This window comes from Bacillus sp. SKDU12 (assembly GCF_010093085.1).
Classification (GTDB): Bacteria; Bacillota; Bacilli; order Bacillales; family Bacillaceae; genus Bacillus; species Bacillus mexicanus.
This window is the reverse complement of sequence record NZ_MSRC01000004.1, coordinates 57,672-109,727: the sequence shown is the minus strand read 5'-3', so window position 1 is coordinate 109,727 and position 52,056 is coordinate 57,672. Positions and strand designations below refer to the sequence as shown.

Here is a 52,056-nt window from a genome sequence, read left to right as displayed (position 1 = left end):
ATCTCTGATCGTACTGAATTCAATGGTAAAAAACTCCTTAATGGAGATTTCAATTCCACTGATGGAAAAAAACTCACTTTCCAAATTGGTGCGAACAAAGCGCAAAAATTAGATGTGAACATTGAAGCGATGTCTTCAGATAAACTTGGTGCACTTGACGAGAACAATGCTCTTGTAGCTGACCACACAGTTGATAAAATCGATGTAAAACAATTTGCTGATCCAACTGCAGCAGATGCTCTTTCTTTTAATGATCAATTAGACATCGTTGATGGTGCTATTAAACAAGTTTCTAACCAACGTTCTAAACTTGGTGCGGTACAAAACCGTCTTGAGCACACAATCAACAACTTAAGCGCTTCTGGTGAAAACTTGACAGCTGCTGAATCTCGTATCCGTGACGTTGACATGGCGAAAGAGATGAGCGAGTTCACAAAGAACAACATTCTTTCTCAAGCTTCTCAAGCGATGCTTGCTCAAGCAAACCAACAGCCACAAAACGTACTTCAATTGTTACGTTAATTTTTGAACGGCTATCGTTCTTTTTAGTAGCCATAGCTTGCCGACAGTGTCCATTCATTGGATATGCCGGCAGGCTTTTTTTGTTACAATGATGGTGGGACATCCAGAGAGTCACTTGTTTCTTCCAAACAAAAAAGGCAAGATATGCATCCAACCTTTGGCGTTGTTTCATTTATAATGAATGCAACTTATCCCACAATTACAACGTCTTCTTAAACAGCTGCTTGCTTACACTCATTAAATCTCGAACAATGTGCGTGTTGCTGCTGTCGAGCAGCACTTTTATGTATTGAATATCGTGCGAGATCGGAAGGGGTCCGTGAATCTCTTCAAGCTCGGCGATCATTTCACGATTCATTCTTTTTTGTTCGCGAATCAGCTTTAGCACCGATTCTTGTGTTACTGTATAGTCACTGGGATCATTATCCATTTTTTTGTCCAGCCTCCTTGATTGCCGTAAGCTTTTTACATATTGTAATCGGTCCAGCGGAAAGATTCTACTTCTGAAACTTTTTAAAATCCAATTTCCGTAAATCGGATTACGTCTAAAGAATGAATTTGAAACCTGAAAACGTTTGAAACGTATAAATAAGCAAAACGTCCCTGATCTTTGGTCACGGGAAATCCGCAATAGGAGCGTGACATGTATTGAATCGTAATCAATCTATTATTGCATCCCTTTGTTATTTCAGTGTGTTCATTGCGCCAATCATTGTCCCGATTGTCGCTTATTTTGTTGTAGATGAGAAAGAAACAAAACGGCATGCCATCCGTTCTCTTATTTCTCATATTGTTCCTGTTGCCGGCTGGCTGGTCCTTTTTATTGCTTTTCTGGGCGTAGCCATTGCGATTGATAGTGACAGCGTGCTTCCTGTATTTGTGATGATTGGGGGAGCGGGTATTTATTTCTTAGTTGTTATTGGCATTATGATTTGGAATGTGATTCAGGGCATTAAGGTGCTGCGTATAGCATAAGTAGACAATGGGGAGGAGATCGTAATGAAACAAGAAAAGGAACGAATCCTTAAGCTTGTTGAGGAAGGCAAGCTTACAGCCCAAGAGGCTTTGAAACTGATTGAAAAGCTTGACAGCGACTACAAGGAAAAAGAAGAGAAAATCACAGCACTTTCAGTTCATATGCATGAAGAGGAAGAGCCGTTTACAACGGCAAAAAAAGAAAGCAGCAAACCGTCTCTAGGGGCCAAGCTGTTTGACTGGATCGATTCGGCCGTGAAAAAGGTCAAGGAAGTTGACCTTGATTTGAACTTTGGCCATGCGTATGATGTTCAGCATATTTTTCAATTTAAAGATACTGACTTTTCCAGTGTAGAGCTTCAAATTGCTAACGGAAGCGTGAATATCGTTCCTTGGGAAGACGAAGATATCAGGGCGGAATGCCAGGCGAAGGTATATCGCGCTGACAGCCAGGACGCGGCGAGACACGCATTTCTTCAGCATATTGAATGTGAAATCAAAGGAAATAAGTTTTTTATCCGTACTGAGAAGAAAACAATGAAAACCAATGTGACTCTCTATATTCCTCAGAAGGAGTATGATAAGATTCGGGTGAAGCTGTTTAATGGTCCGGTCAGAGGGGAACATTTACATGTGAAAGAGTTCTCGGCGAAAACGACAAATGGTGTGCTGTCGTTCTCGCATTTAACGGCGGAAAAAGCTGTAGCGGAAACGGCCAACGGGCAAATTAAACTCGCCGGCCACAGCTGCGGCACGCTCGAAGCGGAAACGATTAACGGATTAATTGATCTTCGCGGGAGAAGCGAATCGATTGATGTGCAAAGCTTTAATGGAAATATTGCAATTAACGTAACAGAATCGGACTGCCGCTCTATTTACACGAAAACGACGACTGGAAATGTGGAGCTTGCGATTCCGGACGATCTTGCAGTGAAGGCGGAGCTGAAAAGCAATCTAGGTTCGCTGTCCCATGAATTAATGGATGTTGAGATGCTGAAAGAAAAGAATGATACCATTCAAAAAGAAATGATGTTCACTTCAAATCAGGCACATGATCAAAACATCACCGTCTTCTCAGAATCATTGACAGGCGCCATCAAACTAAAGTACTCACAGAGGTGATCGAATGAATAGACTTTATCGCTCAGAAAAAAACAAAAAAATTGCGGGTGTCATCGGAGGACTCGCGGAATATTTCAATTGGGATGCCTCGCTTCTCAGAGTTATAACTGTCATCCTGGCTGTTATGACAAGTGTTTTACCTGTTTTGCTCATTTATATCATTTGGATTTTTATCGTTCCATCAGAAAGGGATATGTAATGATATGGTGAAATGGGCAGTCAGCATTTTGGTAAATGCATTGTTATTAATTGTTATTGATGGATACATTGATTCCATCCATATCAGCAGCATCGGGGCGGCGATTATCGCCAGCCTCATTTTATCGATCTTAAACGTGCTGATTAAACCGCTTTTGATTATCTTTACACTGCCAGTCACGATGGTGACGTTCGGTCTCTTCTTGTTTGTGATTAACGCCATCACGCTGATGATGACCGCGGCTATTATGGGTGACAGTTTTCAAATTGACGGCTTCGGCGCAGCGATATGGGCATCCGTTATCTTGTCGGTCTTCCATTTGCTGATTCAAAAAGGAATTTTAGATCCTCTTAGAAAAAGATAAAAAAAGCTGCCGTGCAATGGCAGCTTTTTTACATGTGGTGCTTTTTTTGTTTTATACGCTTTTGCGGCGGATACAATTGCGGCAGAAGGAAAAAGCTCAATGCGGCAAATATAAGGCCTAAGAGGCCAAACGACATGACAGACGGCATCATGGTGAGCAGATAGGCGGATATCATCGGACCTGCCGCCATGCCTGTGTATCTGATAAAGTTAAACATTCCGATTGCACTCCCCCTGTTGTGTTCAAATTCGTTGGTGATCATTGTGGAGTACAAAGGAGGAATAACCCCCATTGAGATGCCAAACAATGCCAGTGCGAGAGCCATGAGAATAAGAGAAACGGAATGTGTAACGGCGAATAAAATGATGCTGCAGGCCGCCATCACATTGCTGCCGATAAACAAAGTGTTCAGCGTGACTTTTGCCTGTATTCGTTTAAACAGAAACGTACCTGCGATTGTACTAAGGGCCAGCGGCAAATACAACAGCCCTGCTATGCTCACATCAATATGATAATGCTCCGTCAGCAATATCGGGAGGTAGACGATTACCGCAAAATAAATGAAAAAGAGGACAAAGCTTAAGGTTAAAATGACGTTTCCTGTTCGATTTGTAAATATTGATTTGTAATGGGCAAAAACATTTCCCTTAGCTTTCTGCTTAGATTCAGCGGGAGCGTCCTTGGGAAAGATCATGGCGTTTGCCGCCAGCATAATGACAGAGACGGCCGTAAGCATCCAAAAGATCCCTTCGTACCCGGCTGCTCCGCCTATCAATCCCCCAAGGACAGGCGCGATAGCTGGAGCGGCGGAAAGGAGCATTTGATACGTTCCCATGGCACTTCCGCGTTCACTGCCTGTAAACAGCTGTCCGATTATTGTGGCAGCAATAAGAGGCAGTGCTGCGGACCCGGCCGCCTGTATCATTCTGAATATCAGAAACAAAGTAAAGTCGGTGGTCACCGCACAGCCGACGCTGGCAGCTGCCGCTGCCAGAATTCCAGCGATCAAAACAAACCGTGCGCCTTTAAAATCGATGATGGTTCCTAAAATAATTTGCATAATCGCTGTCACAATCATAAAGACTGAGACTGACAGATTGACCATTGCTGCGGAAACATGGAACGATTCTTTAATAATCGGGATAATCGGTGAATAAATGTTTTGGCTTAAAGATGCAAAAAACGCGCTGAAGCATACAGTGTATAAGATCAATACCGCCCTTGATTCCGTTTGAGCCATTGGTACACCGCCTTTTGTGTTATTTGTCCGGAGTCTCGTTGGTTTGTTCTGCTTCAACTGAAGACGTCAGCTGCTCTAAAAATTTCAGTACAGCATTTTGCTCATCTTGTGAGAATGAGTCGAGGAATTGGTAAAACGCCAGCTCCTTTTTTTTATGCAATTTCTCATGCAAGTCGAAAATCCGTCTGCCTTTACGGGTTAATTTGAAATACACTTCTTTCTTGTTATCTGTCAGCTGATAGCTGTTAATGAATTCTTCCTTAATCAGTTTTATGCTGATTTTCGTGACATTCGCCTTCGATAAGTTCATTTTTCTGGCGATTCCCGCATTGTTAATGGGTTCATGCTGGCCGATACAGTCAATAACATGAATACTTGTCATGTTTTTAGGGATATCAATCATATCCTCTTTGGCGGCCTTCTTAAAAAATCGCTGAAGTGATGTGTTCGCTTTTTGTTCATTAAGGTGCAATAGTCTCACGTATACGTCGTATATCATCTGCTTTGTCAAATTGGACATTGTTTCAACCTTCTTTTATTGGTTTATTGTTCACTAGTAAACGATAATAATATACGTCTTTTAGGCGTATGTGTCAAAAAAGTTATGAATAAATGACAAAAATGTTTCTTGGTTGACAGTATAGAAATTTAAAAATGAACTCATAAGCTACCCTGTTCAGATGCAAAATACGTGAAAAGGGAGGTATTTTGATGAGGAACTACACAGTTATCGCTTCTTTGCTTTTGTCTTTTCTTTCTGTTTTATCTGGCGGCCATCATGAACCGAAAGCTGTCCCTATGACAAAACAGGAATCGTTCCAAACGCCTCATTACATACCCTTGCTGGAAAATCCCCCTCTAATTGAAGTGAAAGCTGAAATGAAAAGCAATCTGATGATTGAGGCTCAAGTGCGTGACAACGAGTATCAAGCATTTTCTGCCTTTCTGTTTTATAAACAAAGTAATGAGCTGGGCTTCAAAATGGTGCCGATGGATCCGACACCCGGAGCGGTCCGAAAGTTTTTCGCGCAAATCCCGAAACGGCTGATATGGAATAGCGAGCTTGAGTATTACATTGTGGTCTCAAATGGAAAGCAGCGGATTGAGTCGGAGATGAAAAAGCTAAAGCTTGAAGGATATCAGGCTGATCTTGCTCATATTCCTGAGCTTCTGATTACAGAACTAGCGGTTGATACAAAGAACAAGGGGCGTGCAGACGGTTATGAATTTATAGAGCTTTATAATACAACTGACAGAACGATTGATTTTAAAGACTATCACATTCGTTATCGCTATCCAAAAGAAGGGCCTGATTCCGATTTGATTTGGAGACCGGATGAAAGGATCATGATACCATCCGGGGAAACGTTTGTGATTTGGCTGAAGCCTGCCGGACATCCAGAATTGCAGGCGGAGGATTTCAATCGATATTATCAGACGCAATTAACGGAAGGGAAAAATCTTGCGGTGATAGAAGGCACAGAGGGCATGGCCAATACCAAGCCGCGAGCAGTTGTGATCGCAACAAATACAGGTAAAGATATTTCAGTTGCGCATTACCGAAAACATGCGCTGCGCCGGCTGTCGTCTGTGCTTTACAAGTATCCGCTGGACGGAACCGCAGAACTTCTCAATATTTCAATCGGAGAAAAGACCCCGTCACCCGGAACTGTACTACAGGCGCAGGTGCCTGAGCAGAAACGAAAAATCAAGCTTGATAAAGAAAAACCGGTCATTGAGGATTTAACGGACCGCAAACCTGTCCGTCCTGCTGAAAGCGTGGAGCTGCGTGCTGACATACAGGATCGAAGTCTTGTGAAAACGGCAGCTTTTTACTATCGGACAGATGAAAACAAACCGTTTAAGCGCATTCTTGCTGAAAAAGATCGGAATGACAATCTCTACCATTATATTGTGTATTCACCTGAGCTGATCGGGATGGACCAGCTTGAGTATTACGTGGCGGCAGGAGACGGGATCAATGAAGCAAAAACGCCGGTCAAAATGATTGATATTAAACAAACCAGCAAGTCTCATGGTTTGCGGATGAACATTGAAAACAGAGACACGCTGTCGGGAACCCAGTTTCTGAAAGCGACGACAGACGGGCGCACTGGCAGCATGAAGCTGTGGATTGATGGAAAGAAACAAGTGACAGAGCCTGCTATGGAAAAGGAAGTATTTTTTGCGTTCGATACGAGGAAAACGAATCTTTATTTTAAAAACGCGGTAACGATGGAAGGCAAAGTGTTAAAGGTGTTTGATGATACGACAAATAAATACCGCACCTACTCTGTTCCATTACCAGAGACACTGCTTCGTAAAGGGAAGCAGCTGCAGCGTATTACGATACGGTCAGGTTCAAAGGTCTCTCCTTTTGATACGGCTGAAAATCGTGACGATTTCTTAGTCAAAAACGCCCGATTGGTGTTATCGGATGGAACCGTGATCAGGGATCAAAGGGTTTCTCCTGAGAAAGAACTGTTTATTGGAGATAATCAGCGTTCGAATAAAAGCTGGCAATATCAATTCAATCTGACTGACGAACTTTTTACGTCACAGCTATTGGAGTGGGATACAACAAAGCTTTCTGAAGGCGCTCACCATATTCAAGCAAGCGACGGCAAGGAAAATGTAAATCTGGTTGTGCGGGTAGATAATTCCGGGCCGCACATCGAACCAAATATCACCGAGGGGCAAACGTATAAAGGAAACCTCATTCTGAAGGCGGATATGTATGATAAATGGAGCAAAATTGAAGAAACAGAGGCATCTTTAGACGGTGAAAGTATTACACTTCCGTACCATACGTCATCTTCCGATCTTTTGCCTGGGAAGCATTCGTTAAAAGTGACAGCAGTGGATCTCGCTGGCAATAAAACAGTGATTGAGCGGACGTTCAAAACAGAGCGAGAGCATCCAGATCAGCCTGAGGTCATAGATAGCAAAGTTGATATACATAGGGCTAAGCTTTCTGTACGGGTAAAAGACCCGACGAATGACGCTATGGATGTCGCTTTTTATAGAGGATTTCAATATACAGCGCGTAACAATGTGAAAATATTCAAGCACGCGTCACTGACTGAACCGCCGAAAGATTTTATGCCGGAAAGTGAGACGCCTTTTACGAATAAAGAATTGGAGCGGGTATCTGCGGCAGACGGTAAGACTGTATCAACCGAAAAGAAGGAGCTGTTTCCTTATCATCGTTTTGAAGTAACGGTTGATCCTTCAGTTGATGAGAACGATTTGGCGGAAGCGGTTTGGAAGGGAAGTTCTTTACCTGGGAGAAAAGTAACGATGTATGTGCGGAATTACCGGACCAACGAGTGGCAGCCTGTTGACAGCTTTGTTGCAAAGAATGACAAGTCGTTTACGCTGAAAGCGTCTGTCATCGTCTCCGATTTTGTGCGGAAGTCGAAGATGAATGTGATCGTACAAGATGAAATTCCTCCTGCCAAGGATATGTACACCTTTGTCTGGATGTCCGATACACAGTATTACGCCGAAAGCTTTCCGCATATTTTTGATAAACAAACTGCTTGGATCAAAGACAATCAGAAGAGACTCAATATCAAATATGTGTTTCACACAGGTGATATTGTAGATGATTCAGCTGATATCAGACAGTGGAAAAACGCCAATCGGTCAATGTCCGTTCTGGATAAAAGCGGAATTCCTTACGGCGTGCTGGCCGGTAACCACGATGTCGGGCATAAAGACGGGTCCTACAGGGCCTTTGGAAAATACTTTGGCAGTGATCGTTTTGGAAAAAAATTATATTATGGAGGCTCCTATAAAAATAATCGTGGACATTATGATCTGATTTCAAGCAAAGGCAATGATTATATCATGCTGTACATGGGGTGGGGCATTACCGATGAAGACATTGCATGGATGAATCAGGTGCTGAAGAAGCACCCTGACCGGATGGCTGTTTTAGCTTTTCATGAGTATTTGCTGGTCAGCGGAAATAGAAGCCCGATCGGAGAGAAAATATTCAAAAACGTCGTGAAGCCAAATCCGAATGTCGTGATGGTGTTGAGCGGACATTATCATAGCGCGGTGAAAAAAACTGATGAGCTAGATGATGATGGAGATGGAAAAACAGATCGCCTCGTGCATCAAATGCTTGCCGACTATCAGGGCGGGCCAGAAGGGGGACAAGGGTACTTGCGATTACTGCAATTCGACCAAGCGAATGATATGGTGCATGTATCGACATACTCTCCGTATGTAAACGATAAAAACTATTATGATACCGATAGCTACGGCAATAAGGATGAGTTTTCCCTTTCTCTTGATTTGAAGCCGAGGATCAAAAAGGTGGAAACCGATTATTTCGAGTGTAATGTATATACCAATGAAGAGCTTGGAAAACGAAAGCAAGTGAAGAGTGAGGATATCGCTGAATTCAGCTGGAACCAACTTGAGCCGCATACTGTTTATTATTGGTACACGATTGTAGAAGACAGTTTTAATGGAAAAACAAGATCACCGATTTGGAAGTTCAAGACGAAAGAAGAGACATATCGTCCTGCGCCAGATCAGTTGGATTTTCGCCATGTCTCCAATCCTTAAAAAAGGGGTTGGAGATTTTTTTGAGAAAATGTGAAAGTCGCCTCTGTATCCATGTTTAAAAGGTGTTCCGTACTATAAAAACGTTGTTTAGGAACCGTATTTGAATGGCGAAAATGTTGGGGCGCTTGGTTTAAGCTCCTGTTTTGCACTTGAAATCGCTTGCTTTTCTCCCGATAAGCGGAATATGCCGAATGACGGTTCACTAAGCTCCTTCTAATGTCAGCAAGCTGAAAATGGAACAAGCACCTCAAGGACTGCTTTACCGAGGATATATGAAAACCGCGGGGAGAAGTGCTTGTTTAGTATTTTTATCAGTCAACCATGTTTCTTTTAACGCCTTGATGCTGCTGCTTCGCGATCAACCAAAACCGTTACATCGGAATGTAAGTGCAAAGCAGATGCAGGGAAATCTTCATTGATGTCACCTTCTAACAGCTGTTTCACAGCTTCTGCCTTGCTTTTGCCGGAAATAAGCAGCAGGATGCGCTTGCTTGAGAGAATTGTCTGGATTCCCATTGTGAGCGCTTTTTTCGGGACACTGTCTATTGAGGGGAAATATCGGGCATTCGCCTGGCGTGTTTGTTCATTTAAAGTCACAACGTGTGTTTGCGACTTGAAAGGTGTTCCCGGTTCATTGAAGCCGATATGTCCGTTTCGGCCGATGCCGAGAAGCTGAATGTCAGTCCCGCCGAGAGCTTCGACTATTTGTTCGTACCGTCTGCACTCGGCTTCGAGATTGTCTGCCTGTCCATTCGGAATAAAATGGCGGCTCGGCTTACTATCGATATGCTGGAAAAATCGGCTTTTCATATAGTAGTGATAGCTGTTTGGGTCATCGCTTGAAAGCCCGGCGTATTCATCTAAATTAACAGTGGTGACATTTCGAAATGAGAGATTTTCAGTTTGATGCAGGCGAATCAGTTCTCGATACATGCCTTCCGGTGTGCCGCCTGTCGCTAAACCGAGAACAGCGTCAGGTTTTTTTCTGATGATATCCGCTACTATGCTGGATGCTTTTTGGCTAAGCTCTTCATATGTTTGAACTTCCATTACTTTCATATCTGGTCAGCCTCCTTAGATATAAATGCAATGTTTCCGCGGCAAATAGTGAGAATCACCTCGCAATCACTGCTGACAATGACAAGATCGGCATCTTTTCCCTCTGCCACACTGCCTTTTCGGTCAAAGATGCCCAGCTGTTTGGCCGCGTTTGCAGATGTTATATTCGCTATATCCATCCAAGAGCAATTTGTAAACTTACGCATATGCTGTGCGCCTTCATTCATTTTGAGAATCGAACCGGCAAGTGTTCCATCTGAAAGCAGAGCTGTTTTTCCTCTAACCGTCACACTTTGGCCGCCGAATTCATATACGCCGTCTTTCAGGCCTTTTGCCCTCATGGAATCGGTAATGAGAATAAGCTTGCTGCTGCCTTTTGCCAAAAAAGCAAGCTTTGCCGCTAAAGGATGGGAGTGGATACCGTCGGCAATGAGCTCTGTCATAAATCCGTCATGGGCAAGCGCAGTTCCGATTACACCGGGTTCCCGGTGATGAAACGGACTCATCGCATTGTAAAGATGTGTCATGTGGCTTGCACCTACTTTTGCGGCTTCCAGCAGTAATGCGGAGTCGGCATCTGTGTGCCCCATCGACGCGATAATCGATTCTTTTTTCAAACAGCGGATCAGTTCAAAATGCTGATCTTCTTCGGGCGCGAGAGTGACTATTTTGATCAGTCCGCCCGCCTTCTGCTGCCACCTTTGGAAAAGCGCAACATCCGCTGGCCTGATCCATTCCTTTGGCTGCGCTCCGGCTCTTTTGGGTGAGACAAAGGGTCCCTCTAAATGTATGCCGAGCAGTTCTGCGCCTAATAAAGAGGATTCTTCAGTTATTTTCCAATCCCTGGCATTTCCTAAAGCTTGAGAAATGTGCCCGTGTTCCTGGGTAATTGTTGTTGCTAAAAAGCTTGTCGTGCCTTCTTCTGGCAGTCTTAATGACAGGGTGTCGAGAGCGGAAAAGCTTGCATCCATCGTATCTGCGCCATAGCCGCCGTGAATATGGATGTCAATCATGCCGGGGAGTAAAACGGAATCAGCCGGTGCTTGAATCTCTTTTGAAAAAGACTCTTTAGGCTGTTTTGTTGAGATTGTGCTGATTTTTCCTTTATTGATTCCGACATAGCCGTTTTTGATGACTTCCTGTTCTGTTACGATCGAAATGCCTTTGATAAGAAGACTTTCTGTCATAAATGAGCCGCCTTTCTGGAATATGAATACATTTATTTTACTTCTTTTCAGATTAGTGATCTAGACCAGCAAAGGCGTTTTCCAGTCTTTTATAAAATCTGTTTTAGGTCAAGCCTGAAAGTGATAAAATGAAAGTATTGTGAGCAAGCTCGGGGCAGCCCGGAACAGGAGGAACATATCGTGGCAAAGGTTCGCACAAAAGACGTAATGGAACAGTTCAATCTGGAATTAATCAGCGGAGAAGAAGGGATTAACCGCCCGATTACAATGAGTGATTTATCTAGACCAGGCATGGAAATTGCCGGATATTTTACATATTACCCGAGAGAGCGCGTGCAACTTCTCGGGAAAACAGAGCTTTCTTTCTTTGCACAGCTGCCGGAAGAGGATAAAAAGCAGCGAATGAATTCTCTGTGCACTGATGTAACACCAGCTATCATTCTTTCTAGAGATATGCCGATCCCGCAGGAACTGATTGATGCTTCAGAGCAAAATGGCGTGCCTGTCCTCAGATCGCCGTTAAAAACGACGAGGCTGTCAAGCCGTTTAACTAACTTCCTTGAGAGCCGGCTGGCGCCTACTACGGCGATTCATGGCGTTCTTGTTGATATTTATGGCGTCGGCGTGCTGATCACCGGCAAGAGCGGCGTCGGGAAAAGTGAAACCGCGCTGGAGCTTGTAAAAAGGGGGCACCGCCTTGTTGCCGATGATTGCGTTGAAATTCGGCAGGAGGATCAGGATACCCTTGTCGGAAATGCGCCTGAATTAATTGAGCATCTCCTTGAAATCAGAGGGCTTGGCATTATCAACGTGATGACGCTGTTTGGCGCTGGTGCGGTCAGGAGCAATAAACGAATTACAATTATTATGAATCTTGAGCTTTGGGAGCAGGGCAAGCAATACGACCGTCTCGGGCTTGAGGAAGAAACCATGAAAATTATTGATACAGAGATTACAAAACTGACGATTCCCGTCCGTCCGGGCAGAAATCTCGCAGTCATCATCGAAGTGGCAGCAATGAACTTCAGGTTGAAGCGAATGGGGCTGAACGCTGCTGAGCAATTTACCAATAAGCTGTCGGATGTCATTGAAGACAGTGAACATGACGAATAGGAGTTGGCGTTAAATGAATGAAGCGATAGAACCACTCAATCCAATAGCTTTTCAGCTCGGACCGCTGGCCGTCCATTGGTATGGAATCATTATCGGTCTTGGCGCTTTGCTTGGGCTTTGGATTGCAATGAGGGAAAGTGAGAAACGGGGGCTCAAGAAGGATACGTTTATCGATCTTGTCTTGTTTGCCATTCCGATTGCGATTATTTGCGCGCGAATTTATTATGTTGCATTCGAATGGGATTATTATGCGGCACATCCGGGAGAAATCATTAAGATTTGGAAGGGCGGCATTGCCATTCACGGCGGATTGATTGGCGCCATTTTAACGGGTTATGTGTTTTCAAGAGTGAAAAACCTTTCGTTCTGGAAGCTTGCGGATATTGCCGCGCCAAGCATTTTGCTCGGACAGGCGATCGGCCGCTGGGGAAACTTCATGAATCAGGAAGCGCATGGCGAGGCAGTCAGCAGAGCCTTTTTAGAAAGCCTGCACCTTCCTGAATTTATCATCAATCAAATGTACATTGGCGGACAATATTATCATCCTACTTTTTTATATGAATCATTATGGAGCTTTGTCGGCGTCATCATTTTGCTGTCCTTGCGCAAAGCAAATTTACATAGAGGCGAGATGTTTTTGATCTATATCATTTGGTATTCAATTGGAAGATACTTTATTGAAGGAATGCGGACTGATAGCTTAATGCTGACTGAGGGACTTCGCATCGCTCAGGTGATTTCAATCGTATTGATTGTTTTGGCTGTGGCAGCCATTATTTTCAGACGCGTCAAGGGATACTCGAAGGAGCGATACGCGGAGTAGAGGTCAACAAAGGGGGATGAGAAATGCAGAAGATCTTTCGAGCCGGTCTTGCGACGGGTCTTCAAACAACATGGACTCTCGGGAAAGTCATTTTTCCAGTCACATTATTGGTCACTTTACTTCAGCATACGCCTGTCATGGATTGGCTGATACGGCTGATCACACCGGTTATGGGGCTTTTCGGGCTTTCGGGTGAAGCGGCTATTCCCCTTGTGCTGGGGAATACGCTGAATCTGTACGCCGGAATTGCCGGGATTATGACATTGGATTTATCTGTAAAGGAAGTCTTTATTTTAGCTGTCATGCTTTCATTCTGTCATAACTTGATTATCGAATCGACAGTTGCCGCAAAGGTCGGCATCAGAATTGGCATTATATTGGCGGTGCGCATCGGTTTGGCCGCTGTGTCAGCGTTCATCATCAACCTCATCTGGCACGGCGGACAGGAAACGGCGCAGTACGGTTTTATCACCGCGAAGCATGCGGCTCCTGACGGCTGGCTGGCAATGCTGGCCGAAGCTTTAATGAAAGCCGGACTTGGTGTTTTACAGCTTGCGGCAATTGTAATCCCGCTGATGATCATCATTCAGTTTTTAAGAGAACTAGGCTGGCTGCATCGGTTTTCCAGATGGCTGTCTCCGTTTACACAGCTGCTTGGCATGAACAAAAACACGTCCATGACGATGGTGGCGGGTCTGACAATCGGTCTGGCCTACGGAGCGGGTGTGATGATCAAAGCTGTTGAGGATGACGGCGTGGGCAGGCGGGATATGACATTGGCATTTGTTTTTCTTGTTGCCTGCCACGCGGTCGTGGAAGATACACTTGTCTTTATTCCGCTCGGCATACCGGTCTGGCCTCTTCTTTTGATTCGTGTCACTACAGCAGTGCTTCTGACAATAACTATTGCGTACACATGGAAAAAATGGAAACCCTCAGTGGTTGGAAAGGAAGCAATATGAGTGACAAACAAGTAACGACGATTCTGTTTGATTTAGACGGAACTTTGATTAATACAAATGAATTAATTATCGCGTCCTTTTTACATACACTGGAGCACTATTACCCGAACAAGTATAAACGGGAAGATGTCCTCGCGTTTATCGGGCCGTCTCTTTTTGACACATTCTCCTCGATGGATGCTGATAAGTGCGATGATATGATCGCCATGTACAGAGCGTACAATCATGATAAGCATGATACATTCGTGACTGAATATGAAACAGTGTATGAAACCCTTGATGCATTAAAAAAATCCGGCTTTACATTAGGGATCGTGACAACGAAATTAAGAGATACTGTCAATATGGGCCTCAAGCTGACAGGAATCGGCGAATTCTTTGAAACGGTCGTCACCCTTGATGATGTAACGAAGGCAAAACCTGATCCCGAACCTGTGCTATTAGCGCTGAAACAGCTTGGAAGCGAGCCGGAGGAAGCGATTATGGTCGGAGATAATTACCATGATGTGCTGGCAGGGAAAAACGCCGGAACAAAAACGGCCGGAGTTGCATGGACGATTAAAGGGCCGGAAGCACTGGCGAAGCATGATCCTGACTATATGCTCGAGAAAATGAGTGATCTATTACAAATCGTTGGAGTGAAGTAATCTGTGAGAAAAACAGATCGGCATCCGGTCTCGGGAGCCAACTCTCTGTGGCAAGTCTACCGAACGGTTCCTTTTGTAAAGGTTGTTAAAAATTTTATTGTCATTCAAATGGCGAAGTATACACCGTTCATAGGGATGAAAAATTGGCTGTACCGTACATTTCTGCGAATGAAAGTCGGAAGGCAGACATCCTTTGCCCTCATGGTGATGCCAGATATTATGTTTCCGGAAAAAATCTCGGTCGGAACAAATACAATTATCGGGTACAATACGACCATTTTGGCCCATGAGTATTTGATTCAGGAATACCGAATCGGCAAGGTCCTGATCGGAGACGAAGTGATGATCGGTGCCAACACGACCATTTTGCCCGGTGTGGAAATAGGGAATGGCGCAGTTGTATCCGCTGGAACACTTGTCCATAAAGATGTACCCGCCGGCGCATTTGTCGGCGGAAATCCGATGAGGATCATCTATACGAAGGAAGAAATGCAAGAAAGATTGAAAAAGCCCGCTGAATCATAACAGCGGGCTTTTTTATGTTCAAAAATAGCTGAACGCCAATCTAGTTTTTAGCGACGTGATCTATAGTGCCGCCGTCGATAGTCACTTTCCCATCCTGAATATGTTCATTTGAAGTGAAAAATGTGAATGTTGTTTTATTTGCTCGAGATTAAATCGGCTTTCAGATTTTATTTTTGAACCACGACGGCCTGGCTGCCCATTTGTTTCCACGCTTTTTCAAAGCCGACTCTGTCGGTTTTTCTGTTTTTATGGCCATACGGGTCATTGAGATACACATATTTTTCATCATATCCCGTAACAGCGACACTGTGTTCACTGTACGTGATATCGATCGTTCCGTTCGGCGTTTTCCATTTTTCCATATTGTCAACCGGCGTAAAGCTGGAAGTCGTAATAACCCAAACAGGATTGCCTTTCTCTAGCTGTTCGTAAACAGCGGAAATACGTTTGCCAGTCAGGTCAGACACTTTGTCTCCGGCATAAGCTTTCGCCAGCTGATAGATCGGTCTGTGGTAGACGCCGAGACCGGGGCCATTCGCCATATCACCGACAAATCCGTCATTCGGATCTCCTTTTAATCCGCTGCTGTATGTCATAGGAACTGTGACAATCTGGTTTGCCAGTGTGTTTTTGGTCACACTGTATCCTGCGTGATTCAGCACCATCGCAAGGCTTGTGACTTCGCAGCCATTATAGAGCCGAGGCGCGTCCATCTGATTGTAAAGGACGACATCCAGCGGTTCGGCGCTTCCTTTCAGTTTCTTTTTGCTATTTGTATCTGTTCCTGTATTACTGTCAGAAATCACTTTTTTAAGGCTGTTTAAAAAAGGAATATCTATATCTTTTGCATTTATTTTAAGTCCGAAAAAAATAATGCCTATCAGTATGATCAGGACACATAGAGTCCGCAGTGTTTTCATCTTTATCTCCTTGTTCTCTATTTGATTTGTATTATATCATGCCAAACATAAGGAAATTGAGATATAACGCACCTTTAATGCATGATTCATGATTTTTTTCAAAATGAGGAGAGGGAAATGTGGACTAAAAATATTCTGATTGAAGTTAAGCATTGATTTTCATTCTTTTGTCTGCTAACATATTATCATATTAGCGAACTAAAGGATTCGGAATTTTCCTTCACAAGATCATAACGGAGGTGCTCGGGTTGATGTTTATGTTTGAAAAACCGCAAGGCATGAGAGATACACTGCCTGATTTATATGAAACGAAAAAAAGGGTGAGACAATCGTTAACCGATTTGATCAATACATGGGGATATCAATTTATGGAAACACCGACACTGGAGTTTTACGATACCGTTGGCGTACAGTCAGCCATTGAGGAGCAGCAGCTGTTTAAGCTTCTTGACCAGGACGGCAAAACATTGGTGCTTCGCCCAGATATGACAGGACCGATTGCAAGGGTGGCGGCATCGAAGCTACTGAAACACGATCATCCGCTCAGAGTCGGCTATGCGGCAAATGTGTTCAGGGCACAGGAGCGCGAAGGCGGACGTCCCGCCGAATTTGAGCAGGTCGGAGTGGAATTAATCGGTGACGGCACGACAAGCGCGGATGCGGAGGTTATTGCTTTAGTTGTCAGTGCGTTAAAAAGCGCCGGGCTGTCTTCCTTTAAAATTGCCATCGGCCATGCGGGTATCGCGGACGCTCTGTTTGTTGAGGTGCTTGGAAATGTTGAGAGGGCTGATGTGCTGCGGAGATTTTTATATGAAAAAAACTACGTTGGCTATAGAGAGCATGTCAAATCTCTTACACTGTCTTCCATTGATAAAAGCCGGCTGCTTGAGCTTCTTGAACTGCGAGGCGGCATCGAAGTTTGCGGACGTGCTGAGAACATCGTCGATTCTGTGCAGGGAAAAAGCGTAGTTGATGAGCTCAAGGAACTGTGGAGCATTCTTGGAGATTACGGATGTACGGAAAATGTCCGCCTTGATTTGAATATGGTCAGCCACATGAGCTATTACACAGGAATTTTATTTGAGGTTTACGCCGAAAATGTCGGCTTTGTGATTGGAAGCGGCGGCCGATACAACAAACTTCTGGGTCATTTTGATTCACCTGCGCCGGCGACAGGCTTCGGGCTTCGGATCGACCGGCTGATTGAAGCGCTTCATCTAAAAGGTGAGCCTTCTGCAATAGGTGCTGTGATTTTCAGCAAAGAACAGCGGGCGCAAGCCATCGCTTATGCGAATGAAGAACGCAGGAAAGGAAACAAAGTGGTTCTTCAAGATTTGTCAGGAATTGAAAATATTGATCAGATGACAAAAACTTTTGCAAATGTCACCTATTTTATCGGTGCCAGAAAGGAAGAGCAAAATGGGTAAGTTACTCACAATGGCGATGCCGAAGGGCCGGATATTTGAAGAAGCGGCAGGGCTGCTGCGGCAGGCGGGCTACAAGCTTCCCGAGGAGTTTGACGATTCGAGAAAACTGATTATCGATGTGCCCGAGGAAAACCTCCGTTTCATCTTAGCGAAGCCGATGGACGTAACCACATATGTAGAGCATGGCGTGGCAGATGTCGGAATTGCGGGCAAGGATGTCATGCTTGAAGAGGAACGCGATGTGTATGAGGTGCTGGATTTAAAAATCAGCAAATGCTACTTGGCAGTCGCCGGGCTCCCGAATACAGACTGGAGCGGCGTAGCACCGAGAATCGCGACAAAATATCCGAATGTGGCGTCCAGTTATTTCAGAGAACAGGGAGAACAAGTCGAAATCATTAAGCTCAACGGATCAATTGAATTAGCCCCGCTCATCGGACTTGCGGACCGGATTGTGGACATCGTTTCCACAGGACAGACGCTGAAAGAAAACGGGCTTGTTGAAACGGAGCATATTTGTGATATTACGTCCCGCTTTATCGTCAATCCGGTAAGCTATCGCATGAAAGACGATGTCATTGATGAAATGGCGTCCCGCTTATCTCTTGTTGTGGAAGGAGAACCGGCAAAATGAAGATAAAAACCCTCAGCGGCGCGAAACGGCTTTCTCTCAAGCGGTCAATAGATGCTGGAACGGAAGAGCAAAGAAAAACGGTCCGCTCTATTATTGAAGATGTCAAAGCAAACGGTGATCGAGCAGTCAGCAGCTATACAGCGAAATTTGACGGCATCGAAATAGAAAGCCCGCTAGTCACAAAAAAAGAAACAGAGGAAGCATACAACTCGTTGGATTCACAACTGCTTCAGGTGATCAGGCAGGCAATCGTAAATATTAAGGAATATCACGAAAGACAGCTGCAATCCTCATGGTTTTATCACAGAAAGGATGGCACAATGCTCGGGCAGAAAGTAACGGCGCTTGATTCTGCCGGCGTCTATGTGCCTGGGGGGACGGCCGCATATCCTTCATCTGTTTTGATGAATGTCATTCCAGCGCTTGTAGCGGGAGTGGAAAGAATCGTTCTCGTCACGCCTCCGGGAAAAGACGGACGGCTTTCGCCAGGGGTTTTAGTCGCTGCTGCCGAGCTGGGCATACAAGACATTTACAAAATGGGCGGCGCACAGGCGATTGCCGCGCTGGCATACGGAACAGAAACGGTTGAGCCGGTGGATAAAATCACAGGTCCGGGAAATATTTACGTGGCCCTTGCCAAACGAGAAGTGTTCGGGGATGTCGATATTGATATGATTGCCGGCCCGAGTGAAATTGTCGTGCTGGCTGATGAAACAGCAATTCCGCGTGAAATTGCCGCTGATCTGCTGTCACAGGCGGAACACGATAAGCTCAGCTCATGTGTGTTTGTGACAGATTCCATGGCACTGGCCGAGACAGTTTCAGCCGAGGTGAACGAGCAGCTGAAAACCTTGCCGAGAAAAGAAATAGCGGAAGCTTCAGTGAATGATTTCGGATGTATCTATGTGGCAGACACAATGGATGAAGCGATTGATACGGTCAATACGCTCGCACCGGAGCATTTAGAAATCATCACACAGTCTCCCGAAGCTTTGCTTGGCAGAATCAAACACGCAGGTGCAATTTTCTTAGGCAGATACAGCCCTGAGCCTGTTGGAGATTATTTTGCCGGACCGAATCATGTGCTTCCGACAAACGGAACAGCCAGGTTTTCTAGTCCGCTAAACGTAACGGATTTCCAAAAGAAATCGAGCATTATTTCATACAGCCAATCAGCTTTTGAAGAACATGCCGAAAGCATTGCGGCTTTTGCCAGACTTGAAGGATTAGAGGCACATGCCAGATCAATCGAAGCGAGAGAGCGGAGGAATGCAAAATGAGAAAAGCGGAACGCGCCAGAAAAACAAATGAAACAGATATAGAGCTGGCATTCGCCTTAGACGGAGAAGGCCAAGCGGATATTAAAACAGATGTGCCATTTATGACGCATATGCTGGATTTGTTCACGAAACACGGGCAATTCGATCTTGCCATTAATGCAAAAGGTGATGTTGATATCGATGATCACCACACGACTGAGGATATCGGCATCTGCTTAGGGCAGGCGCTGCTTGAAGCATTGGGCGATAAAAAAGGAATCAAACGCTACGGATCGGCATTTGTGCCGATGGATGAAGCACTTGCTCAAGTCGTCATTGATTTAAGCAATCGTCCGCACTTGGAAATGCGCGCCGAGTTCCCGGCGGCTAAAGTCGGAACCTTTGATACAGAGCTGGTACACGAATTTTTGTGGAAGCTGGCGCTTGAGGCGCGGATGAATCTGCACGTCATCGTACATTACGGCACAAACACCCACCACATGATTGAAGCGGTTTTTAAAGCGCTTGGACGTGCGCTTGATGAAGCAGCAACGATCGATCCGCGTGTTAAAGGAATCCCATCAACGAAAGGGATGCTGTAAATGATCGGCGTGATAGATTACGGTATGGGTAATTTATACAGTGTCTCAAAGGCGCTGGAGCGTGTCGGCGTGCCGTACTTTGTTTCTGAAAAGCCGGAGGAGCTGAAAGAAGCCGATGCCTTTATTTTGCCGGGAGTCGGTTCATTTGGCGACGCGATGGATCATTTGCGCAGCGCGAAGCTCGATCAATTGATTCACGAGATGGTGTCAGAAGGGAGATTGCTGCTCGGGATCTGCCTTGGCATGCAGCTTTTATTTGATCAAAGTGAAGAAAACGGGATCGCTTCAGGCCTAGGCCTGTTAAAAGGAAGAGCGGTCAGGCTGAAAGCGGAAGATGAGAAAGGGAATAAACTGAAGGTTCCGCATATGGGCTGGAACCGTCTTTCCTTTCATAACGAATCTCCGCTGCTGGCTGAAACAGAACAAGGCTACGCTTATTTCGTGCATTCGTATTACATTGACGGGATGGAGGAGGACGCACTTCTGGCAAGTGCCGATTATGGGATGCAAGTGCCTGCTGTCGTCGGAAAACGGAACGTCTTTGGCGCCCAATTTCACCCGGAAAAAAGCAGCACGGTCGGAATGTCTATCTTAATCCAATTCACGAAAATGGCAGCAGAACAGAAGGTGAAAAAATGAGTGCTTTTACATTATATCCGGCAATTGATATGAGAAACGGCAAATGTGTCCGGCTTGTTCAAGGAGATTATCATAAGGAAACGATATACAGCGACTCACCATATGACATGGCCGCATTATTTGCGAGTGAGGGTGCCGAATGGATTCATCTCGTTGATCTCGACGGCGCCAAAGAAGGGAAAAGAGTCAATGACCGTCATGTGGTCGAAATCTCGCAAAAACTTGATCTGAAAGTTGAAATCGGGGGCGGGATTCGTTCTGAAGGTGATGTCTATGAATACTTATCAGCAGGAGTCGATCGGGTCATCCTCGGAAGCTCAGCTGTTTCTAACCCTCCATTCGTCAAAAAAATGCTAAAGCAATATGGTCATAAAATCGCAATCGGACTGGATGCGAGAAACGGCTTTGTGTCAACTGAAGGATGGCTGGAAACTTCAACTCTAAAGGCGGCTGAACTCGGTAAAGAGCTTGCCAATGAAGGAGCGGAAGTCTTTATTTTTACTGACATAGCAACAGACGGAATGCTGTCAGGACCTAATATTAACAGTACGGTCGAGCTTGCTAAGGAAACAGGGAAATCTGTTATTGCTTCTGGCGGAGTCAGCTCTGTAGCTGATCTCGAAGCCCTTGCCCGCTATCAGGCGGACGGTGTTTCTGGAGCGATCATTGGAAAAGCGCTGTACACCAATCAATTTGCGCTGAGTGAGGCGCTTGAAAGGGTGAAGCGCAAATGATCACAAAACGGATTATTCCATGTCTTGATGTCAAAGAAGGCCGCGTTGTCAAAGGAATTCAATTTCTCGAATTAAAGGATGCCGGTGACCCTGTTGAACTGGCAGAAGTGTATGACCGGGAAGGAGCGGATGAACTCGTTTTTCTCGATATTTCCGCCTCCCATGAAGGACGAAAAACGATGGTTGACGTAGTGGAGCAGGTTGCCGCAAAGCTCGCCATTCCATTTACAGTCGGCGGCGGTATCAATCAGCTCAGCGATATGAAAACGATTCTGCGTGCCGGAGCGGACAAAGTGTCGGTGAATACGGCAGCCGTTCTCCGCCCTGAGCTGATTACAGAAGGAGCTGAGTTTTTCGGTTCCCAATGCATCGTCCTTGCCATTGATGCCAAATATGACCAAGAATCCGGCACATATAAGGTTTACACACACGGCGGCAGGAAGAAAACAGATTGGGAAGTCACAAGCTGGGCAAAAGAAGGTGTCAAACGCGGAGCCGGAGAAATTCTGCTGACAAGCATGGACTCTGACGGCGAGAAAAAAGGTTTTGACCACAGGCTGACAAAGCTTGTTTCTGAAGCTGTCCCTGTCCCGGTTATCGCTTCGGGAGGCGCGGGAAACGCGCAACACATGCTTGAAGCTTTTACAAAAGGAGAAGCCGACGCCGCGCTGGCCGCCTCTATTTTTCATTATAAAGAAACATCGATTAAAGAAGTGAAATCATACTTGAAAGAGTACGGGGTGAATGTGAGATGAAACAGGCAGATGAACTGCGTTTTAATGAGGACGGTTTAATCCCTGCCATCGTGCAGGATGCGGCGAGCAAAGAAGTGCTGACGCTTGCCTATATGAACAAAGAATCGTACGAAAAAACACTGGAAACGAAAGAAACATGGTTTTACAGCCGCTCACGTCAAGAGCTATGGCATAAAGGAGAAACCTCAGGGAACACGCAAGCCGTTAAGGGGATTCGGTATGACTGCGACCAAGACGCCTTGATCGTGCTCGTAGAACCATCCGGCCCGGCATGCCACACTGGCAGCTACAGCTGTTTTCCAAAAGAACAATCAGAAGAACAGGCGGCGGGCCGATTTGACATTGTGAACGAGCTGGAACGCGTAATCGCGGAACGCCAAGCGGAAATGCCTGAAGGAGCTTACACGACATACCTTTTCCGAGAAGGCGTCGATAAGATTTTGAAAAAAGTCGGGGAAGAAGCATCCGAAGTCATCATCGCCGCGAAAAACCGCGATCATGAGGAACTCAAATGGGAAGCGGCAGACCTGCTGTATCACCTGCTTGTCCTGCTCAGAGAACAAGCTCTGCCGCTGGATGATGTACTTGATGTATTGAAAAAACGCCATTCTGAAAAGTAAAAGGATTGGAGCTGTGTATATGACAGCTCCTTTTTTATGTATCTTTGCGCCTGAAGCATTTGTCTAGCCTAATAAAAGAAATGGAAAAATCAATCGAATGCCCTATTTAACGAAAATTTTCCATGGTGTAACATAACTAAGGACGAAAATCCCGAATGAGAAACGGGCCTTTAGGATTATTTTATGCAAAGCGGTCAGAAAAGTGAGGAAAAGTCATATCTTGAAAAAGCGGCTGCTAATTATTCGAAAAATGAGGAGAGAATAGTGAACGAAAAAATTGATGAATTGAACAAAAGAGTTGGACATTTGGAACAAGAACTGGAAAGCGTCAAAAGGGAGATCGCATACCTCGCTAGAGGCAAGAAAGAACAAGCCATCGTCAAAACGGAAGTGCACCCAAAAATCAACAAAGAAGTTCCAAAAAAGACGCCGGCTCCGCCAAAAGAAAACCGTACTTTAGAAAACATGGCGGGAAATTGGCTTCCGAAAATCTTTATTTTTGTTTTTCTTCTTGGCATGATTTGGGCGTTTGCGGCAGCTGCTGAAAAAGGCTGGATCAACACATATATAAGGGTAGCGGCAGGGCTTATTGTCTCCATTGTGCTATATGTTCTCGGCAGCAGGTTACATAAGAAAAATGCCAGAGTATTGGGCATTTCATTATTGGCGGGCAGTAATATTGTCTATATTGTTTCTTTGTTTGCGGGGAACATGCTGTACCAGATTATACCGACGACACTTACGGTAATCCTTCTTGCTGCAGGCGTTGCGGGCGGTGTGTACATATCAAGAAAATACCGATCACAAACGCTAATCGCCATTATCGGCGCAGGTGTTTACTTATATCCTTTCTTATTTGGCGGGAAGCAAGGAAATGAATATATCTTTTATGTATATGAGTCATTGGTTTTCGCAGGCTTAATGTATGAGACAGTCAAACAAAAGTACAGCGTGGCATGGAATATAGCAAACTATGCATTTATATTAGCGATTTTTGCTTTCTTATCATTTACAGATGCACAGGTGACGGGTTGGACACTTGCTGTATTTATGATGCAGCACGCGATTACGCTCCTCTCAGCCTTACGATCGAACAGCCAATTTAAAAAAGCTGTCTATCTCACAGCCGTTTCAATCGGAGCTTTTGTCGTTTTCAGCACAGGGATTGTCCTCTATATGAAAAATGATACAGCATTATACGCTTTTTATACTGCTGCATTTGTGTTTTACCTGTTGGTAAGCTTTTGGAGAAGAAAAGATTTTGCTGAAATCAAACATACGCTTTTTCTCATTTCTATGATTTATTTTCATGTGTTGGCAGCGGATGTATGTGATGAAAAGGTGATTTTACTGTACATCATATTCACCTTGCAAGGAATGATGATGTGTTACGTGTCATACCGCAAAAGAAGCTGGCTGATCGGCATTGCCGGGGTGATTGTATTATTCCAGGCAGCCTGCGGCCTCATGCAATATCCAGCGCATTCATTACACGTTCTCAGCATTTTCTCTTGGCTGCTGCTGATCAGCTCACTATTTACCGGCTACCTATATTCGAAGAAAATACAATATAAACAAGTCGCGAATGTTGTTTCCTCAGCTGTTTCATTGCTGGTGCTTGTATTCTTCAGCAAATTATCCATATGGATGACAGATAGGATTGACGGTGTATCAGTAAACGTCGGTGTATCTCTGTCTTGGTTTATATTTGTCATTGTGATGTACGCTGTTTATTACACAACCAAAGACAAGATATGGAACCGAATCGGGCTGATCTTTTTATTCATAACACTAGCCAAAATGATTTTAATAGATTCTGCTTCAATTGATCTAGTGTGGAAAGCTGTCTTATTCATCTTGTTAGGAGTCATCGGCCTGTTTATCTCAAGAATATTTTATTCGAGAAAAGAGTAACCATCATGCCTGATCAAGACTGCCGAGAGAACGCGGCGGTCTTTTGTACTTTTGATTCTATCAGTTAACGATATGGAGGTTCGTCATGAAAAAACCCATCTTGATCATCTTCAGCTTATTACTAGCCCTGACAGGCGGATGCAGTATAAACGACAATGATAAAAACACCACCAATGACAATAAGACGGAAGCCGTAAAACCAAAAGACATGGATCCAAAAGACCTGCCGCAAGTTCCGGCGTTTCAGGACGAAAAAACGAGAGAATACATGGTGTCAACGAAAGAAGCGGAGCCGGGATATTATGTGCTTGAGTCTAAGCTGAAAGGGTTTAGGATGTTGTTTCCGGCGGACGGGGAATATTCAAGCTATTTGTCTGGTCGTGATGAAAATGAAGAAATAATCGCATTTGATAGTTACGATAAATCAAAAAATAAAGTGATAAACGCACAAATAGAGTATTACCAAGGAACTTCTTTTATTAATACTCCTAAGACAATGTTAGAGCAAGTTAGCAGTGAAAATGGTTATAAAGGCAAGTTTGAAAAGCTGGAGAACGAAGATAAAGATATTTATATTGCTCATAAGAAAAATCATTTTCAAAACGAGAAAAACAAATACAACTTTTCATACAGATATTTCGGTTATATGAAATCACCCAAAAAAAAACAAGCAGGTATCGTATTTTCATTTATGTTTAGATGTCCAAATCATGAGAAGCCTTGTACGTTAGATCAAGATCATTTAGGAGATCAGGTGAAAAAGCAGATGAAATCCATCACCTTTTTAGATCATAAACAGGAGAAATAAACGGAAAATAAAGATTAAAATTAAGGCTAAAAATCACTTTTTGATTAAGGACATAAAAGCCAATTAGCCAAAAACCCATGGAGGTTCTTCATGAAAAAAATCATTTTGATCAGTTTCAGCTTATTGCTTGCCCTAACAAGCGGATGCAGTATGAATGATAATGAAACAAAAGCCGTAAACCCAAAAGACCTGCCGCAAGTTCCAGCGTTTCAGGACGAAAAAACGAGAGAATACATGGTGTCAACGAAAGAAGCGGAGCCGGGGTATTATGTGCTGGAGTCTAAGCTGAAAGGGTTTAGGATGTTGTTTCCGGAGGATGCTAAGTATCTAGAAAGAAGATCATCGTTAACTGGGAAAAATAAAGAAAGTATTGGATTTAATAGTTATGACAAAGACACCAATGTAATGTTTGATGGGCATGTAACCTATTACACAGAAGAAAGCTTTGTGAATGAACCTGAAACAATGCTGGATATTGTAAGTGGAAAAAACGATTATAAAGGCAAATATAAAAAAAGCAGCAATAAGAACACGGACATCTACTTTGCTAAGAAAAAAGACATCTTTGAGGATATTGAAAGAAAATATAATTATTTATACAGTTACTTTGGTTATGTGAAATCTACAGAAGAAGATAACCTAGGAGTTGAATATGCCTTTACTTTCGGATGCAAAAATGAAAATCAACCATGCTCTTTAGATGAAGAAAAGGCTAAAAATAAAGTTGAGAAATTAATTCATTCTATCAGCTTTTTAATAGATAAAAAGGAGAAATAAGATGGAAAATGAGAATGGGGGCGAAAAATTACGGCTCATTGATGATTTAGAATTCGACCATTAATAATAGTTTCCTCAATGAACGCAAGAAGTTATAGAAATCTAATAAAGTGATTAGCATGATTTTGGGGAAACAAGAAAACCTTTGGAGGTTCATCATGAAAAAGATCATCTTGATTTGCATCAGCTTATTGCTTGCCCTAGGCGGATGCAGTATGAACGACAATGATAAAAACACCACAAATGACAATAAAACAGAAGCCGTAAAACCAAAAGACATGGATCCAAAAGACCTGCCGCAAGTTCCAGCGTTTCAAGACGAGAAAACGAGAGAGTACATGGTGTCAACGAAGGAAGAGGAGCCGGGATATTATGTGCTGGAATCTAAGCTGAAAGGATTTAGGATGTTGTTTCCGGAAGATGGGGAGTATTCCGACTCTGAAACTTCAAAGACAAGCGAGTCACTGTTTTTCGACAGTATTAATAGTAAAACGAATATAGTAATGAATGCTTCAGTAAAGTTCTATCAAAATGAATCATTTATAAACAACCCGGAGACCATGTTGGATATTGTTAGTGGTAAAAATGAATACAAAGGTCATTTTGAAAAATTAGAAGCGAAAGACAAGGATATTTACTTTGCTTCAAAACAAGAATTCTTCGACAAAGAAGAAAAACCATCTTATATCTATCTTGGTTATATAAAATCAAAAAAACAAGGTGATTTAGGGATGGAATATTCTTTTATGTTTAGCTGCTCTGCCAATGTACAGACATGCAAACCAAACCCAAAAGAAAATGAAGAACAGGTTAAAAGAATAATAAACTCTGTTACTTTTGTCGATGTGTAAGAGAAAAATACAAACACTGATGTCAAAGGTTTGTTTATCTCGAAGAGGTTTTATTCGAAACAGAAGTAGTAATATCGCTCAAAGACTGCCAAGGGAAACGCGTTTTTTCGAGTATGAGAAATTTAACCTGTATCTTAAGTCCTCCCTTCTGTTTATTAGTGTAAACCGAGTCTAATTCCCTATTTATCAAATTTATTCCATGTTGTAACATGAATAAGGATAAAATAATCACTTTGTAACAGGGTCATTAGTATGATTTTGATTAATCAGCTCAAAAAACCTTGGAGGTTCGTAATGAAAAAGATCATCTTTATTTGCTTCAGCTTATTACTAGCCCTGACAGGAGGATGCAGTATGAACGACAATGATAAAAACACCACAAATGACAATAAAACAGAAGTCGTAAAACCAAAAGACATGGATCCAAAAGACCTGCCGCAAGTTCCAGCGTTTCAGGACGAGAAAACGAGAGAGTACATGGTGTCAACGAAGGAAGAAGAGCCGGGGTATTATTTGTTGGAGTCTAAGCTGAAAGGGTTTAGGATGTTGTTTCCGGAGGATGGGGAGTATCTTCCTGATTATTCTGCGTCAAATGGAGAAAATAGTGAATCGATAGGGTTTCAAAGCTATAATGAAACATCAAATATTCTCTTAGATGCGCAAATAAGCTACTATAACAAATCTTCATTTATTAATGAACCAGAGACAATGCTGGACCAAATTAGTAATGAGAATGGTTACAAAGGAAATTTTAAGAAGCAACAAACTAATGGAAAAGTAGTTTACGCAGCATCAAAAAAAAGCAATTTTAAAAACAGTGATCGTAAATACAATTTTTCCTTTCGTTATTTTGGATATATCAAATCCAATGAAGAAGAGTATCTGGGGATAGTATATTCTTTTATAGTCCGCTGTAAAAAAGATAAAAAAACTTGTACTTTGGATGAAGATCAAGCAAAAGAAAAAACTGATAAACTAATTAATTCTATAACCTTTTTAAGAAACAAAAAGGAGGTTAGAGATGGACAATAAGAATGTTTTCGCAAATGAAAATGTAAAGCTCCGTTTAATTAACTTAGAGTATGCATATAAAGAAAAGTTTGCATCGAACAATCCGGAAAAAGTAAAAAAAGCCAAGGAAGAGTTTGAAACTGAAATACGGAGGATCTATAAAGAAGAAACTAACTCGGAGCTTCCTAATGAAATAGAGATATATACTTCTCACGAACTTATTCAAGAAAATAAGAACATAGATAAACGGATTAAAGATTCTGGTTATGATGGTACAGCGATTTATATAAAGGAAAAGAAAAATGATATAGAGCAGCTTCATATTATTTCTGAGGGGAGTGCTGATAACGCAGATTGGTCTTATAATTTCTTTGGTTTGTTTTTAGGTATTGATGATAACCAATACAGAGCTACGAGAGAATTTGTAAAGAATTCAAAGAAAAAAGCAGGTAATTCAGAGGAATTGAGAACATTTGCGCTAGGACATTCTCTAGCTAATAATAACCAAGTATTAGCTCAATTAATTGATGGAGAATTTGATGAAGTATATGGGGTGAATGGGGCACAAATAAGTATCGACCAACTTTTATTAGCTGATAGAAATTTGGTAGATTTTCTATTAAATAAATATGATCTTAGTCGTCAAGAGCTTAAAGAGCTTCCACGAGAACAACTAAAAAAAGCGATCACCAAATACTACAAAGACAAAGGCGTGACAGCAAACATCACCCAGCGCATCTCAAAGGATGACCCTCTGTACGGTGCGAGCGGCAAGGCAGACTTCATTACATTCGGCGATGTGAAGATGGCTGATACAAACACAAGCGTAAAAGGCATCCGAAACATTATGGATGGAATCCCTGATGAAGATGTGAGATCAATTCAAACATTCCTTCAAAAATATAAGGATGACTATGATAAAGACGGCTTGAACGGTTTTGTAAAGGCTGCAAGCGGGATTGACATAGAGCTGATAGATAAAGTGAAGTACACAGATGGTGCTTTAGCGAAAGCGAGTGTCATTTATGAAAACTTTGATGATGTAAAGCAAATGTATGGCCGAATTAAAGAGAATTTGCCGTCGTTTTTAGGTTTTCTCCATACATTATTGGGAAACAGCGGACCGGTCGTAGATCAATTAGCTGAAAATGGGTATATTGATGAAACGCAAAAGAAAGTGATCAAAAAAGAATTAACGAATATGAATGCGAGTATGCGAGGAATAGAATCACGGTATGAACATTTCATTGACCATCTAAAGCATGGTCAGTTTACACAAGCACTAAAAGATGTTGGTGAAATAGTAGATTATGTAAAATCGATTTTGTCCTCTGTAGATACACTCGACAAAGAAACAAAAGACGCCTTAGAACTTATTGTCGATGGCCATAGCATTGTTCAAATGCTGAATGCACTATCAAAGGAAAAAGGCTTCAGCTATAAAGGTTCCGATATTTACTTTACAGGAAAGAGCGGTTCAGGAGAAACGATTAAAGTCAATATTTCTTCCGCTGTCAGAATCTATCAAAATGGTATGGAAATTGTTGAAGATATGGAAGATGCAATTTCTAAGTACCAGAAGGTTTACAACCAGGAAATCGACGAAGATTTCATAGACAAAAAACAGGCGATCATCACCGCTATTCATCATATGGAAGAAAATCCTTCGCATTATGCCTTCGATCTTCAATTCCGGCTCGCAGCTGGTTTCAATCACACGTTCGATAAATTGGAGAAAATCTCAGTTCATGAATCATTTCATACAGGTGCGTTACCTGCTAATGATGGAATCGTTGCTGAATTGAAAAAACAGGCGACAGAAAAAAGAGACTTTGTCAAAAACATCCGCGAGAGTATCGAAAAACTATTTGAAAAAGAAGAAGTGATTTCTCAGTTATTTAATGTTCAGATTTAGGAGGAATGGAAAGAGTGACGGCCTTATTTTCAGAAAGTGAAACAGAAATTGTATCAACCACCTATATGTTTCTTACTCAAGATGAAATGAGGGGGAAAGCAGGGAGCCTTAATCAACCAATCAACGACATTCTCAGCCTGACAAAGAAATTTGAGTCCTCGTTAAAAGAGGAAATCAAAGGGCAAAAAGGGTTGATCGTAAAAAAAATAAAAAAAGAGCTGGAATCAAAAAGCGAAAAACGAAAAGCTGCCCTTCAAATGATAAAAGAGGAACATACTGCAAAAGTTGACCGATACAAAATGATGGTTGAAGCACTGCGTAAGCAGGATGTGACATTGACTTACAGAAAAAAGAAGCCTGTTAAAGATGTGTAATATCAAAAATCTCCTATTCAAACAATGAGTGGGAGATTTTTATTTTCCTTACGGCAAAAACATACTGAAAAAGTCTCTCTCCATTGATATGATTAAGAAAGAGTAAAAATCATCCTTTTGCTATGCCATTTTACCTGAAGTTGAAACAGGAGGAACCATATATGCCAAGCGAGAAACAAAAATCGAAAAGTAAATTGAAACCCTTTTTTGCATTAGTAAAGAAGACCAATCCTTCTTACGGGAAGCTTGCTTTTGCATTGATTCTCAGTATCGTAACGACTCTTGTCAGTCTGATGATTCCATTATTGACAAAGCAGCTTGTCGACGGATTTTCCATGTCAAATCTGTCAGGGACGCAAATTGGGTTGATCGCGCTGGTATTTTTCGTTCAAGCCGGTTTGAGCGCTTATGCTACATATGCGCTTAACTATAATGGACAAAAAATCATCTCCGGACTGCGGGATTTATTATGGAAGAAATTAATTAAACTTCCCGTTTCTTATTTCGATACTAACGCTTCCGGAGAAACGGTCAGCCGTGTAACGAACGATACGATGGTGGTCAAAGAGCTGATCACAACTCATATCAGCGGATTTATCACAGGGATCATTTCTGTTATTGGATCAATGACCATCTTATTCATTATGAATTGGAAGCTGACATTGCTTGTGTTAATTGTCGTTCCGCTGGCGGCCCTTATTTTATTCCCGATTGGCCGGAAGATGTTTTCCATCTCTCGGGAAACGCAGGATGAAACAGCCCGTTTTACAGGCCTGCTGAATCAAATTCTCCCGGAAATCAGACTCGTTAAGGCTTCGAATGCGGAGGATGTCGAGTATGGACGCGGGAAGATGGGGATTTCTTCATTATTTAAACTAGGCGTTCGTGAAGCCAAAGTTCAGTCGCTTGTCGATCCGCTCATCTCACTTGTGGTAATGGCGGCGCTTGTGGCAGTTATCGGATACGGCGGCATGCAGGTGTCATCAGGCGAGCTGACGGCCGGCGCGCTCGTGGCTTTTATTTTATATTTATTTCAAATTATTATGCCGATGGGGCAGATTACAACGTTTTTTACCCAGCTGCAAAAATCAATCGGCGCAACAGAACGAATGATTGAGATTTTGGCAGAGGAAGAGGAAGATACAGCTGCAGGAAAACAAATTGAAAACGCGCATCTGCCTATCCAGCTTGAGTGTGTGTCTTTTGGATATAAGCCTGATCAGCTGATCTTGAAAGAGATCAGCGCCGTTATTGAAGCGGGGAAAGTAACAGCGATTGTCGGTCCGAGCGGCGGCGGGAAAACAACGCTGTTTAAGCTGCTTGAACGATTCTATATTCCGACTGCCGGGACCATTCGATTAGGCGCTGAGCCGGTCGCTTCGTACTCGCTTGAATCATGGCGCGAGCACATCGGATATGTGTCACAGGAAAGCCCGTTAATGTCAGGAACGATTAGAGAAAATATTTGCTACGGGTTACAACGTGAAGTATTAGATACCGAGATTGAAAAAGCCGCGGAGATGGCCTATGCGCTCAATTTTATAAAGGAGCTGCCGGATCAGTTTGACACAGAAGTAGGTGAACGAGGCATTATGCTCTCAGGCGGACAGAGGCAGCGAATCGCGATTGCGAGAGCACTTCTTCGTGATCCGAGCATTCTTATGCTGGATGAAGCCACTTCCAGTCTCGACAGCCAATCTGAAAAATCAGTTCAGCAGGCGCTTGATGTACTGATGGAGGGGCGCACAACAATTGTCATCGCTCACCGCTTATCCACCGTTGTAGACGCGGACCAGCTTTTGTTTGTTGAAAATGGAGAAATTACCGGACGGGGCACACATCATGAATTAATGGCGTCCCATGATCTATATAGAGATTTTGCAGAACAGCAATTGAAATTGAACGCAGATTTAGAAAACAAAGCCGGGTAAATGTTGGTCGAATCAGCCAGTAAAAAACGGAGGGATTTTCCCAATCCTTCCTTTTGAACTATTGAGGGGCTCAAGATTTATGGTATACTACTGACGGTACATTGTATAAAACGGAGGGTAGTTGTGGGAAAACACACTTCTGAACATAAAAAACACGCACAAATTGTCCAGCTGCTTCAAGATGGACAATATTTTTTTCATAAAGGCTTAAAGGCGTATAAAGAACGTAATCTGAAACGGGCAAGCAAACTGATTCAGCGCGCGGTTCATTTGGAACCGGAGGATTCAGAGATGCTTTCGCAGCTTGCGGTCATTTACTCAGAAATGGGCCAATATCAAGAGTCGAACGATTTATTTGATTATATCATGGCAAATCTGGAGGCCGAAATGCCGGAATGCCATTACTTTAAAGCGAATAACTTTGCTCATTTAGGACTCTTTCAAGAAGCTTATAAAGAAGCGGCCGCTTATTCCGATGCGGATCCTGACGGTGAATTTGCTGAAGAAAACGATAGTCTGCTTGAATTGCTGGACTTAGGAGACGACGGGACTGAGGATTCATTATATGATCAGGATGAATTGCTGGTGAAGCAGGATCGGGCAAAGTCCCTGCTGGAAAGCGGTCAGCTTGCTGAAGCGGTGACGGCGCTTGAGGAAATCACAGCCGAGTATCCGGAGCTTTGGTCAGCATACAATAACCTGTCACTTGCCTATTTCTATTCAGGCAACATTGTAAAAGCGAAGCAAACCGCTTATCAAGTGCTCAGTCATAACGAAGGGAATCTTCACGCCTTATGCAATCTTCTCGTTTTCTACTATTATGAAAGAGAAGATGAAAAAGTGGCGGAATTGAGCAGCCAGCTTTCCAATGTGTATCCGATGCTATTGGAACAGCGCTATAAACTGGGAGCCACTTTGGCGCTGGTCGGCCGCTACGAGATCGGATATAAATGGCTTAAATCATTGTATAAAACCGGGTTTGAAGGTGATGACACATTCTTTTACTGGCTCTCATGCTCAGCTTATTTTACGGGACATACTGAATTTGCTGAGACGATTTGGAGAAAAGTCGAGTCGCAATATCCCGGAGAAGACCGCCCGGCTCCTTGGATTGAGCGGAGGGAAGCTCTTCCTTCATCTGTGGAACAGCGTCTCGCGGCTTATTACATCAGCAGCACAAAGGGAGAAACGGAGCATCTTGAAGCGGTGTTACGCTCGAAGAGAATTACTGCTCCTTTCGAAAATCATTTTGTGAAACTCCTTTTGCACGGGGATTCCGCGGCTGCTGACGTAACAAAGGATGCACTTTTTACCTATCAAACCGTTAAGTTATTGGAGCAAGCTGAAAAAGAAGAGATGAAAACAGAGGTTATGAGCTGCTGGGTGTTTTATGTGATCCAGCAAATCCGTGCAGCCGCTTCGTTGAAGAATGAGAGAGGCTTGGCAGCGGCGATCTGTTATATTTGGAAAGAAGCTCATGGCAAGCAAGATACGAAAAAAGACACAGCGGCCCGCTTTGGCATCTCTCCGGCAACGCTGACGAAATATATGAAATATATTGATGATATTCTAGAATAGAATATTTTGAAGAGTCGATTCGTATATCGGCTCTTTTTTTTGGTTTTATAGATTATATTAAGAGAATAATATCGACGTTTTTTTTACTCATTTAAGAAAAATGACAAATGATATACAGTGTGACATCTGTTTGAAACACAAATGTAATAAAATTTATCGCTAATTTGTCGAAACTTGATGGTATAATGATTCTCGTACATAAGGAATTAGTGTTTTTTACATATGATGTGAAATAAACGCTATACAACCAGAATAAGAGATACACAGAATAATTAACCATAAACAACCATCATTCCTCGTAGAGTATGAGGAACGAAACTTGATGTTTAAAATACGATTCCAAATGAGAACAGGTTCACAGTAAAAGGGAGGATTTAAAATTGAGAAAGAGTTTATTAACACTTGGTTTGGCTTCCGTCATCGGGACAAGCAGCTTTTTGATCCCGTTTACAAGTAAAACTGCATCGGCGGAAACATTAAATGATAAGAAACAAAAAATCGAAAGCAAGCAATCTGAGGTTGCTTCCAGCATTGAAGCGAAAGAAAAAGAATTAAATAAGCTTCAGGAAAATCAATCAAAGATTGAAAAAGAACTACAAGACATTAACGATAAGGCGCTTGATACAAGCAACAAGATCGAAGATAAAAAAGCAGAAAACGATAAAACAAAAGCAGAAATCAAAAAGCTGAAAAAAGAGATTAAAGAGACAGAAGCCCGCATCGAAAAACGTAACGGCATTCTGAAAAAACGCGTTCGTTCTTTACAGGAAAGCGGCGGATCTCAAGGATACATAGATGTTCTTTTAGGATCAACAAGCTTTGGTGACTTTATCTCTCGCGCGACTGCAGTTTCTTCTATTGTGGATGCAGATAAAGAGTTAATCAAACAGCAAGAGCAGGATAAAGCGAAGCTGGAAGATTCTGAAGCAGATTTAAATGACAAGCTGAAAGAAGTTCAAACAGCATTGGCTAAATTAGAAACGATGCAAAAAGACCTTGATAAACAGCTTGATGAAAAAGACAAGCTTTTCGACGAAGCAAAAGACAGCCAGAAAAAAACGGCTGCTGCAATTTCTGAATTGAAATCAGAAGCATCTGAACTTGCAAATCAAAAAGCGGATACTGAAGCTGAACAAGCCCGCATCAAAAAAGAACAAGAGGCTGCGGCTGCTTTAATCAAAAAGCAGGAAGAAGCACAAAAAGCATCTGATGAGACACAAACGGCTACACCTAAAACAGCAAAAGCAAGCTTATCAAATGATGATTCTTCAGACCATTCTTCTAACGGATCATCTTCTAAGAAGAGCAGCAGCTCAAATAGCAATTCAGGCGGAGGAACTGTCATCAGCAACTCAGGCGGAATTGAAGGCGCGATCAGCGTTGGCTCAAGTCTCGTCGGGAAATCTCCGTACCAATTTGGCGGCGGACGCAGTCAGTCTGATATCGACAACCGTATTTTTGACTGCTCATCATTCGTACGCTGGGCATACGCTTCTGCAGGTGTAAACCTTGGACCTGTCGCCGGAACAACAACTGATACGTTAATCAATAGAGGAAGAGCTGTCAGCGCGTCAGAAATGAAACGCGGAGATCTAGTTTTCTTTAACACATACAAAACAAATGGACACGTTGGTATTTATTTAGGGAATGGAACATTCCTTAACGACAATTCTTCACATGGTGTGTCAATTGATTCTATGAGTAACCCTTACTGGAAAAAATATTTCAATGGCAATGTAAGACGTGTTGTTCAATAATAAATAAGACAAGGGCCTTCTCTGAACAGAAGGCTCTTTCTTTATTAACATCTTTACCCTTAAAAAAATACAATTAATCATAAAAAGAAAAAATTGAGCAAAAAAATAGCGTATCATCCTGAGATTTTATAGGATATGGGTAAGGAATACGTTTGATGGGGATTCTAATTAGAAAAGGTTCCCCGACTTTGAAAAGACGGTTTAAGGAGTGGATCGTGTGTCAGAAGAAAAAATTTATGATGTAATTATTATCGGTGCGGGTCCTGCTGGGATGACGGCCGCTGTATACACATCAAGAGCGAATTTATCGACATTAATGATTGAAAGAGGAATTCCCGGCGGGCAAATGGCCAATACGGAAGATGTAGAAAACTATCCTGGATTCGAAAGCATCCTTGGACCTGAGCTTTCTAACAAAATGTTTGAACACGCAAAAAAATTCGGCGCTGAATACGCTTATGGCGATATTAAAGAAATTGTTGACGGCAAAGAGTACAAAGTGGTCAAAGCTGGTTCAAAAGAATATAAAACACGTGCAGTCATCATTTCCGCAGGTGCGGAGTACAAGAAAATCGGCGTGCCAGGCGAAAAAGAATTGGGCGGCCGCGGTGTATCGTATTGTGCGGTATGTGACGGCGCGTTCTTTAAAAGCAAAGAGCTTGTCGTTGTCGGTGGCGGAGATTCTGCAGTTGAAGAAGGCGTGTACCTGACACGTTTCGCTTCCAAAGTCACGATTGTGCACAGACGTGATAAACTTCGTGCGCAAAGCATTCTTCAAGCGAGAGCATTCGATAATGACAAAGTTGACTTCCTATGGAACAAAACGGTGAAGGAAATTCATGAGGAAAACGGCAAAGTCAGCAACCTAACGCTTGTCGATACGGTAACTGGAGAAGAAAGTGAATTCAAAACAGACGGCGTCTTCATTTACGTTGGCATGCTTCCTCTGTCTAAACCGTTTGAGAATTTGGGCATTACGAATGAGGAAGGCTACATCGAAACAAACGACCGTATGGAAACAAAGGTTGAAGGGATTTTCGCTGCTGGAGACATTCGCGAAAAATCACTGCGCCAAATCGTAACGGCTACAGGAGACGGAAGTATTGCGGCACAAAGCGTACAGCATTACGTCGAAGAGCTCCAAGAAACGCTGAAAACGTTAAAATAAAAAAGGGCTGTCATACGAGTTTCATATTACGTTACTGGGTTTTAATTCAGCTGTAACAGTTGTGTAATGCTTTTCGGGTATGATTAATAAAGTAATTGACCCCCTTTTTATAATGAATACACTTTTTGGCACGGATTCTCCAGTTATCCGTGCCCTTTTTTTGTTTACATATAAAAGCTTGATGCCTGTTACAGCAAAACATCTGAACATAGAGATGGATATGCTGTAATATAGAAGAAAAGATTGTCAATGTCTCTTCATTGTGAGAGGCATCTTGAAACGGTATAATAAAGAGACCATGACAGGACGAGAAGGTTAGGTGAACGTACTTGCAAAGAGTGACAAATTGTGTGCTCAAGACGGATGACAAAGTTCTGCTGCTTCAAAAACCGCGACGCGGCTGGTGGGTTGCGCCGGGAGGCAAGATGGAAAGCGGGGAATCAGTTAGAGACTCCGTCATTAGAGAGTACAGAGAAGAGACAGGTATCTATATCATAAACCCTCAGTTAAAAGGTGTTTTTACCTTTATTATTAAAGACGGTGACCAAGTTGTCTCTGAATGGATGATGTTTACGTTTATCGCTGATTCTTATACCGGTCAAAATGTATCTGAATCAGAGGAAGGTAAACTGCAGTGGCACGATGTCAATGACATTCAAAACCTGCCGATGGCTCCGGGAGACGGCCATATCCTTGATTTTATGATGAAGGGAAAAGGGCTGCTGCACGGAACATTTACGTATACACCGGATTTTGAGCTGCTCAGTTATCGTTTAGATCCGCAGCATATTAAATAAATAGACAAGTCAGGGGGGAGAAGCATGAGTGAATCACATGATATTCAGCTTGTCATTATAACCGGAATGTCGGGAGCGGGAAAAACTGTCGCCATTCAAAGCTTTGAAGATCTCGGCTATTTTTGTGTCGATAATCTTCCGCCTTCATTGCTTCCGAAATTTTTAGAACTGATGAAGGAATCCAATTCGAAAATGAGCAAGGTCGCTCTCGTTATGGATTTGCGCGGCCGTGAGTTTTTTGACCGGCTGATTGAAGCGCTTGATGATATGGCGGAGAATCCGTGGATTACACCGCGTATTTTATTTTTGGACGCGAAGGACTCCATTCTCGTCACCAGATATAAAGAAACAAGACGTTCGCATCCGCTCGCAGTGACAGGTCTGCCGCTTGAAGGGATCGCGCTGGAGCGTGAATTGCTTGAGGAATTAAAAGGCCGCTCACAAATCATTTATGATACGTCAGACATGAAGCCGCGTGATTTGCGCGAAAAAATCGTAAAACACTTTGCGACAAATCAAGGAGAGACTTTTACCGTAAATGTCATGTCATTTGGTTTCAAATACGGTATTCCAATTGATGCAGATCTCGTCTTTGATGTCAGATTTTTGCCGAATCCATACTATATCGAAAGTATGCGGCCGCTGACTGGAAAGGATAAAGAGGTTTCTTCTTATGTCATGAAGTGGAATGAAACGCAAAAATTCAATGAGAAATTAATTGATTTGCTGAGCTTTATGCTTCCATCTTACAAAAGAGAAGGAAAAAGCCAGGTTGTCATTGCAATCGGCTGCACAGGGGGCCAGCACCGTTCTGTGACATTAGCCGAGAATTTAGCTGATTATTTCAAAAAGGATTACTATACTCATGTTACTCACCGGGACATTGAAAAGAGAAGCCGGAAATAAGATGGATCAAAAGCCGAAAATCGCAATCTTTGGCGGCGGTACGGGACTTTCTGTACTGCTTCGGGGCTTAAAGCATAAACCTGTTGATATTACGGCCATTGTGACAGTTGCCGATGACGGGGGAAGCTCTGGCCGTCTGCGGAATGAATTAAAAATTCCCCCGCCCGGAGACATCAGAAATGTGCTTGCCGCTTTATCTGATGTGGAGCCGCTTGTTGAAGATCTTTTTCAGCATCGCTTCAATAAGGGGAATGACTTAACAGGCCACTCTCTCGGGAATTTGATTTTGGCAGCAATGACAAATATAACCGGTGATTTTTTTCATGCTGTCACAGAAATGAGCAAGGTGCTGAATGTAAGAGGAAAGGTATTGCCAGCTGCCAATACCAGTGTCGTTCTGCATGCAGAGATGGAAGACGGCCGCGTGATCTCAGGTGAGTCCACGATTCCAGCATACGGACAGCGCATTAAGCGTGTTTTTCTCACGCCTGAACATATTGATCCGCTGCCGGAAACGATTGACGTGATCAGAGAAGCGGATTTGATTATTATTGGACCGGGAAGCCTTTATACAAGTATTCTTCCCAATATACTCGTCCCAAAAATCGGGGAAGAGGTCGTGAAGGCGTCTGCGAAAAAAGTATACATTTGCAACGTAATGACTCAGCCTGGCGAGACACTCCATTACACCGCTGCCGACCATGTGAAAGCGCTCAATCAGCATATGGGCTGCGGTTTTATTGATACGATATTAGTGAACAGTGAAGATATTCCTGACGAAATAAAACATAAGTACGAAATGGAATCGGCGCGCCCTGTTGAGTTTGATATTGAAGAGCTGAAAGCAATGGGGCTTGAAGTCATCAGAGATCAAATCGCAACGTATAAAAATGACGTAATCCGTCACGATACACATAAAGTGGCCTCTCTTCTTATCGATCTACTGAAAGAATGAAGCCAGAAATGAGGTGGCTATATGTCATTTGCATCAGAAACAAAAAAAGAATTAACCAATCTGGAAGTGAAAGACTGCTGTATTAACGCAGAACTGTCTGCGCTTATCCGGATGAATGGAGCTTTATCATTTACAAACCGCCATCTCGTACTTGATGTTCAAACCGAAAATGCGGCGATTGCCCGCCGCATCTATACATTACTGAAAAAACAATATGATGTATCTGTCGAGCTGCTGGTCAGAAAGAAAATGCGGCTGAAAAAAAATAACGTCTATATTGTGCGTTTTTCAGAAAAGGCAAAAGAGATCTTAGAGGATTTAAAAATACTCGGGGAGAATTTTGTGTTTGAACGAAGTATTTCGAAAGAGCTGGTCAAAAAGAGATGCTGCAAGCGTTCTTATATGCGAGGGGCATTTTTGGCGGGAGGTTCGGTCAATAACCCGGAAACCTCCTCTTATCATTTAGAAATTTTCTCTCTTTATAAGGAGCATAATGATTCATTATGCGACCTGTTAAATGAGTTTCAGCTAAACAGCAAAACGCTCGAACGAAAAAAAGGCTATATCACCTATTTAAAAGAGGCGGAAAAGATTACTGAGTTTCTGAATGTGATCGGCGCCCACAACTCGCTTTTGCGATTTGAGGATGTCCGGATTGTCAGGGATATGAGAAACTCAGTCAATCGTCTCGTCAATTGTGAAACTGCCAACTTAAACAAAACGATCGGTGCTTCGCTCAGACAGGTGGAAAATATTAAATACATTGATGAAAGAATCGGTCTGGATGCGCTTCCTGAAAAACTCCGGGAAATCGCACAGCTTCGGGTTGATTATCAGGAAGTGACGCTGAAAGAGCTCGGAGAAATGGTGACAAGCGGAAAAATCAGCAAATCAGGGATCAACCACAGGCTCAGAAAACTTGATGAAATCGCAGAACAGCTGCGGACAGGGCAAACCGTCACTTTAAAATAACCGTAAAGAAAAGGGGAAATCTTATGGTTCAGCAGAAAGTGGAAGTTCGTTTAAAGACAGGACTGCAGGCGCGTCCTGCTGCTTTGTTTGTACAAGAGGCAAATCGATTTATGTCAGATGTGTTTCTTGAAAAGGATGGAAAAAAAGTAAACGCAAAAAGCATCATGGGGCTGATGAGCCTTGCGGTAAGCACAGGTACTGAAGTTACCTTGATGGCCGAAGGAGAAGACGAACAAGAAGCGGTGGAACAGCTGGCTGCTTATGTTCAAGAGGAAGTGTAGGTGATAAAATGAGTGACTTTCTAAAAGACTGCTTCCGGAAAATCGGCTGGAAGAAAGACTATGTCAGCTTCAATGACCTTCCTCTTTTTCTCCAAGCAATGGCTTACCGTTTTCCCTTTGAAAACCGTGCCGTACTTGCAAAAGAGAATTATAAGGTAACAAAAAAAGAGCTATGGCGCCGCCTGGTCAAAGATCAGCATGGCGGCCTTTGCTACGATTTAAATGGTTTGCTTTATTTTATCCTGCGTGAGGCCGGGTTCCATGTAAAGCTCATTCGAGGCACAGTTTATGCAGGACATCTAGAAGATTGGGCGTTAGAAGGATCACATGCTGCTGTATGGCTGTCAGCGGAAAAAGGCGATTACATCGTTGATACCGGCTTCGGCATCAATCTGGCGCTCCAGCCGATACCGCTTTCTGGAGAAACGGTACAGTCACCTGTCGGGTCATTTCGAGTGAAAGAAGAAGAGACAGAAATGGGCAGCCATGTTCTGTTGATGGATAAAGGGGAAGGCTGGCAAATCGGTTACGCCTTTACCCTTGAAGAGAGCGATCCGGATGATTTAGATGACATGAAGGACATGATACACTCTCATGAAAAATCTCCTTTTAACAAATCACCGCTCGCCTCAAAGCTGACACCAAACGGTCGGATGGTCATGTCAAACCGCCATTTCACCATCCATGAAAACGGTGGTGACATTCAAAAAAGGGATATTGGCTCTTCAGAATTTGAAGAGAAATTAAATACTTATTTTTTGTAACGTAAAAAGCTTGCAGGTTATCTGCAGGCTTTTTCTTATGAACAAGTATTGATTGCTGGATCAAATGCATCTTCAGGGATATACAGTTTTCCCTTTTCGTATTTATAAGGAATTTCATTCTCTTTAAAGCACTCTTTGCTATATTCAGTTAGTGAATCCCCAATTTCTATGTACTTCCCAGTATAGTGGGGCTGACATGCTGAAAGAATTGACGTAATGGCCAGAAACAGCATGATTTTCTTCATCACCACACCTGCCTATTATGAAAATTTCACCTTTTCCATTCTATCATAATGAAAAGAAAAAGACCGATTTGCTATTTCATCCCATGCTATAATAATTTTGGTATCTTCTAGAAAAATTTTTGTGTTTTACATATAAGGGGGATAAACGTGTATCGGATTTTGCTTGTGGAAGATGACGAGCGGATTGCTTCTTTGCTGGGCGGTCATCTTCAAAAATACGGATATGAAGTGAAAATGGCTGAACAGCTGAATGATATAAAATTGGAATTTACAGAAATGAAGCCCGATCTGGTGCTGCTTGATATCAACCTGCCTTTTTTTGATGGGTTTTATTGGTGCAGGCAAATTCGCACCATTTCCAATGCGCCGATTATTTTTATATCAGCACGGACTGATGAGCTGAATCAGGTGATGGCGATTGAAAATGGCGGGGATGATTATATTACGAAGCCGTTCCATCTAGAGGTAGTGATGGCCAAAATTAAAAGCGTCCTGCGTCGCACATATGGTGAATATTCACCCTCTTTGCCACAGGAATCAAGAATAGTGGAGCTTGGCGGGCTAACGGTTTATCCTGATCAGAATGAGGCCGAGTGGAACAGCATCCGCATCTTGTTTTCACAAAAAGAATTTCAGCTCCTCTCGATTTTCGTGAGGGAGCACAAAAAAATCGTCTCCCGTGATGAATTGCTGGAGGCTTTATGGGATGATATCGATTTTGTTGATGATAATACGCTGACGGTCAATGTCAATCGGCTGCGGAGAAAACTGGAGAATGCGGGACTGAAAGATTGTATTTCAACGATAAGAGGACAAGGCTATCAATTTCAAGTCAATCGGAAGGATGAACTGGAGTGTTAAAGACTTATCTCATTGATCGCTTCGCTATTATTCTATTTTCATTATTAGGGATAGGAACTGCCATGCTGATTGCGTATTTAAGCATCATAGAGAGCGGTGCAGAACCTCCCGCAGAAAATATGATATACATATGGGTATTGCCCGGTGTTCTTTTAGCTGCGGGTATTATTGCCGATTGCATTCGGCAATTTTCCTTTTTGGCTTATGTCAAAAAGCTTGCAGAACAAGCATCTTTTTCAAATGACATCGGACAGTCTTTGAAAGCCCGACAGCCAAGAACACGAGAGCAAGCGCTTTGGACGAAAATAATCAATGTACTTGGACAGCAATACGACAGCAGGCTCTTACAATACCTGAATCAGCAAAAACAGCATTATACCTTCACCAATCAATGGGTTCATCATATGAAAACACCGGTATCTGTCATTTCTCTCATGATACAAGAAGGAAAAAACGGAACCTCATCCTCTTTTCCGACATTTTTAGAGGAGTTGGAGGATGAAAATGAGAGATTCCGCCATGGGCTTGATATGATGCTGCAAACAGCCAGACTGGAGGAATTTGCGTTCGATGTAAAGCCGCAAACCTTGGATTTGGCAGAGCTGGTCCGATCACTCATCAATCAGGAAAAACGGCAGTTTATCAAACGGCGCCTTTTTCCAAAATTACATGCGCCGCCAACTGCCATTCAGATTTCCAGTGATCAAAAATGGCTTTCCTTTGTTGTTGAGCAAATCCTCTTCAACGCCTTAAAATATTCAAAGCAAGGTGTGGGAGACTCTATTACAATCCGAATTGGGACTGAGGGGCATGAGACACGCTTATCGGTTTCAGATGAAGGGATTGGCATACCGCCGCAGGATCTGCCGCGGATTTTTGACGCTTTTTTTACCGGAGAAAACGGACGAAGCATGACAGAGGCGACGGGAATGGGCCTTTATTTGGCAAAACAGGTGTGCAGCCGGCTTGGCCATAAGCTGTATGCGGAATCAAAAGAAGGGGCTGGCACTGTGATGACGATCGTGTTTTCAAGTGACACCCTCGTGAATGTGACAGCATTGTAAGGCTGGGGAGCGGAATTGCAAGAAAGTTCGATGGGAGGATGCTGACTTCCTTTTTATAATAAAGAAAAAGGAGGAGCACAACATGAACGTGTTACAGACAACGAACCTATCAAAGACATACTATTCAAATAAAGGTACGATATCATACCAAGCGCTCAGCGACTTTGACCTCAGTGTGGAAAAAGGAGAATTTGTAGGAATTATGGGGCCATCGGGAAGCGGAAAAACCACGCTCCTAAATTTGCTGGCGACCATTGATAAGCCGACCCAGGGTGAGATGATGATCAACGGCATTCAGCCGAAAATGTTAAAGGATCAAGACCTGGCTTTGTTTCGCCGAAGAGAACTCGGCTTCGTCTTTCAGGATTTTAATCTGCTTGATACGCTGACGATTCGGGAAAATATTTTACTCCCGCTCGCCTTGGATAAGGTAAAGCTGAGAGACATGGAAGTCCGCTTGGAAGAATTGGCGGATACACTGCAAATCAAGCATATTCTTGACCACCGGACATATGAGGTGTCGGGCGGACAGCAGCAGCGTGCAGCCTGCGCCAGAGCGATTATTCACCATCCGGCGCTCATTCTTGCCGATGAACCGACAGGAAACCTTGATTCAAAGTCGGCAAAACAAGTGATGAACACGCTGGCCCAGCTGAATGAAGAAAAGGAAGCGACGATTCTGTTGGTTACACATGATGCCACAGCGGCAAGCTTCTGTAAACGGATTATTTTTATTAAAGACGGCCGTTTCTTTTCAGAGATTCGCAGAGGGACAAATCGGCAGGTGTTTTATCAGAGTATATTGGATACCTTGAGTGTGTTGGGAGGCGATTTTCATGAATTTGAGAACCATCGCCCGTAAAAACATTCTTGGCAATCTGCAACGATATGTCGCCTATTTTTTAAGCTGTGTATTTGCTGTTTCGGTGTTTTTTGTCTTCACATCTTTTATTTTCCACCCAGATGTCAACGAAGATAATATATATGGCGGAAGCCTTGTCAAAACATGCTTGGGTGCAGCCCTTATCGTTATCATTGTGTTTTGTATCTTTTTCATCTCCTATTCAAACTCTGCGTTTTTGCAGGCGAGAAAAAAAGAGTTTGGGCTGCTGACGCTATTTGGTACATCAAAGCAGCAGCTGCGCAAGATGATTTATTATGAACAGTCTCTTATTTCTTTAGCGGCGATTGCGGCCGGCATTGGAACAGGGCTGTTATGTTCAAAGCTGTTTTTTATGGTCATGACTTGGATGCTCAGCGTGAAGGTGCCGATTTCGTTTGTCATTGTGCCGAAAGCGTTTGTGATGACAGCTTTGGGCTTTTTCATCCTGTTTCAAACGCTGCTCCTTTTATCGCTGGCACGAATTCGCAAGCTGGAAATTATTGAGCTGATGAAGTCGGCCCAAAAGCCAAAAAGCTTGCCGGCTTATTCAAAATGGCTCACTGTGCTGTCTTTATTGTGTCTTGCTGGCGGTTATTATCTGTCTGCCACAGCGAATGCGATTGATATGGTATTTCGTGTATTTCCCATTTTAATTTTAGTGTTAATCGGAACGTATTTCTTTTTCACCCAAAGCAGTGTGGCGTTCTTCCGTATGCTTTACAAAAAGAAACATAGCTTTTATAAAGGTACGAATATGATTGTCCGCTCCAACATGATATTTAGGCTGAAAGATCATGCACGCATGCTGTTTTTAACCTCTATCATTACAGCGGTCATTTTAACCGCTACTGGTGTTATCTATATGTTTTATGCTGATTTAGAAAGACAGGAGGAGCAAAGCATTCCTCAATCTGTTTCCTGGGTGGAAAAAGACGCTTCTCATTTTCAAGTAATGGAGCCTGAAAATGCAGAGAATATATTGAAAAAAGCTGATGCTGATATCAAATATAAGGTGGATGCCACAGGGATTCCTGTCACTTTTCAATCAGACTTGCCGTATGAAAACAGGAAAGCGGAAGCGGAGGCTTTGCTGATTTCAGAGAAAATTTATAATCAAGTGGCAAAGGAAAAAGGTTTCCCTGTTATTCATTTACAAGAAAATGAAGCGTTTATTAATGTTCCGTTTCAAATGATGGTAAAAGATACATTTGGTGAAGGGGAAACAGCAGCCTTTCACATGAAATCAGGAAAAACACTTTCCTATGTCATGAAAAAGCAGCAAAACAAAGGGATATTGATGCCAGTCGGAGAAGTCAGCCGTTTATTGGTTGTCAGCGAAAAAAGCTTTGACAGTCTGACGCGGGATGTGCCGCTGAACAACCAGATGAGAGTGGTAGGTTATGAGCTTGAGCATTGGCAGGAGACGGTAGATGTCTCTGAAAAGCTTGGAAATATGGTGCCGAAAGAACATACATCTGATTTTCAAACACGTGCCCCTAGTTTTCAAATTGTAAAGCAGGGAGTCGCATTAATGCTGTTTATCGGTCTGTTTGTCAGCGTACTGTTTTTTATCGTGCAAGGAAGCATGCTGTATTTGCGGATGTTTACGGAAATAGAAGATACGAGAGTGCAAGTTTTAGCATTAAAGAGAATGGGGATTACGGACAAAGAGGTTCACTCTATCCTCGGGAAGCAAATTAGATTTTTGTTTTTCATTCCATTTATCGCGGGTGCTATTCACGCCGGTTTTGCGTATGCGGCGCTAAGTAACATGCTGAATTCCAACTTGTTTCTTGAAGGTGTAATTGTTTTCTTCATTTATTTTGTGTTTCAGGCTGTTTATTATATCGTCACTCGTCATATTTATAAGCGTGCTGTTCTTCAGCATATATAGTAGGAAATCCGGTCTGATCCAGACCGGATTTTTGTTTATTTAAATTCTCTTGTGAGGTTTTTTGGTGTTTGGCCTTCAATGGCTGCGATCATGTTTTCAGCCGCCTGTTTACACATATTAAAGCGTACTTTCGCTGTTGCCGAGCCGATATGCGGGAGTAACGTCACTTGATCCAGCTGCAAGAGAGGATTGTCTTTTGCGATAGGTTCTTCTTCGTACACGTCTAAGCCCGCACCGCGAATCCAGCCTTCTTGAAGGGCACAAATCAATGCCTTTTCATCAACCGTCTTTCCCCGGGAAATATTGACGAAAATTGCTGAATCCTTCATCAGCTTAAATTCTCTTTCGCCTATCATGTGATAGGTTTCATCAGTCAGCGGCGTAATGAGAAGAATAAAATCAGACTGCTCGAGCAATGTATCAAGCTCAGCATACATGACGCCAATGCTGTCTTCCATTTCTTGTTTGCGATGGCGGTTATGATATAGCACTTCCATATCGAAGCCGAGTTTGGCGCGCCTCGCTGCTTGTTCGCCGATACGGCCCATGCCAATGATACCTAACGTTTGGTGATGAACATCTATGCCGAAAAGCGCTTCTTCTTCAACGGTTCCCCATTTTCCAGCCCTGACGAAACGGTCCAGTTCGGCAACCCGTCTGGCGGAAGACAGAATCAGAGAAAAGGCAAGATCCGCGACTGTGTCATCCAGTGTATAAGGTGTGTGCGTCCCGACCACTCCTCTTTCTTTCATGGCTTCTATATCAAAGTTATCATAGCCTACAGATTGGTTGCTGACCACTTTGAGATTCGGCGCATGCTCCAGCAATTCGCGGTTGATGGACGGTCCGGCTGTTCCTGATGTTAAAAGCCCTTCTGCCTCTTTTATTTTCTCAAATAGCACATCATTTGGAAGTGTATCCTCCTGCCATATTTCATAACGGCAATGTTCACCAATGAATGCTTCAATCTCTTCGGGAATCGGTTTTGTGATCAATACAAATGGTTTCAACGAGGCTCCCCCTTTATGGCTGTTGTCTCTTTTATTATATCGGAAATAATTAGATGTTAAAAATATAGCTGCGTTCTTTTTGATTTCTGGTTCTTTTGAACTTAAAATGTCTATTGAAATTGAATAAACAGCTCAATCCGCTTAAATAAGTTTTTTAATTATCTGAATTCACCTATATTTTTTGTCAGACAAATCATCAGTATGCGAGAGAGAACCAGATTATGGGATTCAATAAATGTAAATTTTATTATCTTTGAAAGATATAAATGTGTATGTTTTGATTTTACTGTCCATTTATAGTGTCTTTTTTTGAAAGCCTTTTCGCGGTGTGTTCCTATGCTATAATTCCTTACTGTAAGCTAGGAAAGAAGGCTTGCAAAATCATATGGATGGGAGATGAATCAAATGGTTTCTTTAACATCAATTTTGGAACACAATCAGCGGTTTGTCAGAGAGAAGAAGTATGAACCGTACAAAACGACAAAATTCCCTTCAAAAAGGCTCGTTATTGTCACCTGTATGGATACAAGGCTCACAGAACTTCTTCCGCAAGCAATGGGGCTTAAAAACGGCGATGCTAAAATTGTAAAAAATGCGGGAGCCATCGTTTCTCACCCATTTGGAAGTGTGATGCGAAGCATACTGGTGGCGATTTATGAATTGCAGGCTGAAGCGGTGTGCATTGTCGGCCACCATGAATGCGGGATGTCCGGATTAAATGCGTCTTCGATTCTCGAGAAAGCAAAGGAACGCGGCGTGGAAGAAAATTGCCTGAATTTGCTGACCAGCGCGGGACTTGATTTGAAAACGTGGCTGACCGGTTTTCACAGTGTGGAAGAAAGCGTTTCCCACAGTGTGAAGCTGATCAAGAACCATCCGCTTCTGCCGAAGAAGGTGCCGGTGCACGGACTTGTCATTCATCCTGAAACAGGAAAACTTGATGTGATCATTAACGGTTATGAAACTGAGCTTATAAACACACATCCATAAGGGAGGTTATAGCAAAATATGCGATTCTCAGGGAGATTCAAGGGGTATAATTTACAGAAATTTCAGAAAGACTTGATCGCAGGTATTGTAGTAGGTGTCGTGGCAATTCCTTTAGGGATGGCGTTTGCCATTGCCTCGGGAGTCGAGCCTGAATACGGGCTGTACACTGTTGTAGTGGCAGGGATTTGTATTTCTTTGTTTGGAGGATCCAAATATCAAATCGGCGGTCCGACTGGCGCCTTTGTCCCCATTCTATTCGGTATTATCATGCAGTACGGCTTGGAGAACCTTCTGATCGCAGGGTTTATGGCAGGGATAATGCTAGTGCTGTTCGGGCTGTTTAAGCTCGGAAAAATTATGAAGTTTGTGCCGAAACCCGTTATCGTCGGTTTTACAGCCGGAATTGCCGTATTGATCTTTACTGAGCAAATCGCTAATTTTTTCGGTTTGAAAAATGTTGAAAAACATGAGAATTTTCATCACAACATGTTTGAAATTGCACAGAAGCTCGGTACCTTTAACATGTATGCCATTTTGACAGCAGTCATCGGGCTCGTCATTTTGCTTGTATCCGCCAAAGTGATGCCTAAAGTACCGGGTGCTTTATTGGCGCTTCTTATTTCTACACTGGTTGCGGTTGTCTTTTTCCCTGACCGCATGGCGACAATCGGGTCAACATATGGAGATATTCCCCGCCATTTGCCGGAATTTCAGTTCCCGGACCTTACATTGGATAAAATGGTTATGCTGTTTCCGGCAGCGCTTGTTATCGCGCTTCTTGGCGGCCTTGAGTCTATTCTGTCCGCGATGGTCGCTGATAACATGAAGGGCTCAAAGCATGACAGCAACAAAGAGCTTGTCGGCCAAGGGATTGCGAATATAGCTGCGCCACTGTTCGGCGGAATTCCGGCAACAGGAGCGATCGCCAGAACGGCAACCAATATTAAAAACGGGGCGGTTTCCCCCGTGTCCGGCGTCGTTCATGGTGTAGTCGTTCTTCTTGTCCTGCTCGTATTCGCACCTTATGCGTCTCATGTGCCGCTTGCCAGCATGGCGCCCATTCTCATGGTTGTCGCATGGAACATGAGTGAGCGCAAGGAAGTCGCAAACATGCTGAGGCTGAAAAACGCTGATTCCATTATTTTGGCGGCGACTTTTGTCCTTACGATTCTGTTTGACTTAATCATTGGTGTGGCAACCGGATTGCTGCTCGCATTTGTGTTCTTTATCAGAAGAATGAGTGAAGCGACCCGTGTCCACAATCAGGAATCGCATCCTGTTCTGGCGAAGAGAAAAGACCCGTCTGTCAGCATGTATGCCATAGAAGGGCCGCTGTTTTTCGGGTCAATTGATTCACTTGAATCTTCACTGCTGGAGCATGTACAGAAAAAGCCGAAAACTCTTATTCTGCTCATGAATAAGGTGCACTACATGGATACGTCGGCTGAAGCCGTGCTGGGGAACATTATGAACAGGATTAAACGCCACAACGGAAAGCTGATGATTGTGGGATTGCAATCACAGCCGAAGGAGCTGCTGCATAAAACAGGTCTTTTTCACAAAATAGGAAAACAGCATTTCTTTGATCACCATGATGAAATCACAGGGTAAAGAAAGCGGCCATTCCGGCCGCTTTTTATGCATGCTCAAATCGTTTTGTCAGTTTTTCTTTGTGGGCTTTCATCACGTCTTCTAAAGAGACACCGTACATATCAGCAAGAATGGCGATATTTCCGATGACATCTCCCATTTCTTCAATCAATTCCTGTTTTTGCTCAGCTCTTGTTGATTCTTTCTCATCCGGCCGGTCTCTGCCGATTTCATATGCTCTGACAGCCCGTGCCAATTCTCCTGCTTCCTCCATTAAGAAGCCGATTCGAATAAACGGTCCGTAGTCTGTCCAGCCTCTTTTTTCATAAAAATCCTTCATCCATTTTTCTGCCTCAGCCAGCTGCAACATCATCACTCCTGTATTCTTTATGTATTTCGTATTGATATTATCACATGATGATGGGACAATATATAGTGTATTTTTTAATGATCAACACGATATATAGATGCGGAGATGACAATATGAAAACAATTTGCGTATTTGCGGGGTCCAACCCGGGGGGGAATGAAGACTATAAACGAAAAGCGGAAGAGCTTGGCGCCTGCATGGCTGAGCTGGGAATCGGCCTTGTTTATGGCGGGTCCCGCTTAGGTTTGATGGGCGCGATTGCTGACGCCATAATGGAAAACGGCGGAAGTGCAATCGGAGTCATGCCGAGCGGTTTGTTCAGCGGAGAGGTTGTTCATCAAAATCTGACTGATCTGATTGAAGTAAACGGAATGCATGAACGTAAAGCCAAAATGAGCGAGCTGGCAGACGGCTTTATCGCTATGCCGGGCGGCTTCGGTACATATGAAGAATTATTTGAAGTGCTTTGCTGGGCGCAGATCGGCATCCACCAAAAGCCGATCGGACTGTACAATGTGAACGGATATTTTGAACCGATGCTGAAAATGATCAAATATAGCATTCAGGAAGGGTTTTCAAATGATTCGCATCTCAAGCTGATCCACAGCTCTTCACGGCCGGCTGAGTTAATTGAGCAAATGCAAAGCTACTCTTATCCTATTTTAGAGAAAAAGTGGACAGAAATCTAAAAAGATTTCCTCGTGAAAGGGCGATCATAGCGGGTGCGAGGTCAGCTGAATATTATATTTTTTAACGTGTGAGATTTCCTAAAGGAAATCTCTTTTTTTATGTTTAGCTGCATCATATATTCAGTTGTAATAAAGGACTTTTTCACTAGTTTGGATAATAAGCACAGTAAGGAGGGAATGAAAATGGCGACATTGTCAGATGTGGCGAAAAAGGCAAATGTTTCGAAAATGACGGTATCACGAGTGATCAATCACCCTGAGACGGTGACAGATGAATTGAAAAAGCTTGTTCATTCTGCGATGAAAGAACTGAATTACTTCCCTAATTATGCAGCCAGAGCGCTTGTGCAAAACAGAACACAGGTTGTTAAGCTGTTAATTCTTGAGGAAATGGATACGACTGAACCATATTACATGAACCTGCTGACCGGAATCAGCCGGGAACTCGATCGCAATCATTATGCGCTCCAGCTTGTAACAAGAAACTCTCTCAATATCGGGCAATGCGACGGTATTATTGCCACTGGATTAAGAAAGAGCGATTTTGAGGGGGTGATCAAAGCTTTTGAAAAGCCGCTAGTCGTATTTGGCCAAAATGAAATGGGCTATGACTTTATCGATGTGAATAACGAGAAAGGCACTTTTATGGCAACCCGCCATGTGATGAGTCTGGGGGAGCGGGAAGTTGTCTTTATTGGCATTGATTTAGATGAGCCTTTCGAACGTTCCAGAGAACAGGGATATATGAAGGCTATGAATGAAAGATGTAGAAAAACGAAGCTGTTTCGGATT

General features: G+C 43.0%; 53 protein-coding genes (1 of these 53 cut by a window edge). 44 read left to right on the top strand and 9 right to left on the bottom strand.

Annotated elements, in window-relative coordinates; genetic code table 11:
* Positions 1-522: flagellin (locus BTW01_RS04790; RefSeq protein ID WP_274379690.1), on the top strand; the 522-nt coding region annotated here is incomplete at its 5' end.
* 199 nt (positions 523-721) lie between these two features.
* Here the strand turns inward: BTW01_RS04790 and BTW01_RS04785 are convergent.
* Positions 722-952, bottom strand: coding sequence for a hypothetical protein (locus tag BTW01_RS04785; protein ID WP_162101895.1), 231 nt, complete (start codon positions 950-952; stop codon positions 722-724).
* A 218-nt stretch (positions 953-1,170) separates the two neighbouring features.
* Between BTW01_RS04785 and BTW01_RS04780 the strand changes: the two genes are divergently transcribed.
* The 4 genes from BTW01_RS04780 to BTW01_RS04765 are packed head-to-tail and all read left to right on the top strand — an operon-like array spanning position 1,171 to position 3,182.
* Positions 1,171-1,497, top strand: a complete 327-nt coding sequence (locus BTW01_RS04780) for a hypothetical protein (RefSeq protein WP_162101894.1) — start codon at positions 1,171-1,173, stop codon at positions 1,495-1,497.
* A gap of 24 nt (positions 1,498-1,521) precedes the next feature.
* Positions 1,522-2,619, top strand: a complete 1,098-nt coding sequence (locus tag BTW01_RS04775) for a DUF4097 family beta strand repeat-containing protein (RefSeq protein WP_162101893.1) — start codon at positions 1,522-1,524, stop codon at positions 2,617-2,619.
* 4 nt (positions 2,620-2,623) lie between these two features.
* On the top strand, positions 2,624-2,818 hold the full coding sequence (locus tag BTW01_RS04770) for a PspC domain-containing protein (protein WP_162101892.1): 195 nt from the start codon (positions 2,624-2,626) through the stop codon (positions 2,816-2,818).
* A 4-nt stretch (positions 2,819-2,822) separates the two neighbouring features.
* Entirely contained in the window at positions 2,823-3,182 is a 360-nt protein-coding gene (locus BTW01_RS04765) for a phage holin family protein (protein WP_162101891.1), read from the top strand.
* A 28-nt stretch (positions 3,183-3,210) separates the two neighbouring features.
* On the opposite strand, the gene BTW01_RS04760 is transcribed toward BTW01_RS04765, so the two are convergent.
* Together BTW01_RS04760 and BTW01_RS04755 are read right to left on the bottom strand one after the other, a co-directional pair.
* Positions 3,211-4,422 (bottom strand): MFS transporter, encoded by a 1,212-nt coding sequence (locus BTW01_RS04760; RefSeq protein ID WP_162101890.1) that lies wholly within the window; start codon positions 4,420-4,422, stop codon positions 3,211-3,213.
* A gap of 19 nt (positions 4,423-4,441) precedes the next feature.
* Positions 4,442-4,942 carry a MarR family transcriptional regulator gene (locus BTW01_RS04755; protein WP_162101889.1) on the bottom strand — a complete coding sequence of 167 codons (501 nt, stop codon included), beginning with the start codon at positions 4,940-4,942 and terminating at the stop codon, positions 4,442-4,444.
* 191 nt (positions 4,943-5,133) lie between these two features.
* Here BTW01_RS04755 and BTW01_RS04750 point away from each other — a divergent pair, with 191 nt between their 5' ends.
* On the top strand, positions 5,134-9,003 hold the full coding sequence (locus BTW01_RS04750; protein ID WP_162101888.1) for a metallophosphoesterase: 3,870 nt from the start codon (positions 5,134-5,136) through the stop codon (positions 9,001-9,003).
* A gap of 330 nt (positions 9,004-9,333) precedes the next feature.
* Here the strand turns inward: BTW01_RS04750 and nagB are convergent, their stop codons facing one another.
* Both nagB and nagA read right to left on the bottom strand, forming a co-directional pair.
* On the bottom strand, positions 9,334-10,062 hold the full coding sequence (gene nagB / locus BTW01_RS04745) for a glucosamine-6-phosphate deaminase (RefSeq protein WP_162101887.1): 729 nt from the start codon (positions 10,060-10,062) through the stop codon (positions 9,334-9,336).
* Entirely contained in the window at positions 10,059-11,249 is a 1,191-nt protein-coding gene (nagA, locus tag BTW01_RS04740; RefSeq protein ID WP_162101886.1) for an N-acetylglucosamine-6-phosphate deacetylase, read from the bottom strand. The genes nagB and nagA overlap by 4 nt, the downstream gene beginning before the upstream one ends.
* A 180-nt stretch (positions 11,250-11,429) precedes the next feature.
* On the opposite strand from nagA, the gene hprK reads away from it, so the two are divergent.
* The 5 genes from hprK to BTW01_RS04715 are packed head-to-tail and all read left to right on the top strand — an operon-like array spanning position 11,430 to position 15,319.
* Positions 11,430-12,362 (top strand): HPr(Ser) kinase/phosphatase, encoded by a 933-nt coding sequence (gene hprK / locus BTW01_RS04735; RefSeq protein ID WP_162101885.1) that lies wholly within the window; start codon positions 11,430-11,432, stop codon positions 12,360-12,362.
* Positions 12,363-12,375: 13 nt separating this feature from the next.
* On the top strand, positions 12,376-13,185 hold the full coding sequence (lgt, locus tag BTW01_RS04730) for a prolipoprotein diacylglyceryl transferase (RefSeq protein ID WP_162101884.1): 810 nt from the start codon (positions 12,376-12,378) through the stop codon (positions 13,183-13,185).
* 23 nt (positions 13,186-13,208) lie between these two features.
* Positions 13,209-14,147, top strand: a complete 939-nt coding sequence (locus BTW01_RS04725) for a nucleoside recognition domain-containing protein (protein ID WP_162101883.1) — start codon at positions 13,209-13,211, stop codon at positions 14,145-14,147.
* On the top strand, positions 14,144-14,794 hold the full coding sequence (gene ppaX, locus BTW01_RS04720; RefSeq protein WP_162101882.1) for a pyrophosphatase PpaX: 651 nt from the start codon (positions 14,144-14,146) through the stop codon (positions 14,792-14,794). Before BTW01_RS04725 ends, ppaX begins: the two co-directional genes overlap by 4 nt.
* A gap of 3 nt (positions 14,795-14,797) precedes the next feature.
* The gene (locus BTW01_RS04715) at positions 14,798-15,319 is read left to right on the top strand and encodes an acyltransferase (RefSeq protein WP_162101881.1); all 522 of its coding nucleotides are present in this window, start codon (positions 14,798-14,800) and stop codon (positions 15,317-15,319) included.
* Between the two features lie 167 nt (positions 15,320-15,486).
* On the opposite strand, the gene BTW01_RS04710 is transcribed toward BTW01_RS04715, so the two are convergent.
* Positions 15,487-16,239, bottom strand: a complete 753-nt coding sequence (locus BTW01_RS04710; RefSeq protein WP_162101880.1) for a C39 family peptidase — start codon at positions 16,237-16,239, stop codon at positions 15,487-15,489.
* A gap of 251 nt (positions 16,240-16,490) precedes the next feature.
* On the opposite strand from BTW01_RS04710, the gene BTW01_RS04705 reads away from it, so the two are divergent.
* The 25 genes from BTW01_RS04705 (at position 16,491) to BTW01_RS04585 (ending at position 41,668) form a co-directional block, all read left to right on the top strand.
* Positions 16,491-17,666, top strand: a complete 1,176-nt coding sequence (locus tag BTW01_RS04705) for an ATP phosphoribosyltransferase regulatory subunit (RefSeq protein ID WP_162101879.1) — start codon at positions 16,491-16,493, stop codon at positions 17,664-17,666.
* Complete coding sequence (gene hisG, locus BTW01_RS04700; protein ID WP_162101878.1) at positions 17,659-18,300, top strand: ATP phosphoribosyltransferase; 642 nt, start codon at positions 17,659-17,661, stop codon at positions 18,298-18,300. The genes BTW01_RS04705 and hisG overlap by 8 nt, the downstream gene beginning before the upstream one ends.
* Entirely contained in the window at positions 18,297-19,580 is a 1,284-nt protein-coding gene (hisD, locus tag BTW01_RS04695) for a histidinol dehydrogenase (RefSeq protein WP_162101877.1), read from the top strand. The genes hisG and hisD overlap by 4 nt, the downstream gene beginning before the upstream one ends.
* Complete coding sequence (gene hisB / locus BTW01_RS04690; RefSeq protein ID WP_162101876.1) at positions 19,577-20,161, top strand: imidazoleglycerol-phosphate dehydratase HisB; 585 nt, start codon at positions 19,577-19,579, stop codon at positions 20,159-20,161. Before hisD ends, hisB begins: the two co-directional genes overlap by 4 nt.
* Entirely contained in the window at positions 20,162-20,800 is a 639-nt protein-coding gene (gene hisH, locus BTW01_RS04685) for an imidazole glycerol phosphate synthase subunit HisH (protein WP_162101875.1), read from the top strand.
* Entirely contained in the window at positions 20,797-21,534 is a 738-nt protein-coding gene (gene hisA, locus BTW01_RS04680; protein WP_162101874.1) for a 1-(5-phosphoribosyl)-5-[(5-phosphoribosylamino)methylideneamino]imidazole-4-carboxamide isomerase, read from the top strand. Before hisH ends, hisA begins: the two co-directional genes overlap by 4 nt.
* A complete protein-coding gene (hisF, locus tag BTW01_RS04675; RefSeq protein WP_162101873.1) occupies positions 21,531-22,289 on the top strand; it encodes an imidazole glycerol phosphate synthase subunit HisF in 759 nt (252 codons plus the stop codon). The genes hisA and hisF overlap by 4 nt, the downstream gene beginning before the upstream one ends.
* Positions 22,286-22,909 carry a bifunctional phosphoribosyl-AMP cyclohydrolase/phosphoribosyl-ATP diphosphatase HisIE gene (hisIE, locus tag BTW01_RS04670; RefSeq protein ID WP_162101872.1) on the top strand — a complete coding sequence of 208 codons (624 nt, stop codon included), beginning with the start codon at positions 22,286-22,288 and terminating at the stop codon, positions 22,907-22,909. The genes hisF and hisIE overlap by 4 nt, the downstream gene beginning before the upstream one ends.
* A 264-nt stretch (positions 22,910-23,173) precedes the next feature.
* Positions 23,174-24,823 (top strand): DUF2339 domain-containing protein, encoded by a 1,650-nt coding sequence (locus BTW01_RS04665; protein WP_238391393.1) that lies wholly within the window; start codon positions 23,174-23,176, stop codon positions 24,821-24,823.
* Positions 24,824-24,908: 85 nt separating this feature from the next.
* Positions 24,909-25,631: a lipoprotein YvcA gene (locus BTW01_RS04660; protein ID WP_202923587.1), complete on the top strand. Its 723-nt coding sequence runs from the start codon at positions 24,909-24,911 to the stop codon at positions 25,629-25,631.
* A 90-nt stretch (positions 25,632-25,721) separates the two neighbouring features.
* Entirely contained in the window at positions 25,722-26,408 is a 687-nt protein-coding gene (locus BTW01_RS04655; protein WP_162101871.1) for a lipoprotein YvcA, read from the top strand.
* Between the two features lie 158 nt (positions 26,409-26,566).
* A complete protein-coding gene (locus tag BTW01_RS04650; protein ID WP_162101870.1) occupies positions 26,567-27,259 on the top strand; it encodes a lipoprotein YvcA in 693 nt (230 codons plus the stop codon).
* A gap of 294 nt (positions 27,260-27,553) precedes the next feature.
* Positions 27,554-28,291, top strand: coding sequence for a lipoprotein YvcA (locus BTW01_RS04645; protein ID WP_162101869.1), 738 nt, complete (start codon positions 27,554-27,556; stop codon positions 28,289-28,291).
* A complete protein-coding gene (locus BTW01_RS04640; protein WP_162101868.1) occupies positions 28,281-30,185 on the top strand; it encodes a DUF6792 domain-containing protein in 1,905 nt (634 codons plus the stop codon). The genes BTW01_RS04645 and BTW01_RS04640 overlap by 11 nt, the downstream gene beginning before the upstream one ends.
* Before the next feature lie 14 nt (positions 30,186-30,199).
* The gene (locus BTW01_RS04635) at positions 30,200-30,559 is read left to right on the top strand and encodes a hypothetical protein (RefSeq protein WP_162101867.1); all 360 of its coding nucleotides are present in this window, start codon (positions 30,200-30,202) and stop codon (positions 30,557-30,559) included.
* A gap of 161 nt (positions 30,560-30,720) precedes the next feature.
* Positions 30,721-32,490, top strand: coding sequence for a multidrug resistance ABC transporter ATP-binding protein/permease BmrA (gene bmrA / locus BTW01_RS04630; RefSeq protein ID WP_162101866.1), 1,770 nt, complete (start codon positions 30,721-30,723; stop codon positions 32,488-32,490).
* A 123-nt stretch (positions 32,491-32,613) separates the two neighbouring features.
* Positions 32,614-34,068, top strand: a complete 1,455-nt coding sequence (locus BTW01_RS04625) for a tetratricopeptide repeat protein (protein ID WP_162101865.1) — start codon at positions 32,614-32,616, stop codon at positions 34,066-34,068.
* Positions 34,069-34,448: 380 nt separating this feature from the next.
* The gene (locus BTW01_RS04620; protein ID WP_162101864.1) at positions 34,449-35,825 is read left to right on the top strand and encodes an NlpC/P60 family protein; all 1,377 of its coding nucleotides are present in this window, start codon (positions 34,449-34,451) and stop codon (positions 35,823-35,825) included.
* A gap of 217 nt (positions 35,826-36,042) precedes the next feature.
* Positions 36,043-36,993: a thioredoxin-disulfide reductase gene (gene trxB / locus BTW01_RS04615; protein ID WP_162101863.1), complete on the top strand. Its 951-nt coding sequence runs from the start codon at positions 36,043-36,045 to the stop codon at positions 36,991-36,993.
* Between the two features lie 329 nt (positions 36,994-37,322).
* Complete coding sequence (locus BTW01_RS04610; RefSeq protein WP_162101862.1) at positions 37,323-37,790, top strand: 8-oxo-dGTP diphosphatase; 468 nt, start codon at positions 37,323-37,325, stop codon at positions 37,788-37,790.
* 24 nt (positions 37,791-37,814) lie between these two features.
* Positions 37,815-38,696, top strand: a complete 882-nt coding sequence (rapZ, locus tag BTW01_RS04605; RefSeq protein ID WP_162101861.1) for an RNase adapter RapZ — start codon at positions 37,815-37,817, stop codon at positions 38,694-38,696.
* A 1-nt stretch (position 38,697) separates the two neighbouring features.
* Entirely contained in the window at positions 38,698-39,651 is a 954-nt protein-coding gene (gene mgfK / locus BTW01_RS04600) for a gluconeogenesis morphogenetic factor (RefSeq protein ID WP_162101897.1), read from the top strand.
* 21 nt (positions 39,652-39,672) lie between these two features.
* Positions 39,673-40,623: a DNA-binding protein WhiA gene (gene whiA, locus BTW01_RS04595; protein WP_162101860.1), complete on the top strand. Its 951-nt coding sequence runs from the start codon at positions 39,673-39,675 to the stop codon at positions 40,621-40,623.
* A 23-nt stretch (positions 40,624-40,646) separates the two neighbouring features.
* On the top strand, positions 40,647-40,904 hold the full coding sequence (locus BTW01_RS04590) for an HPr family phosphocarrier protein (RefSeq protein ID WP_162101859.1): 258 nt from the start codon (positions 40,647-40,649) through the stop codon (positions 40,902-40,904).
* Positions 40,905-40,912: 8 nt separating this feature from the next.
* Positions 40,913-41,668 carry an arylamine N-acetyltransferase family protein gene (locus tag BTW01_RS04585; RefSeq protein WP_162101858.1) on the top strand — a complete coding sequence of 252 codons (756 nt, stop codon included), beginning with the start codon at positions 40,913-40,915 and terminating at the stop codon, positions 41,666-41,668.
* Between the two features lie 35 nt (positions 41,669-41,703).
* Here BTW01_RS04585 and BTW01_RS04580 read toward each other — a convergent pair whose 3' ends face one another.
* On the bottom strand, positions 41,704-41,913 hold the full coding sequence (locus tag BTW01_RS04580; RefSeq protein ID WP_162101857.1) for a hypothetical protein: 210 nt from the start codon (positions 41,911-41,913) through the stop codon (positions 41,704-41,706).
* Between the two features lie 147 nt (positions 41,914-42,060).
* Here BTW01_RS04580 and psdR point away from each other — a divergent pair, with 147 nt between their 5' ends.
* The 4 genes from psdR (at position 42,061) to BTW01_RS04560 (ending at position 46,615) form a co-directional block, all read left to right on the top strand.
* Positions 42,061-42,774: a two-component system response regulator PsdR gene (psdR, locus tag BTW01_RS04575; protein ID WP_162101856.1), complete on the top strand. Its 714-nt coding sequence runs from the start codon at positions 42,061-42,063 to the stop codon at positions 42,772-42,774.
* On the top strand, positions 42,768-43,838 hold the full coding sequence (locus tag BTW01_RS04570; RefSeq protein WP_162101855.1) for a HAMP domain-containing histidine kinase: 1,071 nt from the start codon (positions 42,768-42,770) through the stop codon (positions 43,836-43,838). Before psdR ends, BTW01_RS04570 begins: the two co-directional genes overlap by 7 nt.
* A gap of 82 nt (positions 43,839-43,920) precedes the next feature.
* On the top strand, positions 43,921-44,700 hold the full coding sequence (gene psdA / locus BTW01_RS04565; protein WP_162101854.1) for a lantibiotic ABC transporter ATP-binding protein PsdA: 780 nt from the start codon (positions 43,921-43,923) through the stop codon (positions 44,698-44,700).
* Complete coding sequence (locus BTW01_RS04560; RefSeq protein ID WP_162101853.1) at positions 44,675-46,615, top strand: FtsX-like permease family protein; 1,941 nt, start codon at positions 44,675-44,677, stop codon at positions 46,613-46,615. The genes psdA and BTW01_RS04560 overlap by 26 nt, the downstream gene beginning before the upstream one ends.
* 35 nt (positions 46,616-46,650) lie before the next feature.
* Here BTW01_RS04560 and BTW01_RS04555 read toward each other — a convergent pair whose 3' ends face one another.
* Positions 46,651-47,625 carry a 2-hydroxyacid dehydrogenase gene (locus tag BTW01_RS04555; RefSeq protein ID WP_162101852.1) on the bottom strand — a complete coding sequence of 325 codons (975 nt, stop codon included), beginning with the start codon at positions 47,623-47,625 and terminating at the stop codon, positions 46,651-46,653.
* A gap of 396 nt (positions 47,626-48,021) precedes the next feature.
* Here BTW01_RS04555 and BTW01_RS04550 point away from each other — a divergent pair, with 396 nt between their 5' ends.
* Positions 48,022-48,615, top strand: a complete 594-nt coding sequence (locus tag BTW01_RS04550; RefSeq protein WP_162101851.1) for a beta-class carbonic anhydrase — start codon at positions 48,022-48,024, stop codon at positions 48,613-48,615.
* Positions 48,616-48,633: 18 nt separating this feature from the next.
* A complete protein-coding gene (locus tag BTW01_RS04545; RefSeq protein ID WP_162101850.1) occupies positions 48,634-50,226 on the top strand; it encodes a SulP family inorganic anion transporter in 1,593 nt (530 codons plus the stop codon).
* A 25-nt stretch (positions 50,227-50,251) separates the two neighbouring features.
* Here BTW01_RS04545 and BTW01_RS04540 read toward each other — a convergent pair whose 3' ends face one another.
* Complete coding sequence (locus tag BTW01_RS04540) at positions 50,252-50,572, bottom strand: MazG nucleotide pyrophosphohydrolase domain-containing protein (RefSeq protein ID WP_162101849.1); 321 nt, start codon at positions 50,570-50,572, stop codon at positions 50,252-50,254.
* 116 nt (positions 50,573-50,688) lie between these two features.
* Here BTW01_RS04540 and BTW01_RS04535 point away from each other — a divergent pair, with 116 nt between their 5' ends.
* Together BTW01_RS04535 and BTW01_RS04530 are read left to right on the top strand one after the other, a co-directional pair.
* Positions 50,689-51,264 carry a TIGR00730 family Rossman fold protein gene (locus tag BTW01_RS04535; protein WP_162101848.1) on the top strand — a complete coding sequence of 192 codons (576 nt, stop codon included), beginning with the start codon at positions 50,689-50,691 and terminating at the stop codon, positions 51,262-51,264.
* A 183-nt stretch (positions 51,265-51,447) separates the two neighbouring features.
* Positions 51,448-52,056, top strand: the 5' portion of a protein-coding gene (locus BTW01_RS04530) for a LacI family DNA-binding transcriptional regulator (protein WP_162101847.1). The gene runs 342 nt beyond the window's last position; only the first 609 of its 951 coding nucleotides appear in the window; its start codon is at positions 51,448-51,450; its stop codon lies off the right edge, out of view.

Excerpts from the sequence above, each read along its gene's own strand:
- BTW01_RS04785 (WP_162101895.1), bottom strand. The coding sequence starts at position 952 with ATGGATAATGATCCCAGTGACTATACAGTAACACAAGAATCGGTGCTA.
- BTW01_RS04775 (WP_162101893.1), top strand. The coding sequence starts at position 1,522 with ATGAAACAAGAAAAGGAACGAATCCTTAAGCTTGTTGAGGAAGGCAAG.
- BTW01_RS04770 (WP_162101892.1), top strand. The coding sequence starts at position 2,624 with ATGAATAGACTTTATCGCTCAGAAAAAAACAAAAAAATTGCGGGTGTC.
- BTW01_RS04765 (WP_162101891.1), top strand. The coding sequence starts at position 2,823 with ATGGTGAAATGGGCAGTCAGCATTTTGGTAAATGCATTGTTATTAATT.
- BTW01_RS04760 (WP_162101890.1), bottom strand. The coding sequence starts at position 4,422 with ATGGCTCAAACGGAATCAAGGGCGGTATTGATCTTATACACTGTATGC.
- BTW01_RS04755 (WP_162101889.1), bottom strand. The coding sequence starts at position 4,942 with ATGTCCAATTTGACAAAGCAGATGATATACGACGTATACGTGAGACTA.
- BTW01_RS04750 (WP_162101888.1), top strand. The coding sequence starts at position 5,134 with ATGAGGAACTACACAGTTATCGCTTCTTTGCTTTTGTCTTTTCTTTCT.
- nagB (WP_162101887.1), bottom strand. The coding sequence starts at position 10,062 with ATGAAAGTAATGGAAGTTCAAACATATGAAGAGCTTAGCCAAAAAGCA.
- nagA (WP_162101886.1), bottom strand. The coding sequence starts at position 11,249 with ATGACAGAAAGTCTTCTTATCAAAGGCATTTCGATCGTAACAGAACAG.
- lgt (WP_162101884.1), top strand. The coding sequence starts at position 12,376 with ATGAATGAAGCGATAGAACCACTCAATCCAATAGCTTTTCAGCTCGGA.
- BTW01_RS04725 (WP_162101883.1), top strand. The coding sequence starts at position 13,209 with ATGCAGAAGATCTTTCGAGCCGGTCTTGCGACGGGTCTTCAAACAACA.
- ppaX (WP_162101882.1), top strand. The coding sequence starts at position 14,144 with ATGAGTGACAAACAAGTAACGACGATTCTGTTTGATTTAGACGGAACT.
- BTW01_RS04710 (WP_162101880.1), bottom strand. The coding sequence starts at position 16,239 with ATGAAAACACTGCGGACTCTATGTGTCCTGATCATACTGATAGGCATT.
- BTW01_RS04705 (WP_162101879.1), top strand. The coding sequence starts at position 16,491 with ATGTTTATGTTTGAAAAACCGCAAGGCATGAGAGATACACTGCCTGAT.
- hisG (WP_162101878.1), top strand. The coding sequence starts at position 17,659 with ATGGGTAAGTTACTCACAATGGCGATGCCGAAGGGCCGGATATTTGAA.
- hisD (WP_162101877.1), top strand. The coding sequence starts at position 18,297 with ATGAAGATAAAAACCCTCAGCGGCGCGAAACGGCTTTCTCTCAAGCGG.
- hisB (WP_162101876.1), top strand. The coding sequence starts at position 19,577 with ATGAGAAAAGCGGAACGCGCCAGAAAAACAAATGAAACAGATATAGAG.
- hisH (WP_162101875.1), top strand. The coding sequence starts at position 20,162 with ATGATCGGCGTGATAGATTACGGTATGGGTAATTTATACAGTGTCTCA.
- hisA (WP_162101874.1), top strand. The coding sequence starts at position 20,797 with ATGAGTGCTTTTACATTATATCCGGCAATTGATATGAGAAACGGCAAA.
- hisF (WP_162101873.1), top strand. The coding sequence starts at position 21,531 with ATGATCACAAAACGGATTATTCCATGTCTTGATGTCAAAGAAGGCCGC.
- hisIE (WP_162101872.1), top strand. The coding sequence starts at position 22,286 with ATGAAACAGGCAGATGAACTGCGTTTTAATGAGGACGGTTTAATCCCT.
- BTW01_RS04660 (WP_202923587.1), top strand. The coding sequence starts at position 24,909 with ATGAAAAAACCCATCTTGATCATCTTCAGCTTATTACTAGCCCTGACA.
- BTW01_RS04655 (WP_162101871.1), top strand. The coding sequence starts at position 25,722 with ATGAAAAAAATCATTTTGATCAGTTTCAGCTTATTGCTTGCCCTAACA.
- BTW01_RS04650 (WP_162101870.1), top strand. The coding sequence starts at position 26,567 with ATGAAAAAGATCATCTTGATTTGCATCAGCTTATTGCTTGCCCTAGGC.
- BTW01_RS04645 (WP_162101869.1), top strand. The coding sequence starts at position 27,554 with ATGAAAAAGATCATCTTTATTTGCTTCAGCTTATTACTAGCCCTGACA.
- BTW01_RS04640 (WP_162101868.1), top strand. The coding sequence starts at position 28,281 with ATGGACAATAAGAATGTTTTCGCAAATGAAAATGTAAAGCTCCGTTTA.
- bmrA (WP_162101866.1), top strand. The coding sequence starts at position 30,721 with ATGCCAAGCGAGAAACAAAAATCGAAAAGTAAATTGAAACCCTTTTTT.
- rapZ (WP_162101861.1), top strand. The coding sequence starts at position 37,815 with ATGAGTGAATCACATGATATTCAGCTTGTCATTATAACCGGAATGTCG.
- mgfK (WP_162101897.1), top strand. The coding sequence starts at position 38,698 with ATGGATCAAAAGCCGAAAATCGCAATCTTTGGCGGCGGTACGGGACTT.
- whiA (WP_162101860.1), top strand. The coding sequence starts at position 39,673 with ATGTCATTTGCATCAGAAACAAAAAAAGAATTAACCAATCTGGAAGTG.
- BTW01_RS04590 (WP_162101859.1), top strand. The coding sequence starts at position 40,647 with ATGGTTCAGCAGAAAGTGGAAGTTCGTTTAAAGACAGGACTGCAGGCG.
- BTW01_RS04585 (WP_162101858.1), top strand. The coding sequence starts at position 40,913 with ATGAGTGACTTTCTAAAAGACTGCTTCCGGAAAATCGGCTGGAAGAAA.
- BTW01_RS04580 (WP_162101857.1), bottom strand. The coding sequence starts at position 41,913 with ATGAAGAAAATCATGCTGTTTCTGGCCATTACGTCAATTCTTTCAGCA.
- psdA (WP_162101854.1), top strand. The coding sequence starts at position 43,921 with ATGAACGTGTTACAGACAACGAACCTATCAAAGACATACTATTCAAAT.
- BTW01_RS04560 (WP_162101853.1), top strand. The coding sequence starts at position 44,675 with ATGAATTTGAGAACCATCGCCCGTAAAAACATTCTTGGCAATCTGCAA.
- BTW01_RS04550 (WP_162101851.1), top strand. The coding sequence starts at position 48,022 with ATGAATCAAATGGTTTCTTTAACATCAATTTTGGAACACAATCAGCGG.
- BTW01_RS04545 (WP_162101850.1), top strand. The coding sequence starts at position 48,634 with ATGCGATTCTCAGGGAGATTCAAGGGGTATAATTTACAGAAATTTCAG.
- BTW01_RS04535 (WP_162101848.1), top strand. The coding sequence starts at position 50,689 with ATGAAAACAATTTGCGTATTTGCGGGGTCCAACCCGGGGGGGAATGAA.